At 60.1% G+C, this 57,671-nt stretch carries 49 protein-coding genes and 6 pseudogenes (2 of these 55 running past the window's edge); 24 read left to right on the top strand and 31 right to left on the bottom strand.

The genetic code is table 11. The features are described from left to right. Positions 1-102, bottom strand: the 5' portion of a protein-coding gene (locus BM160_RS12205; protein WP_092005571.1) for an ATP-binding protein. It extends 1,287 nt beyond the left edge of the window; the window shows 102 of its 1,389 coding nt (coding positions 1-102); its start codon is at positions 100-102; its stop codon lies off the left edge, out of view. A 417-nt stretch (positions 103-519) separates the two neighbouring features. Then, the gene (locus BM160_RS12210) at positions 520-1,518 is read right to left on the bottom strand and encodes a Bug family tripartite tricarboxylate transporter substrate binding protein (protein WP_092005816.1); all 999 of its coding nucleotides are present in this window, start codon (positions 1,516-1,518) and stop codon (positions 520-522) included. A gap of 98 nt (positions 1,519-1,616) precedes the next feature. On the opposite strand from BM160_RS12210, the gene BM160_RS12215 reads away from it, so the two are divergent. The 3 genes from BM160_RS12215 (at position 1,617) to BM160_RS12230 (ending at position 4,462) form a co-directional block, all read left to right on the top strand. Then, on the top strand, positions 1,617-2,711 hold the full coding sequence (locus BM160_RS12215) for a LacI family DNA-binding transcriptional regulator (RefSeq protein ID WP_177219000.1): 1,095 nt from the start codon (positions 1,617-1,619) through the stop codon (positions 2,709-2,711). A 578-nt stretch (positions 2,712-3,289) separates the two neighbouring features. Beyond that, entirely contained in the window at positions 3,290-3,541 is a 252-nt protein-coding gene (locus tag BM160_RS12225; protein ID WP_092005580.1) for a hypothetical protein, read from the top strand. 339 nt (positions 3,542-3,880) lie between these two features. After that, the gene (locus tag BM160_RS12230; protein WP_092005584.1) at positions 3,881-4,462 is read left to right on the top strand and encodes a BPSL1445 family SYLF domain-containing lipoprotein; all 582 of its coding nucleotides are present in this window, start codon (positions 3,881-3,883) and stop codon (positions 4,460-4,462) included. Here the strand turns inward: BM160_RS12230 and BM160_RS22245 are convergent. Together BM160_RS22245 and BM160_RS12235 are read right to left on the bottom strand one after the other, a co-directional pair. Next, positions 4,440-4,670, bottom strand: a complete 231-nt coding sequence (locus tag BM160_RS22245) for a site-specific integrase (protein WP_143093243.1) — start codon at positions 4,668-4,670, stop codon at positions 4,440-4,442. The genes BM160_RS12230 and BM160_RS22245 overlap by 23 nt on opposite strands. Before the next feature lie 87 nt (positions 4,671-4,757). Further along, positions 4,758-5,837 (bottom strand): annotated as a pseudogene (locus BM160_RS12235) (IS3 family transposase). A gap of 14 nt (positions 5,838-5,851) precedes the next feature. Here BM160_RS12235 and BM160_RS12240 point away from each other — a divergent pair. Further along, positions 5,852-9,607 carry a GH36-type glycosyl hydrolase domain-containing protein gene (locus tag BM160_RS12240; RefSeq protein ID WP_218156613.1) on the top strand — a complete coding sequence of 1,252 codons (3,756 nt, stop codon included), beginning with the start codon at positions 5,852-5,854 and terminating at the stop codon, positions 9,605-9,607. A 227-nt stretch (positions 9,608-9,834) separates the two neighbouring features. On the opposite strand, the gene BM160_RS12245 is transcribed toward BM160_RS12240, so the two are convergent. Continuing rightward, on the bottom strand, positions 9,835-18,069 hold the full coding sequence (locus tag BM160_RS12245) for a glycoside hydrolase family 94 protein (protein WP_092005590.1): 8,235 nt from the start codon (positions 18,067-18,069) through the stop codon (positions 9,835-9,837). Between the two features lie 4 nt (positions 18,070-18,073). Further along, complete coding sequence (locus BM160_RS12250) at positions 18,074-18,295, bottom strand: hypothetical protein (RefSeq protein ID WP_092005594.1); 222 nt, start codon at positions 18,293-18,295, stop codon at positions 18,074-18,076. A 1,797-nt stretch (positions 18,296-20,092) separates the two neighbouring features. Between BM160_RS12250 and BM160_RS12260 the strand changes: the two genes are divergently transcribed. The 4 genes from BM160_RS12260 to BM160_RS12275 all read left to right on the top strand — a co-directional run bounded on the left by BM160_RS12260 (position 20,093) and on the right by BM160_RS12275 (position 24,869). Next, the gene (locus BM160_RS12260) at positions 20,093-21,286 is read left to right on the top strand and encodes an MFS transporter (protein ID WP_177219007.1); all 1,194 of its coding nucleotides are present in this window, start codon (positions 20,093-20,095) and stop codon (positions 21,284-21,286) included. A 54-nt stretch (positions 21,287-21,340) separates the two neighbouring features. Further along, positions 21,341-21,892 carry a DUF2127 domain-containing protein gene (locus tag BM160_RS12265; protein ID WP_092005600.1) on the top strand — a complete coding sequence of 184 codons (552 nt, stop codon included), beginning with the start codon at positions 21,341-21,343 and terminating at the stop codon, positions 21,890-21,892. A 288-nt stretch (positions 21,893-22,180) separates the two neighbouring features. Continuing rightward, entirely contained in the window at positions 22,181-23,782 is a 1,602-nt protein-coding gene (locus BM160_RS12270) for an ATP-dependent nuclease (protein ID WP_092005603.1), read from the top strand. Then, entirely contained in the window at positions 23,775-24,869 is a 1,095-nt protein-coding gene (locus tag BM160_RS12275; RefSeq protein ID WP_092005606.1) for a UvrD-helicase domain-containing protein, read from the top strand. The genes BM160_RS12270 and BM160_RS12275 overlap by 8 nt, the downstream gene beginning before the upstream one ends. Before the next feature lie 566 nt (positions 24,870-25,435). On the opposite strand, the gene BM160_RS12280 is transcribed toward BM160_RS12275, so the two are convergent. Continuing rightward, on the bottom strand, positions 25,436-26,464 hold the full coding sequence (locus BM160_RS12280) for a DNA-binding protein (RefSeq protein ID WP_092005610.1): 1,029 nt from the start codon (positions 26,462-26,464) through the stop codon (positions 25,436-25,438). A 200-nt stretch (positions 26,465-26,664) separates the two neighbouring features. On the opposite strand from BM160_RS12280, the gene BM160_RS12285 reads away from it, so the two are divergent. Next, positions 26,665-27,783 carry a tyrosine-type recombinase/integrase gene (locus BM160_RS12285; protein WP_092005822.1) on the top strand — a complete coding sequence of 373 codons (1,119 nt, stop codon included), beginning with the start codon at positions 26,665-26,667 and terminating at the stop codon, positions 27,781-27,783. Positions 27,784-28,033: 250 nt separating this feature from the next. Next, a complete protein-coding gene (locus tag BM160_RS22250) occupies positions 28,034-28,372 on the top strand; it encodes a hypothetical protein (protein WP_143093244.1) in 339 nt (112 codons plus the stop codon). Positions 28,373-28,630: 258 nt separating this feature from the next. On the opposite strand, the gene BM160_RS22615 is transcribed toward BM160_RS22250, so the two are convergent. From BM160_RS22615 to BM160_RS23155, 15 genes and pseudogenes are all read right to left on the bottom strand, one after another. Further along, positions 28,631-28,927, bottom strand: coding sequence for a helix-turn-helix domain-containing protein (locus BM160_RS22615; protein WP_369821783.1), 297 nt, complete (start codon positions 28,925-28,927; stop codon positions 28,631-28,633). Beyond that, positions 28,924-29,043 (bottom strand): annotated as a pseudogene (locus tag BM160_RS22940) (transposase); the annotation flags it as partial. The gene BM160_RS22615 and the pseudogene BM160_RS22940, both read right to left, overlap by 4 nt. A gap of 341 nt (positions 29,044-29,384) precedes the next feature. Then, complete coding sequence (locus BM160_RS12305; protein ID WP_092005619.1) at positions 29,385-29,657, bottom strand: hypothetical protein; 273 nt, start codon at positions 29,655-29,657, stop codon at positions 29,385-29,387. A 660-nt stretch (positions 29,658-30,317) separates the two neighbouring features. After that, positions 30,318-30,437 (bottom strand): annotated as a pseudogene (locus BM160_RS22945) (integrase); the annotation flags it as partial. Beyond that, positions 30,425-30,673 (bottom strand): YncE family protein, encoded by a 249-nt coding sequence (locus BM160_RS12315; protein WP_255368854.1) that lies wholly within the window; start codon positions 30,671-30,673, stop codon positions 30,425-30,427. The gene BM160_RS12315 and the pseudogene BM160_RS22945, both read right to left, overlap by 13 nt. Positions 30,674-30,767: 94 nt before the next feature. Continuing rightward, positions 30,768-33,092: a heavy metal translocating P-type ATPase gene (locus BM160_RS12320; RefSeq protein WP_092005622.1), complete on the bottom strand. Its 2,325-nt coding sequence runs from the start codon at positions 33,090-33,092 to the stop codon at positions 30,768-30,770. A 5-nt stretch (positions 33,093-33,097) separates the two neighbouring features. Next, on the bottom strand, positions 33,098-33,346 hold the full coding sequence (locus tag BM160_RS12325; protein WP_092005625.1) for a DUF2933 domain-containing protein: 249 nt from the start codon (positions 33,344-33,346) through the stop codon (positions 33,098-33,100). Positions 33,347-33,358: 12 nt separating this feature from the next. Then, a complete protein-coding gene (locus BM160_RS12330; RefSeq protein ID WP_255368855.1) occupies positions 33,359-33,808 on the bottom strand; it encodes a hypothetical protein in 450 nt (149 codons plus the stop codon). A gap of 38 nt (positions 33,809-33,846) precedes the next feature. Next, positions 33,847-34,140 (bottom strand): heavy-metal-associated domain-containing protein, encoded by a 294-nt coding sequence (locus BM160_RS12335; RefSeq protein WP_092005628.1) that lies wholly within the window; start codon positions 34,138-34,140, stop codon positions 33,847-33,849. 49 nt (positions 34,141-34,189) lie between these two features. Next, complete coding sequence (locus BM160_RS12340) at positions 34,190-34,858, bottom strand: methyltransferase family protein (RefSeq protein ID WP_092005631.1); 669 nt, start codon at positions 34,856-34,858, stop codon at positions 34,190-34,192. Then, a complete protein-coding gene (locus BM160_RS12345) occupies positions 34,855-35,127 on the bottom strand; it encodes a DUF2933 domain-containing protein (protein ID WP_092005634.1) in 273 nt (90 codons plus the stop codon). The genes BM160_RS12340 and BM160_RS12345 overlap by 4 nt, the downstream gene beginning before the upstream one ends. Positions 35,128-35,153: 26 nt before the next feature. Continuing rightward, a complete protein-coding gene (locus tag BM160_RS12350; RefSeq protein WP_092005637.1) occupies positions 35,154-35,414 on the bottom strand; it encodes a DUF5676 family membrane protein in 261 nt (86 codons plus the stop codon). 12 nt (positions 35,415-35,426) lie between these two features. Beyond that, positions 35,427-35,852: a hypothetical protein gene (locus tag BM160_RS12355; RefSeq protein ID WP_092005641.1), complete on the bottom strand. Its 426-nt coding sequence runs from the start codon at positions 35,850-35,852 to the stop codon at positions 35,427-35,429. 175 nt (positions 35,853-36,027) lie between these two features. Then, complete coding sequence (locus BM160_RS12360; RefSeq protein ID WP_255368856.1) at positions 36,028-36,471, bottom strand: hypothetical protein; 444 nt, start codon at positions 36,469-36,471, stop codon at positions 36,028-36,030. A gap of 162 nt (positions 36,472-36,633) precedes the next feature. Next, positions 36,634-36,839: pseudogene (locus tag BM160_RS23155) on the bottom strand (hypothetical protein); the annotation flags it as partial. Between BM160_RS23155 and BM160_RS22625 the strand changes: the two are divergent. From BM160_RS22625 to BM160_RS12375, 3 genes are all read left to right on the top strand, one after another. After that, positions 36,808-37,008, top strand: coding sequence for a CrcB family protein (locus tag BM160_RS22625; protein ID WP_092005644.1), 201 nt, complete (start codon positions 36,808-36,810; stop codon positions 37,006-37,008). The pseudogene BM160_RS23155 and the gene BM160_RS22625 overlap by 32 nt on opposite strands. Positions 37,009-37,031: 23 nt before the next feature. After that, positions 37,032-37,223 carry a hypothetical protein gene (locus tag BM160_RS22255; protein ID WP_143093245.1) on the top strand — a complete coding sequence of 64 codons (192 nt, stop codon included), beginning with the start codon at positions 37,032-37,034 and terminating at the stop codon, positions 37,221-37,223. Between the two features lie 459 nt (positions 37,224-37,682). Beyond that, on the top strand, positions 37,683-39,044 hold the full coding sequence (locus tag BM160_RS12375; protein ID WP_092005647.1) for an MBL fold metallo-hydrolase RNA specificity domain-containing protein: 1,362 nt from the start codon (positions 37,683-37,685) through the stop codon (positions 39,042-39,044). Between the two features lie 50 nt (positions 39,045-39,094). Here the strand turns inward: BM160_RS12375 and BM160_RS12380 are convergent, their stop codons facing one another. Beyond that, positions 39,095-39,565 (bottom strand): universal stress protein, encoded by a 471-nt coding sequence (locus BM160_RS12380; RefSeq protein WP_092005650.1) that lies wholly within the window; start codon positions 39,563-39,565, stop codon positions 39,095-39,097. Positions 39,566-39,589: 24 nt separating this feature from the next. After that, positions 39,590-42,265, bottom strand: a complete 2,676-nt coding sequence (locus BM160_RS12385; RefSeq protein WP_092005653.1) for a bifunctional acetate--CoA ligase family protein/GNAT family N-acetyltransferase — start codon at positions 42,263-42,265, stop codon at positions 39,590-39,592. Between the two features lie 137 nt (positions 42,266-42,402). Here BM160_RS12385 and BM160_RS12390 point away from each other — a divergent pair, with 137 nt between their 5' ends. Both BM160_RS12390 and BM160_RS12395 read left to right on the top strand, forming a co-directional pair. Then, a complete protein-coding gene (locus BM160_RS12390) occupies positions 42,403-42,807 on the top strand; it encodes a TraR/DksA family transcriptional regulator (protein WP_092005656.1) in 405 nt (134 codons plus the stop codon). A gap of 34 nt (positions 42,808-42,841) precedes the next feature. Beyond that, positions 42,842-43,252, top strand: a complete 411-nt coding sequence (locus BM160_RS12395; protein ID WP_092005659.1) for a phasin family protein — start codon at positions 42,842-42,844, stop codon at positions 43,250-43,252. 268 nt (positions 43,253-43,520) lie between these two features. Here BM160_RS12395 and BM160_RS12400 read toward each other — a convergent pair whose 3' ends face one another. Continuing rightward, complete coding sequence (locus tag BM160_RS12400; protein WP_092005661.1) at positions 43,521-43,733, bottom strand: poly-beta-hydroxybutyrate polymerase N-terminal domain-containing protein; 213 nt, start codon at positions 43,731-43,733, stop codon at positions 43,521-43,523. Between the two features lie 636 nt (positions 43,734-44,369). Here BM160_RS12400 and BM160_RS12405 point away from each other — a divergent pair. Continuing rightward, positions 44,370-45,113, top strand: a complete 744-nt coding sequence (locus tag BM160_RS12405) for a DUF2726 domain-containing protein (RefSeq protein WP_092005664.1) — start codon at positions 44,370-44,372, stop codon at positions 45,111-45,113. Here the strand turns inward: BM160_RS12405 and BM160_RS22955 are convergent. Beyond that, positions 45,110-45,212, bottom strand: a pseudogene (locus tag BM160_RS22955) (IS481 family transposase); the annotation flags it as partial. The gene BM160_RS12405 and the pseudogene BM160_RS22955 overlap by 4 nt on opposite strands. A 31-nt stretch (positions 45,213-45,243) precedes the next feature. Here BM160_RS22955 and BM160_RS12410 point away from each other — a divergent pair. From BM160_RS12410 to BM160_RS12430, 5 genes and pseudogenes are all read left to right on the top strand, one after another. Further along, positions 45,244-45,435: pseudogene (locus BM160_RS12410) on the top strand (transposase); the annotation flags it as partial. Positions 45,436-45,576: 141 nt separating this feature from the next. Beyond that, the gene (locus tag BM160_RS12415; RefSeq protein WP_092005831.1) at positions 45,577-46,566 is read left to right on the top strand and encodes a zinc-dependent alcohol dehydrogenase family protein; all 990 of its coding nucleotides are present in this window, start codon (positions 45,577-45,579) and stop codon (positions 46,564-46,566) included. 49 nt (positions 46,567-46,615) lie between these two features. Further along, positions 46,616-48,064: a bifunctional aminoglycoside phosphotransferase/ATP-binding protein gene (locus BM160_RS12420; protein ID WP_092005667.1), complete on the top strand. Its 1,449-nt coding sequence runs from the start codon at positions 46,616-46,618 to the stop codon at positions 48,062-48,064. A 202-nt stretch (positions 48,065-48,266) separates the two neighbouring features. Then, positions 48,267-48,920: a BON domain-containing protein gene (locus BM160_RS12425; RefSeq protein ID WP_092005670.1), complete on the top strand. Its 654-nt coding sequence runs from the start codon at positions 48,267-48,269 to the stop codon at positions 48,918-48,920. Between the two features lie 42 nt (positions 48,921-48,962). Further along, positions 48,963-49,394: an Hsp20/alpha crystallin family protein gene (locus tag BM160_RS12430; RefSeq protein ID WP_092005672.1), complete on the top strand. Its 432-nt coding sequence runs from the start codon at positions 48,963-48,965 to the stop codon at positions 49,392-49,394. Between the two features lie 112 nt (positions 49,395-49,506). On the opposite strand, the gene phbB is transcribed toward BM160_RS12430, so the two are convergent. From phbB to BM160_RS12445, 3 genes are all read right to left on the bottom strand, one after another. Beyond that, the gene (phbB, locus tag BM160_RS12435) at positions 49,507-50,256 is read right to left on the bottom strand and encodes an acetoacetyl-CoA reductase (RefSeq protein WP_092005675.1); all 750 of its coding nucleotides are present in this window, start codon (positions 50,254-50,256) and stop codon (positions 49,507-49,509) included. 51 nt (positions 50,257-50,307) lie between these two features. Next, complete coding sequence (locus BM160_RS12440) at positions 50,308-50,763, bottom strand: universal stress protein (RefSeq protein ID WP_092005677.1); 456 nt, start codon at positions 50,761-50,763, stop codon at positions 50,308-50,310. Positions 50,764-51,051: 288 nt separating this feature from the next. Continuing rightward, the gene (locus BM160_RS12445; protein ID WP_092005680.1) at positions 51,052-51,627 is read right to left on the bottom strand and encodes a hypothetical protein; all 576 of its coding nucleotides are present in this window, start codon (positions 51,625-51,627) and stop codon (positions 51,052-51,054) included. A gap of 938 nt (positions 51,628-52,565) precedes the next feature. Between BM160_RS12445 and BM160_RS12450 the strand changes: the two genes are divergently transcribed. Continuing rightward, a complete protein-coding gene (locus BM160_RS12450; RefSeq protein ID WP_092005683.1) occupies positions 52,566-53,288 on the top strand; it encodes a response regulator in 723 nt (240 codons plus the stop codon). A gap of 22 nt (positions 53,289-53,310) precedes the next feature. Beyond that, a complete protein-coding gene (locus tag BM160_RS12455; RefSeq protein ID WP_092005686.1) occupies positions 53,311-55,395 on the top strand; it encodes a PAS domain S-box protein in 2,085 nt (694 codons plus the stop codon). 25 nt (positions 55,396-55,420) lie between these two features. Here the strand turns inward: BM160_RS12455 and BM160_RS12460 are convergent, their stop codons facing one another. Next, entirely contained in the window at positions 55,421-56,089 is a 669-nt protein-coding gene (locus BM160_RS12460) for a Crp/Fnr family transcriptional regulator (protein WP_255368859.1), read from the bottom strand. A 322-nt stretch (positions 56,090-56,411) separates the two neighbouring features. On the opposite strand from BM160_RS12460, the gene BM160_RS12465 reads away from it, so the two are divergent. Further along, a complete protein-coding gene (locus tag BM160_RS12465; RefSeq protein ID WP_177219003.1) occupies positions 56,412-56,933 on the top strand; it encodes a Rossmann-fold NAD(P)-binding domain-containing protein in 522 nt (173 codons plus the stop codon). A 132-nt stretch (positions 56,934-57,065) separates the two neighbouring features. Here the strand turns inward: BM160_RS12465 and BM160_RS12470 are convergent, their stop codons facing one another. Continuing rightward, positions 57,066-57,671: the 3' portion of a universal stress protein gene (locus BM160_RS12470; RefSeq protein WP_255368860.1), read on the bottom strand. Its footprint extends 363 nt past the window's final position; the window shows 606 of its 969 coding nt (coding positions 364-969); its start codon lies beyond the right edge, outside the window — the gene reads right to left on this strand; it ends in the stop codon at positions 57,066-57,068.

Raw genomic sequence — 57,671 nt, forward strand, 5'->3', positions numbered from 1 at the left:
GAACCCTTGGCCGACGATGCGCAGACCGTAGTCCAGGCGCACGGTCGGGTGGACACGCCGCGGCGAGCGGGGGCGGGCGATCTCTTGTGGGGCGGTAGTCAAGGCAGGGCTCTGTGTAGATCCATGGTGGATGACGCCAGCTATACGCTGGTGTTGCTATCCAACACCAGCCTGGAAATCACCACGACTCCTGACCTTGGGAATGCCGATGTTCATGCTGCGAATCTCTCAAAATGGGTGAGCAACCCACGTGGGAGAGTTGCTACAGGACAACGTCAAAAATTATTGTAATACGAATTACAAAACAATTTCATTGTTGCCGACGAGGGCAGGGGAGAATGGCGGCCACCGTTGCGACGGCGCAGAATGCTATTGTTTCAATAGCTGTTTGCGCTGTAGCAGCAAGCGTTACAGGCCTTTTTTCTTTAAATTATTCAGAAAACGCGATCAGTTGCAGCAGTCGGCCAGCGCCATCGATCCGATGGCCAGTGCCACGCTGATTGCCGCGCGTTACGTTGGCTACAAGGGCTGGATGTGCACGGCCTTGGCCAAGGCTTGCAGCTTCACGGTGTCTGCGCTGTAAAAGTGAGCTGCCTCAAGCAGTGACATCGGGGAGGGCACCGCACCACCGGCGGCATCGATGGCCTTGCGCACATCTGCATCGCCGAGCGCGTCGGTGACCACCTTGTGCATCTGCGCGCTGGCGCTTTCGCTCATCGCGGCCGGTACCAGCAGACCGACCCAGATGCTTGGGCGACCGACACTAGGCGCCGTCCGGCTTTCGTCAAAGGTCGCGGCGGCGGGGAAGCGCGCGAGCCGCTGCGCCGATGAGACGCCCAGCACCTTCATCCGGCCACCAGAGACCATGCTGCCCAGCAGCGCGTCTACGGGCAGCATCGTTAAGTCGATGCTGCCGCCCTGAAGGTCGGTCAGCATGGGCATGCCGCCGCGGTAGGGCACGTGCGTGGCTTGGATGCCCGTGGCGGACAGCAGCTTCTCCGTCACTAGGTGGAATAAGGATCCCTGCCCAGTACTGCCATAGCTAAGCGGCCTGTTGCCGCTGCCCTCGCGTTTGCGCGCCAACGCAACGAGTTCGTCCAGATTGTTCGCGGGCAAGTCGCTGCGCGCGTACAGCGCTAGCGGTGAATTGTTCAGCACGCCCAAGAGCCGGAAATCCGTGGCTTTGTATCGCACAGCGCGCAAGGTCAGCGGCGCCAGTACGGTTTCGGAAGGGGACCCCACAAAGAGGGTGGAGCCGTCAGGCACGGCCGCCAGCAAGCGATTGGCCGCTATGGAGCCGCTCGCACCGGATATGTTTTCGACTACCGCGACACGCCCGAGCCCCCGACCCAGCGCAGGCGCAACGGCGCGAGCGAAGATATCGGTCACGCCGCCGGCAGGTTGCGCCACCAAGATGGTGAGATGGCCGCTGGGGGTCTGGGCGCGAAGGTGAGGGGCGACAGTGAACGAAGCTGCGCCCATGCCCCATAAGGCGAATGCGCGACGGGAGATGTTCATGGCGAAATCCTCTGTTTTTTCAGGACATCATCCGGACTGATGTTCCCAGAGATCAGACGGGGAGGGATAATAATTCGTATTATGGGTTGCAATCAAGCATGAAGAATTCAACGAGCCCCCAACAAGTACCGCCCGCCGAAACCAGTCACTTGTCCGCCGCCGTGAACAAAGCCGAGGCGCCTGCGGAGGCCTTGCGACGCCCCACGCAGCGCGACATCGCCGTTGCAACCGGCATGTCGCAGACCGCCGTGTCCTTGGTACTTAACCGCGTGGAGCCGTGTACGGTGTCTGCGGAGGTGCGCGAACGCATATTGCAAACCGCACAGCAACTCGGTTATGTCCCCAACCGAGTGGCCAGAAATCTCAAGTCTGCACGCACGCGCACGCTGGCTTGCATAGTCCCCGACATTACGAATCCAACCTACCCGGCCCTGGTGCGGGGTTTCCAGTCCGCCGCCGATGCGGCGGGATACGACACCATGATCTTTGACACCGACGGCACGCCCGAGCGCGAGCGCCGGGCGTTGCAGTGGCTGGCGCAGGGGCATGTGGACGGCGTGCTGGCGGTGTTCTTTCATCTTGACGAAGCCGAGCTGCTGACGGCAGTGCGCGGACGCGTTGCCATGGTTCAGGTGGAAAGCCAGGCGTACAGACCCTCACCCTACATCGACAAGGTCTATATCGACAACGCGGCGGCGGCGCAGGCCATGACGCAAGTCCTGATCGACAAAGGGCACCAACGCATCGCCATGCTGTCCTGCCCGATAGGCCCGGGCGCTGAGCGCCAACGCGGTTTTCATGCCGCGATGCAGAAAGCAGGGCTAGCGCCCCACATCATCGCCGCCGATGATTTCACGCAAGCCGCAGGTGCGCGCGCCATGGCAGCCGAATTGGCTGGAGACTTCCGCTACAGCGCCGTATTCGCTGCCAACGACCTGCTGGCCATCGGCACCATGGCAACACTGCGCGCGGCTGGGCGACGCGTTCCCGACGATGTCGCGGTAGCCGGCTTCGATGACATTCCCTCAGCGCAATTGCTGCAGCCAGCGTTAACCACGGTGCGCCGATCCGAACAGGCCATGGGCCACTTTGCAGCCGAGTTGCTGATCGCACGACTGGATGGCCCCGATACGGGCCGACCGGGCCGTGGCTTCGAGCTGCCTTTCCAGTTGGTCCTGCGCGATTCAGCCTGATCGGAGGGTCGCCATTGACGAAACAGATAGCATTGTTGTCCATGAGTCGCACAACGAGTCTGTCCATACTCGCGAGTTCTGTTTTTGAAAGATACTGAATTCGGGCCACAAACCCCTTCAAACGCACAAAAGCAAAGTCCATTGCGTACTTTCAACGCGTCGGCGAATTGGCCTACATCGACACCATGGCCTCCGTGACGTTGGTTCAGTTGCGCGGTGCGGTCTTCGAGAACGTCCGCCGGCAAAACGCCGATATTGATCTCAGGTCGATTTTTTCGAGGATTTACCTCGTGAAATTTCCATCTATAACCCCCTATCCGGGTGTAAGGTCGGACACAGTCATGCTCAAGGCCTGCGCAGTCATGCAGCTCAGCCGCGTGAGGGTATAGCGTTACTAGTTTGTGGCGCTTGGTGACACGGCGATGGTCATGTGAGTGTCCACTTTGCGCTTCACTTAGAACACTAGCAGTGTTAAGGGCCATTAAAACGCGAGGAGATTGCGTCTTGGCCAGTAAACGTCAAAATACTGATCAAAGCAGCAGTTATCTTTTCGATGACCCTAAAGGCAGCCTTGCATCATGACTAAAGAATCCAACCCCGAGTTTGACGAGAAGCGATTTAAAGAGGATAGAGCGGCCTGGTGCCGAACATACGTGCACGTTTGGTCTGATCTATCCGGGGGCGTTTACGACAAGGAAGCGATCGAGAACGCGGCCGACGAGCATTGGCAAAGAAGCCCGAATAGTGATCCGGTGCAAATAGCTACGATTGAATTCATCAAAGTAGACGGCAATCACAGTAGCGGTGAAGGGAACGACAATTCTGTCTGAATATGACAAAAACTTGTCTGCCGCTTGAAATAACCAAGTGGTTGCTTTGGCTGCAATGAGATGTCAAATAAAAAATGATACCGCCCATCCACGATGACCGTATGGTGGGGAGCCTTGCCGCGCGGCTCGGATGAGTAGTGGCGCATCGTCATGCCACCGAATGCCAACTCAGTTCTTGACAAGTCTTAATTTAATTTGACAATGAATCACGTTCTTGTCATATCTAAAAAATACGACGAGAGCAGTTGTTTTTGCCACATAAGCCCACGTATGCAAGCGAACCATGCGCCCGCCGGGCTTCGTGGCAGATCTGGATGTTCAATCGCATAGGAGACCGCCATGCAAAAAAGGAATTTTTTGATTAAATCAGCAACAGTGTTGTGCACCACCGCACTAGCGCTTTCTGGCTGTACCTCCACTCCTATGTCTGGTGCGAATACGCCCGCCAAGAAACAGGAAATCGATACCAGTGTGAATTCCACACTGACTAGGCTTTCCAGTACGGTGCCCGGTTCGCGCGAACTGGTTAACAAAGCGCGCGGCGTGCTGGTCTTTCCATCCGTGTTGGCTGCCGGCTTCGGAGTCGGCGGCGAATACGGTGAAGGCGCGTTGCGCATAGGCGGCAAGACCGTCGATTACTACAGTACTGCGACTGCTTCGTTCGGACTGCAAATTGGCGCGCAATCCAAGGCCGTCATCTTCTTGTTCATGACACAGGAAGCACTGGACAAATTCCGCAGCAGCCAAGGGTGGACGGCCGGCGTCGATGCATCGGTGGCAGTCATTAAGGCTGGCGCCAATGGCGATGTCGACCTGAACACTGCCACACAACCAGTGAACGTTTTCGTCATGACCAACGCGGGACTGATGGCCAACCTCACCGTGGAAGGTACAAAAATCACCAAACTGAAGGCGCAATAACGACGATGTCGGCGGTGCGCAATACGCCCCATACGCCATAAAATTCTGGACTATGACCCTCGATCCCTGCCAAGGCGCAGCGTTTTTTTAACAATATCACTTCAGCAGCAGGGAAGAGCGCCTCACCGAAATGGCCGCCCTTGCAAATCCGCCTGGAGATAACCCCCGAGGCGATACCGCTGACCAACGCGGCCGCGGCCAGCAACAACTGGTCGTTCTTCGGCTGTTCGACCCCGACTGATTGGTCTTGGAATGGTAATCCCCCCGATTTCCACTGACGTCAGAAGTAGAGCGGTTATGCAGCCATGGCCAGGTGCTGCTTTGGGGTGAAACCGCCCAAGGCCATATTCGGGCGGTCGTGATTGTAGGACCACATCCACTGCGTGGCGAAGTCCTGAACCTCCTCAATACTGGACCAGTAATACTGGGACAACCATTCGTAGCGAACAGTTCGGTTGAACCGTTCGACATAAGCGTTTTGCTGAGGCTTGCCTGGCTGGATATATTCAAACCGAATGCCCCATTCCTTGGCCCAGTTCTGGATGGTGCCGCTGATGTTCTCCGGCCCGTTGTCGCAACGAATGACCTGTGGCTTGCCACGCCAGGAGATGATCTGCTTCAAAGCCCGGATCACCCGTTCTGACGGCAGCGAGAAGTCCACCTCAATGCCCAGTGCCTCGCGGTTGAAGTCATCAATGACATTGAACAATCGCAGGTTCCTGCCGTCTTCGAGCTTGTCGTGCATGAAGTCCATCGACCACACCTGATTGATGGCTTCTGGCACAGCCAAAGGCTCAGGCCTCTCACGCACCAGGCGCTTCCTGGGTTTGATGCGCAGGTTGAGTTCCAGCTCCCGGTAGATGCGGTACACCCGCTTGTGATTCCAGCCAAAGTTCTTGACATTGCGCAGATACAGGTAACACAGGCCAAATCCCCAGTTGCGGTGGTTATCCGTCAAGCGGATCAGCCAATCGGCAATGATCTCGTTTTCAGCGTTTTGCCTGGAGGTAGCAGGATTCACTGATCGAGAACACGGCACAGGCCAGCCGTATGGCGAGCCCACGCTGCTGTACAACCTCTTTGGCCATCTCGCGCCTGCGAGACGGCCGTGCTACTTTTTTGCGAGGTACTCGTTGGCGATTTCAGCCTTGAGCTTCTCCTCCAAATACATCTTCTTGAGGCGCCGGTTCTCATCTTCGAGCTCCTTCATGCGGGCCATCATGGAGGTGTCCATGCCGCCGAACTTGGCACGCCATTTGTAGAACGTAGCGCTGCTGATACCCAGCTCCCGGCATATCTCCGGGACTGGCAGACCGGCTTCAACACGTTTCAAGGCAGCCATAATTTGGCTGTCGGTAAATCTTGACTTCTTCACGCAGAACTTCCTTCTTGGAAAATTCTACTTCTGTGGTCTTTGGTTTATCGGGGGGATTACCGGCAGGACGGCAGCCCTGCGGCAAGGAGTCTGATAGCTATACGGCCTCATTGTCAGACGGCCACGTCGGCATCACGCAGTGCTTCGGTACGCTGAGCACCATACTCGATGTGGCGGTCGCTGCTGACCGTGATGTCGAGTTGCGTCGCGTCACGCTCACCAATCACGGCGACATTCCGCGTGAGATCACCTTGACCTCGTATGCGGAATTGGTGCTCGGGCCGGCTGGCGCTGATGCGGCCCACCCGACATTCTCCAAGATGTTTGTGCAGACGCATTGGGTGGAGCAGGGCGGTATTCTTCTTGCCACGCGACGGCGCCGCTCGCCGGACGAGCCCCAGGTGTGGGCTGCTCATGTGGCGGTGATTGAGGGCACCGACGAGGGTGTTTGCACATTCGAAACTGATCGCATGCGCTTTCTTGGCCATGGTCGCACATTGCGTCGCGCGCTGGCCATGCAGCCCGGTGCGGTACTGTCAAACACCTCTGGGTGTGTGCTTGATCCGATCTTCAGCTTGCGCCGGCAGGTGTGCGTGGAACCCGGTGCCAGCGTGCGGGTGGCGTTCTGGACCGCACTATCGGACTCGCGCGAGGGCATTCTTGCACTCGTGCAACCATTGCGCGCAAGCGGCGCCTGTGAACAAGTGCTGGCGGGATCACTGGCTCGTGCCGTCGCAGAGCAGACGCGCCTCGGTATCGATGCCGTGCAGACGGCACGCTTCGGATACCTTGCCGGCGCACTGATTTATGCCGACAGCCACTTGCGGGCATCAGCCGAGATTCTGGAACGCGGCAGTGGTGGGCCGCCGGTGCTCTGGAGCAAGGGCATTTCCGGTGATCGTCCCATCGTGCTGGCGCGCATTGCCAGCGAATCTGATCTGGCTTGCCTGGATGAGTTGCTGCTGGCGCAGCAATACTGGCAATCAAAGCGCCTGGGGGTTGATGTGGTTCTGCTCGACACCGCGGTCAGCGACGGCGACCCCCTGCATGCCAGGCTGGAGGAGCAAACGCAGGCGCAGAATGCCCGCCTGAAGGCCGATCGCGAGGCGGTTGGCACTGCGCTGTTCACGCTGCGCGACACCCTTGTTTCCGATGCCTTACGCGCCGGCGTGAGCACTGCCGCCCGCGTTGTGCTGGATACGGCGCAAGGTTTTCCTACCCCGCCTCCCAAAAATGCCGAAGGCGACGGCATACCGCCGGCTGAAAACGCGTATCTCCCATCCCAAGCGGCAGACGAGGACGCCGCTTCCACGGCGCCCAGCGCGCCGCCGACACGCGAGTTCGACAATGGCACAGGGGGATTCATCGAGTCCGGCCGCACTTACGCCATCACGCTCACCGGCGATCGCTGTACGCCGATGCCCTGGGTCAACGTGATCGCCAATCCCTGCTTCGGCTTTCTGGTGTCAAGCGAAGGCGGCGGTTATACGTGGTCACTCAACAGCCAGCAAAATCCGCTGACGCCTTGGCCCAACGATCCGGTCAGCGACACGCCGCATGAGGCGTTGTACCTGCGCGACGAGGGCAGCGGTGATTTGTGGAGCGCGACGGCGCTGCCGATCCGTGTGCCGGACGCGACCTACACCGTGCTCCACGGCAAAGGCTACAGCCGCTTCGAACATGCGGCGCATGGCATCGATGTGGCCTTGTTGCAATTCGTGCCACCGGCAGATCCGGTAACGCTGTCGCGGTTGCGCCTGCGCAACCGTTCCTCGCGCACCCGCCGCCTGTCGGTCACCGGCTATGTGGAATGGGCGCTGGGTGCAAATGGCACGGTGCCGGCGCCGTTCGTGGCGACCTCGTGCGATGCCGTGACCGGCGCGCTGTTCGCGCGTAATGCGTGGCGCGCGGAGTTCGGTGAACGTGTTGCGTTTATCGATCTGGGTGGACGACAGCATGCATGCACCGGCGATCGCCTGGAGTTCCTCGGACGCCATGGCGCGGTCGATCATCCTGCAGCGCTGGCGGGCGGGGCTTCTCTATCGGGGCGTGTCGGCGCCGGCTTGAGTCCCTGTGGTGCGCTGCAGACTTCCATCGACTTGGCACCCCATGAGCAGATCGACATGGTGTTCATGCTTGGCGATGCGGCGTCGAGTGACGAGGCGCGGGCGTTGGTAGAAAAATATCGCACGATCGATCTTGAGGCCGTGTTGGGTGAGGTGTGCGCGCAGTGGGACGCGGTGCTGGACACGGTGCAGGTGAGCACACCGGATCGCGCAATGGACATCCTCTTGAACGATTGGCTACCGTATCAGGTGCTGGGCTGTCGGGTATGGGCGCGTACGGCTTATTACCAGGCCAGCGGTGCTTATGGCTTTCGTGATCAGCTGCAGGACGTGATGGCACTGTGTATCAGCCGCCCCGACATCGCACGAGAACACCTGCTGAGGGCGACGGCGCGGCAATTCAGGGAGGGTGACGTCCAGCATTGGTGGTTACCGCCTTCAGGGCAGGGCATTCGCACCCACATCAGCGATGACCATATCTGGCTGGCATATGTCGCTGCCCACTACTTCGAGACGACTGGCGACGTCGCTGTTTTGGACGAAAATCTGCCCTTTCTCGAGGGCGCTCCGATCAAGGCGGGCGACACCGATGCGTTTTATCAGCCCGGTATTGCCAACGAGCAGGCCAGTCTGTACGAGCACGCTGCGCGCGCTATTGACTCCAGCCTGACGTCGGGGCCCCATGGCCTGCCGTTGATGGGCACCGGCGACTGGAATGACGGCATGAACAACGTGGGCGCGCAGGGTAACGGTGAAAGCGTCTGGCTAGCCTGGTTTTTGCTGGCGACGATCAAGGCCTTCGCGCCAGTTGCCCACGCACGCGGCGAGCATGCTCGTACCGTTTCCTGGCAAAAATATGCGACGGCTTTAAAGGGCGTGCTCGAAGGCCCGGTGGGCTGGGATGGCGAGTGGTATCGGCGCGGCTACTACTACGACGGTACAGCACTCGGGTCGCATAACAGCGAAGAATGCCGGATCGACACGATTGCGCAATCGTGGAGCCTAATGTCCGGCGCAGCCGATCCCGGTCATACCACACAGGCTATGGCCGCGGTAGAAAAATACCTGGTGCAGCACGACGACAGGGTCGCGCTACTGTTCACGCCACCGTTCGATCAAACGCCACTCAATCCGGGCTACATCAAAGGCTACCCTCCCGGGATTCGGGAAAACGGCGGGCAATACACGCATGGCGCGACATGGTCAATTTTTGCCTGCGCGATGCTCGAGCAAGGCGACAGTGCCGGCGAATTGTTCAATATTCTCAATCCCATCCAGCACAGCGCAACTGCAGATGCGCTGTCGCGCTACCAGGTCGAGCCGTATGTCGCCTGTGCCGATGTCTATTCAGTGGCACCGTACATCGGGCGCGGTGGCTGGACCTGGTACACCGGATCGGCTGGTTGGTTATATCGCGCCGGGCTGGAGGCCATTTTGGGATTTCAGTTGCATGGCGATCAACTGCTGCTCAGCCCATGCATTCCCAAGTCCTGGCGAGGCTACCGGATTGTGTATTTCCGTCGTGGCAAGCATGACACAGTCACCCGCTACGAAATAGACGTCGAAAATTTGGCTGGGGTAAATTGCAGCGTCATTCGTGTAACGCTTGATGGGGTGGTGCGGGCCAACAGCCCCGGAAACGTTGTCCGAATCCCGCTGGCTGAAGATGGGCTGGTGCACCTGGTTCATCTTGTACTTGGCTAAAAATTGAAGCTCGATCACTGTTGACAATCGGATACGGGTTTTGCTGGAGACAGAGAATGTGTTGGATTTCGTGTAAGCGGAAAATCCAACGCGAGAGTGATCTCGCAAGTCCGTAAACACAATGACTACCCAAAAGCGCGGATTACCTGAGGAACTGCGACTTGGGCTTGAAACAGACCTTACCCTTGCGGACGTAAGCTGCGATTGAATTCATGGCAACTGATGCATCAGGGTTCTGCCTGTACCAACAGATGCGCTTGTGCAGGCAGCTCCGCCAGCAGCAGCACCTGTCCCGGTGCCACCACACGATCAGGCTTGAAGCCGTCTTCAGCCGGCAGGCCAGCACGCTGCCAGCGAAGTATCACCACGCGTTGTTTCAGGCGCAGCGTGATCTCAAATGAAGGCCAGTGGGCGGGCACGCGTGGCGTCAGCGACATTTTCCCTTGCCGCACGTACAAGCCCAGCAGCGTTTCCAGCGCCGCGCGGTGCAGCCAGGCGGCCGAGCCGGTGTACCAGCTCCAGCCGCCGCGGCCGACATAGGGTGGCGCGCCGTACACATCGCCGGCCATCACATACGGCTCCAGTTCATAGGTCGGGCCGCGAGTGGGGTGCTGGCTGCGGTGGGCTGGGCTGAGCATCTGAAAGCTTTCCCACGCGGCCTCGGTGTCGCCGGTTTGCGCTTGCGCCATCATGGCCCACACACCGGCATGTGCATACTGGCCGCCGTTTTCGCGCACGCCCGGTGGGTAGGCCTGAATGTAGCCGGGGTTGTTGGCTGATGTGGCCAGCGGTGGCGTGAGCAGGCGCAGCAGGCCAGCCTCGCGGTCGACCAGCTGCTCGTTCATGGCTTGCATCGCGGGTTTCGTGAAGGCCTCGCTGGATGCGCCAGACAATACTGCCCAGGCCTGCGCGATCAAATCGATACGACATTCGTCGTTCTGCGATGAACCCAGCGGCGCGCCGTTGTCGAAGAAGGCACGGCGGAACCAGGCGCCGTCCCAGCCGTGGCTGTGCAGCGCGTTGATCCAGCCTTCGCGCGCATCCCGCCATTTCTGTGCGCGGGCACTGTCGCCGCAGGCCTGGGCGAGCGGCGCGAACGCTTGCACCACCGCACAGAGAAACCAGGCGAGCCAGACTGACTCGCCTTTGCCCTCGTGGCCGACACGGTTCATGCCGTCATTCCAGTCCCCCGTGCCCATGAGGGGCAAGCCATGCGAACCTGTGGCCAGGCTGCGGTCGATGGCCCGTGCGCAATGCGTGAAGATCGAGGCGGTCTGGGCGCTGAGCTGTGGCGCGTAATAGGCATCTTCCGCGCCGTCGGGGATGGGCGGTCCGTCGATGAAGGCCACGTCCTCGTCCAGGATACCTGTGTCGCCAGTGACATCTATATAGTGCGCGCAGGCAAAAGGCAGCCACAGCAGGTCGTCCGAAAAATGCGTGCGTACGCCTTCGCCCCCCGGCGCATGCCACCAGTGCTGAACGTCGCCTTCGGGGAACTGACGCGACGCATTTAGAAGAATTTGTTGACGCAGGCGGCCTGGTTCGATGAGGGCAAAAGCCATTGCGTCCTGCAATTGGTCGCGAAACCCGAAGGCTCCGCCGGCCTGGTAAAAACCGGCCTTGGACCACAGGCGCGAGCTCAGGGTCTGGTACAGCAGCCAGCGATTGAGCAGCGCGTCAAACAGCGGGTCGGGCGTGCGCACCTGGACCTTGCCCAGCAGATCATTCCAATACTGCTTGCCCCCTTTCAGCGCCTGCGCCAGGTCTTTGCCTTGCCAGTCGCGTGCCAACTGCTGGGCCTGCGCCGCATCCGTGGCATGGCCCAGCATGAAAGCCAGTTCAAGGCTCTGGCCCGGCTCCAGCGCAAAAGCGCCGGACAAGGCCGCACACGGGTCTGCGGCGGTGCCGGCCTGTTGGCCCAATATTTCGGGAAGTACCAGGCGGCCGGCCACATCAAAAAATTCGCTGCGGTCGCAAGTCCATTGCATGGGATCAGACAACCCGACCAGTGACAAAAAAGCACTGCTGCCACCGAAGCCGGCCCGGCTTTCACGCTGCTGGGCAAACACGGTCGGCTGGTTGGGGACTTTCCAGCCGTGCACGGTGCGGCGTTCCTGGCGGGCCGCGCCCATTTGCCATTCCACCATCGCCAGCGCGCGAAGATGGCGCTGCTCGCTGCCCTGGTTGTGCAGCTTCACCTGCACGATCTTGACGGCATCGCTGCGGTCTGCGAAAAAAGTGGTTTCCAGCTGGAGATCACCGTGCTGGCACGCAAACACCGTGTAGCCCTGGCCGTGCCGCACCTGATAAGGCAATTGCGATCCACTTTCGGTGGATGGGGTCAGGGCCAGCAGCTTTTGGCTGTCGAGGTCTTGCAGCAGGTAGTGTTCAAAAGCCGGGTCCTGCACCGGATCATTGGACCAGGGCGTGAGCTGATGCAGCCGGCTGTTGATGGCCCAGGTGTAGCCGGCGCCGGCCTCGGACACCTGAAAGCCAAGGGATGGATTGGCAATCACGTTGACCCAGGGGCGCGGCGGCCGATGCAGGCTGTCAAGCTGGAACTGGAACTCCCCGCTGGCGGCGTCGAAGCGGCCCAGTGGTGAGCGTTCCGCCTCGACTGGGTCGAGCAAGGGATCTGCCACAGCAGCCTTGGCAATCGGTGGGCTGGCCGGCACGGCGCGGCGGCGCAGGCCGCTGGCGCCTTGCAGTGTCGCCACCTGCTGCTCCAGCGGGCGCCCGTCCGCGATGAAGATGAAACGCGCCAGACCTGCCAGCACTGCTTTTTCTGATGCCGTCAACTCGTGGTCGCGCAGCAGGAAAAATCCGCCTGCATCGCTGTTCGGGAAACTGTTCTCCGTCTGCTGACGCGTACGGTCGCGCAGCGCAAGGATGCCTTGGTGTAACGGCATCAGGTAGGAGTTGATTTCGCTGTTGATGATCACCACATCGACCGCCAGGCCGCCGAAACTCCAGAGGGGCAGGGCGCGCAGCAAGGCATGCACCAGCGCCATGCCGTTGCTGGCGTGAATGCGCACCAGCACGATGGGCTTGTCTCCGGACAGGCCAAAGCGCCAGAGCTGACGCTGGTCCAGCGGCCCGCGTTCGGTCAAGGGGCGGGTGGCGGTATACATCAGCGCCGTGTTGAGGTCTTGCAGGGCCGCATGGCGCTCCGGGGCGAGGTCCAGATCACGCAGTCGCACCTGTGCCAGCGTCACCGCCATGCGGGCCGCACGTTCCACGTGCATGGGCTGCAGGTATTTGTCGACGCGCGAGATCAGCTCATCGGCCTGTTCGGCGGCAGCGGTCGCAAAGCTCAGCCTGGCAACGCCGCCTGCCGCAATGCGTACCCGGACACGCAAGCTGGCGACAGGGTCCAGCCCGTTGAGGGGTGTGCCGTCTTCCCGCCTGGCCTGCGCCTGCAGGGCCGGTTGACCGGTCATCCGGTTGCGCCCGAGGAACGAGCGCCTGTCGGCGATGAAGTCGATGGCCCGCACATCGGCTTCTGCATCGGCCAGAAAATGCGCAACAGCCATCACCGGATCGCCTTGCAGGCGCGGCTTGCGCGAAAGCAGCAGGGCGCGCCACTCGGCATGCCACTGGGTGTCCAAAAACAGGTTGGAAAAGGCCGGGTGCGCCTCATCCGCCCGCTGGTCGGCCAGCACCGCTTCAAAACATGAGATCACTTCTATGCTGATGTCGCTGTTCGATAGGTTGTGCAGCATGACGGTCCGGATTTCGGTGTCGTCCTCTGGACTGACCAGCACGGTGGTGGTGGCTTCGAGATACTCCGACTTAGCCTCGAACTGGACACGGTCGGCGAGAAAAGTGGCTTTGTAGATCCAGTCGGGGTGAGGCGCGGGGTGAAAGGTGAGTGATGCGACCCGTTCCTCTCCGGTGGTGCGAAGGTAAATAAAGGTGCCGTAGGCGTCGCGCAGCAGGTCATCGCGCCAGCGCGTGATATTTTTGGCGCGCCAGCGGCTGACCCCTGCGCCATTGGCGCGCAGCGCCACGCTGTAGTTGCCGTTGGATAGCAATTGGGTGGGCTGCCAGCCGGATGCGGCGGGGTCTACCTCGCGGGCATGGTACAGCGCGGTTTCCCCGATGCCTTCCGGTTCCGGCAGGGTGCGCGGGTCGGCGCTTTCGACGATTTGGCGCGGCGTTTTTTCATGCAGCAATGCGTCGTGGGCCTGGATCACTGGCGCCGAGGAAAACCAGCGGCGCGGCGCCTCCTTGCACAGCACGTTGCAAAGCGCCACCAGTGACATGCCCTGGTGGTGCGCCATGAAGGTGTTGACCAGGCTTAGCGCCTGGGCGCCGGGCTGCCGGGAGGCGGTGAAATCCACCGCGTCGACGAAACCGTATTCCCCACGGGCACCCAGCCCTTCGAGGCGGCGCAGGTTGGCTACGGCTTCATGTGGCATGAACATGCTGGCCATCACGCTGGCATACGGCGCCACGACCCGATCACCCGGTGGCGTGCGGCGCAAGGCGAGGCGGGGTACACCGAAGGGTGAGTACTGATAGGCCAGCGTGTGGTCTTGCCCAAAATAAGCGGACTCGGAAACCCCCCAGGGCAGTTGCTGCGCCCGACCGTAAGCCTGTTGCTCCATCACGGCCGCCAATCCCGAGACATGCAGCAAACCCTGGTCCGGCTCGGCCATGACCAGCGAAGGCATCAGGTACTCGAACATAGAGCCCGACCACGACTTGAGCCCGGGTGTGATGCCCACCGTCAGGAAGACGCGGCCCAAGGCCTGCCAGTGGCGCCGGGGCACGTCGCCCTTGGCGATCGCCAGGTAGCTGGTCAGCCTGGCCTCGGAGGAGATCAGGTCGTAGTAACTGTCGTCGAGCACCTGCTCGTGCACGCGCAGTCCGATGTGGAAGAGGTTGCGCTTGGCGTTGTAGAGGCTGCTGAAGTCCATCGCCATGCAAAGGCGATCACAGCGATTGGCAATCTCCTGAAGGCGGGCGGCCTGTTCGGCCGTGAGAGGGGCCACAAGCGTGGGGGCCGAATTTTCCGTTGGGCCACCCCTAGGAAAATCAACCCCCTCGGGGGGCAGCGTAGTACACGCAGTGACAAGCGTGGGGGCCAGCAACTCTCTGCAGGCCTGCGCCGTGGCCAGCAGGTGGCCCGCCAGGTTGCCGCTGTCGACGGTGGACACATAGTCGGGCGCCAGGCCTTGCAGCGTTCGGGTGTCGTACCAGTTCAGCAGGTGGCCCTGATGCTTGGGTAAGCGCTCCACCGTGTCCAGCGTAGCTTGCAGCCGCGCGATGAGCTCGGCCGTTGAAATCCATTCAAACCTGCGCGCGCAGGCCACGGCCAGCAGGTACAAACCGATGTTGGTCGGCGAAGTGCGGTGGGCAATGGTCGGCTCGGGCTCCATCTGCAGGTTGTCCGGCGGCAGGTGGTTGTCCTCAGGCCCAACACAGTGTTCAAAAAATTGCCAGGTCTGACGGGCCAGTTGCTCCAGATAGTCGCGATCACCCGTGTCCAGCGCCAGCAAGGGCGCGTTTGCCGCTGGCCGACTGGCCCACCAGGCCGGTAGCGGTGCCAGCGCCCATAGCATGAACAGAGCAGGCCCGGCCCACGGGTGCGGGCTCCACCAGGCGGCCAGCGCCAGCAACAGGCAGAGAAGCGACGACACGGCATATTTGCGCATGAAAGCGCCCAGGCAGTATTTGGCCGAGGCCTGCGCCTGCGCGGCGGTTGTCCATTCGAGCAGCTTTCTGCGGCTCAGCAGCATGCGCCAGAGCGCGCGCGCCATGGCGTCCAGCATCAGACCGGCCTGGATAAACAACTGGCTGAACTGCCACGCCGTGGCGGCTAAGCCGCGCAGCACATCGCGCACGCCGACATCGAAGAAATGCAGCCAGGCGATGCCGCGGCGCGTGGGCACCAGGCCGGCCAGTGCACCCAGCAATGGGCCTACCAAAAGGGCCGCAAGCACAAAGGCCAGTGCTGTGGCCAAGGGCAGTGCGCCTGTTGCGACTACCCAGGCCAGCAGCAGCAGGCAGGCCGGGGCCAGCAGCGAGCGGCGCAGGTTGTCCGCCATGCGCCACAAGCCCAGTGCGTCAATGCCATAGCGTCGGGCGTGCAGCATCAGGGGCAGCAACTGCCAGTCGCCGCGTGTCCAGCGATGCACGCGGGACGCCGCAACCCCGGCGTGGTGCGGGTGATCCTCCAATAGCACGACATCACCCACGTAGCCGCAGCGCGCGATGCTGCCTTCGAGCAAATCGTGGCTCAAGATGGCGCCTTCAGGTATGCGTCTGTCCAGCACGGCGTGAACGGCAGCCACATGCAGCAGCCCCTTGCCGGTGAAATTGCCCATGCCGAACAAATCCTGATACAGGTCGGACACGCCGCTGCTATAGGGGTCCAGGCCGCATTGGCCGGCAAACATGGCGTGATAGGGCGAACGCTCATGGTGGGCCGACAGAGGTGTGACGACGCGTGGTTGCAAGATGCCGTAACCGGCGGTGACGCGCCGACGATCGAAGTCGATGTGCGGCGTGTTCAGCGGGTGGGCCGCGATCGATACCAGTTCTCGCAGCGAACCTGCTGGCAAGCCGGTGTCGCTGTCCAACGTGAGAACGTAGCGGATGTCTGTTGCCAGGTGCATGCCGGGGCCCTGCGGCGCAAAGACTGAGGCTGAACTCTCGGCCAGCTGCCGCAATAGCATTTCGAGCTTGCCGCGTTTGCGCTCCCAGCCTATCCACCGGCCTTCGGTGGCCGACCAGGTACGGGGGCGGTGCAGCAGCAGAAAACGCGCGGCTGCGCCTGCGGGCGCCGGGTAGCTGTGATTGAGTGCTTGCACCTTCAACCGGATGTCATCGAGCAAAGCCTGGTCTGTGGCCAGGGTTTCAGTGTCCGCATCGACCCAGTCCGTCAGCAAGGCAAATTGGGCATGGGTTTCGCGGCTGGCCAGCCAATGCAGGCAAAGGCGGTGCGCCAGTTCGCTGTTGGAGGCCGCCGAGCCGAGCATGCAGGGGATGACCACCAGCACCCGGTGTTCCGCCGGAATGCCCGCAGTGAAGTCCAGTCGTGCCAGCGGCTGGATGCGGGTGGACTCTGCAACCAGCCGGTGGATCAGTGCCGCCGCCGCTTCGGACGCGGGCCAGGCCATCAAAAACACCGCGACCCAGGCCACTCCCTGCAGGGCGGCCAGCGGATACACCGCCCAGTAAAGGGCGGCCACCGTACCGGCGATCCAGACCGCTGCATAAATAGGCAGGCGCCACGTGCGCCAGTTTCGTGCCGGCGGTCTTGACAGGGCAGGCCGATCAGCCGGGCGCAGGGCCACTTCCAGCAAGGGGCGTCCGGCACCCATCAGGTAGTAACCGGCCGTTTGCGCTGCTTTTGAAAGGCCGGGGAGGGCGGCCGCAAGCACCGCTTGGGCGACGGTACGCTCGGATTTGCCGCTTTGCTGGGCCAGTCTTTCCATGGCACGCGTGATCTGCTGGCGCGTCATCTCGCTTTCTCGGGAAAAGCTGGGCAGGCGGCGCAGAATTTGCAATGAGTGGCTGACGGGCTCAATCAATTCCGACCATTCAAGCTGCCCGATCAGCCTGAGCGTGGTGATGATGTTGCTGACCGTGAGATTGGCCTCTGCCTGCGTGGTTTGCCCCTCGCCGAGCAGGCTCAGGCCATCCTGGCAGTGTTGTTCGGTCCAAAGGACCAGCGGAAGAACCGGCTCGACAGACTCGGCGGGCATGCGTTGCCAAAGCTGTGTCAGGTAGCTGCGCTCCAGGCCGCAGCTTTGCATGTCGGCGTATAGAGCATCCAGATCTTGCAGGCTCAGGACGTCAGCAGAATCCCAGGCGGCGTGTGCGACTTCCCGGGCAACCTTGTTCCAGGCGATGCGATCGGCCATGCGGCGGAGGTTTTCCAACAGCACCACACGCAAGGTAGTTGGCAAGGCCCAAAGCTCGCCCAGGCTGAGTTCGCTGACTTCCTGATAGGCATGCAGGAAAGCGGTGAACAGCACCGGGTCTAGCACGCTATCGGTATGCGCCACATAAGCCCAGGCAATGCCATAGACACGCGGCAGGCCCGCCAGCGGTTTGTCCGCGAGTTTGGGTAGGTCTGCGTAGTAGCGGTGAGGGACGCCCTCCTGGATTTGCTGAAGCTGCGCTTCAATCAGATGGAAGTTGTCGAGCAGCCATTCCGCTGCCGGGGTGACGTAATGGCCGCTGCGGGAGGTGAGGGCAATGTAGTCATAGGCCTGGCGAAGCGCGCGTATGTTTTCCTGCACGCGTGGAAAAAAAGGCGGGCCTGGGTTCGTGCCGTCAGCCGGCCGGATGGCCTGGGCTTTGGCCAGGCTGCGGCCATGTTGTTCGAAGCGCTGGGCGCCGAAAAGCTCTGCCCGTATGGGGGCTTGTATTGCCCCCTGACGGGAGAGCAGTAATTTTTTGGCGTAGGGACTTATGGCCTCCAGCCGGTGGATGGCAGATGCGCTCACACCTTCAGGCTGCAGCGAGCAGAGCGAGGCTGATCGCCACAACGGCGGCAACCGTGACAATGCGCGGACTCACCAGACCATGGACCGACTGCAGCGCCGAATACAGGGGGAAAAAGCGGTGTGAACTGGCACAGTGGTGCATGTGGGACGCCAGGTTGGCGGCGTCGGCTGAGATAAAGTCGAGGCTGGCCGACGACGAGTCGGCGCTGATCTTGAGAGTCGTCATGAGGCGTGCGCTCCAGGCGATTAGCACGGCTAACAGCGCGCGGCGGGATACCGGTGTGTTATTCGATGGTTGACTTCATGCTAAGGAGCGTCATCAGGCGAGACCATCAGAAGACGCTGGATTTTGGCCTAGGACAAGGCCTACAGCTTTTATTTCAAAGGCCTCGAATCCCCTCAGGCCAACCATGGTTTGCCTTGGCGGTATTCGAGTTGACCCGGTTCCGTGGACGGTTACTGGTTTGATTCTCAAACCGTTTGGGGTGGTTGTGCGGCGTGCTCATCAGCACGGTCGATGGCCTCGACTCGGGTCTGCTGGCTCCTTTCAAAGTTCAAGGGTGAGAGGTAGTCCAGGCCGCTGTGGCTGCGCCTGGGGTTGTACCAACCTTCAATCGTCCACGGAACCGGGTCAACTTCAGTTTGGCTGGCCGTAACTGCTTGCTCCCCAATCCGCTGGTCGGACGCTGGAAGTGGGCCCGCTCGAAGCAATCGCATCGATTTCTCAAATACGCAAACAGCGACGATTGACGGCGATATTTCCTTGCGCTATTTTGGAACAAGATAAGGAAAGAAAAACAGCACCTATTGAGACGACGAATCGCGCTAACCGTATTCCATGTGAGGGGCCGGATGCGGCCTAGGACGAACCGGCGGCCACTAGCCGGTTTTGTCGTTTGAGGGGCGTTGATTCGTCAGTAGCCTTGGCCATCTGTCGCCCAGAGGTATGTGGCGTTGGCCAGGTGTTGAAGATACGGCAGTAACGTTAACCACCTAAAGTTCGCGCAGCAGCGGTAGTCAGGAGTCGACGAAACGGAAGGACCGTTGAGCATAAATCGCTCGGAAACCGTTTCAAAGCGCTAGCTGACCAGCGTTACTTCACCGAAGATGGTCAAACTTACTGCAGTCGCCCACTTACGTAATGAGGGCGTAAAAAGCCAGAGTGCGGCCTTTTCGCTACTTAACATAATATACATCGTGGAATATGGCGGGCTGTCAGAAACCGATGGCGGCAAATGCTCAAAGAATCTTAGGTAATTCTTAGAACATTTCTTACCTAATTTTTGTACCATAGTCACCCGACACAAATTACCCTAATAAAACGGTTTTTTTGCGACACAAAATTGCAACTAGGGAAATCTTGTGACTCGAGGTGCAATTTTGTGTCTAGGTATTTGCAGCCGTCCGACAACATTTCGGTCGAGAATCCAAGCGAAATGCGACAACATTGTGCTTTTCAGCCTGATGCCAGGAAAAAAAACCGAATGTTGTCGCAACTCTCGCCTTGAACAACATTCCGCTGAACTTCCAGGCTCCGTTTACCCAAGTGACACAGACTTGCCTTGCTGCATTAAGTTATAGCTTCTCCACTTAAGTGTAAGCAAGCCAGCGCTTTAGGCCGGCTCCCGAATGACTGAAGCTAGGACGAGTCGCCCTGGATGCCTTTGGTAGACAAGCCCTGAGCTATGGGCAGGCATGCAATTGCAGTACGATTTGCTCCAGGCAGGCGATGATCCGATAAAGATCTTCGAAGGAGTCTGGAAATGGGGTTGATCGACGCTGTGCTCTGTCCACCCTCCTCCGCTGGCGATGCAGCAAACGCGGGTAAGGGCATTTACGCAAACGCGCAGCCCCCGGGAATTGGTTTCCTGTGATGTGGCTCGGCAGTAGATTCGGTAGCCCCCAAGAATTGATAGTGAAGACGTTACAGGGCTCAGCCATGCCACAAGCCGCGCAGCCCTGACGAATGAGCACCTTAGTCAGCATGGAGGGCGTCGCCTTTACACCCTTGAGCACCCCACTCATGCAGAACTCTCCTAGCACACTACGGCAGATTCCACGGGGCGTCTGGGTGTTGGGCGTGGTCAGCATGCTCATGGACATCTCGTCGGAGATGATTCACAGCCTGCTCCCGCTGTTTCTGGTGACGTCGCTCGGCGTCAGTGTGTTTGCGGTCGGTGTCATCGAGGGCATTGCCGAATCCACAGCCCTCATCACAAAGGTTTTTTCGGGGGTCTTGAGCGACTACCTTGGCCGGCGCAAGGGCCTAGCGGTGTTTGGCTACGGCCTGGGCGCGCTGTCGAAGCCGGTTTTTGCGATGGCGACAGGGGCCGGGTGGGTGGTTGCCGCACGCTTTGTGGACCGCATCGGCAAGGGGATACGGGGGGCGCCACGCGATGCACTTGTTGCAGACGTCACGCCGCCTGAACTGCGTGGCGCGGCTTTTGGCCTGCGGCAGTCCCTCGACACGGTGGGGGCGTTCGCCGGGCCGCTGCTGGCGGTCGCGCTCATGCTGCTTTGGCAGAACGATTTTCGGGCCGTTTTCTGGGTGGCGGTGGTGCCTGGTTTTCTGGCGGTCGCGGTGCTGTTCTATGGACTCCATGAGCCTGCGAACCCAACCATGCAGCGACGTTCCAATCCCATCCGGCGAGAGGCGCTGCGCAGGTTGGACTCCGCCTACTGGAGGGTTGTCGCGGTCGGGGCCATCTTCATGTTGGCGCGATTCAGTGAGGCGTTTTTGGTGCTCCGGGCGCAAGACCTCGGGGTGCCTGTGGCATTCGTGCCATTGGTCATGGTCGCGATGAACGTGGTGTATGCCGCCTGCGCCTATCCCTTTGGCAAGCTGGCCGACCGGATGAGTCATCAGAGACTGCTGGCGCTGAGCCTCCTGGTTTTGGTAGCGGCGGACGTGGTTCTGGCCTTGGCAACACACTGGAGCGCCCTGCTGGCTGGCGTCGCAGTCTGGGGCATCCACATGGGCATGAGCCAAGGATTGCTGGCTGCGATGGTGGCCGATAACGCGCCCGCCGACCTGCGCGGCACTGCTTATGGATTCTTCAACTTGGTCGGAGGGATTGCGATGCTCCTCTCCAGTGCCCTGGCCGGGCTGCTCTGGGAGGTCTGGGGTGCTTCGACCACGTTTTGGACAGGCGCGGGCTTCTGCGTTATGGCACTTGCGGCGCTCTACGTGAAACGCACTCCCCCACCCGACGTATAAGTCGAGGCCCGTTCGGCAAAAGGTGGGGAAGCAAACATATCGGGCATCCAAGAATTGCTCAGTGAGAAAAACGTACACCTCGCGTTTGAGTTCGGCCTGCTATTCAAAGGTGCATTTGTGGTGCTGGAAGTTACCACCGGCATCTTTGCCTATGTCGTGTCCGACCAGTTCCTCCTGGATACAGCAAAACTGGTGACCCGAGCGAAACTAACTGAAGACCTTCGCGACTTCGTCGCCAACCATCTGCTGCACGCTGCCCAAGGCTTGTCTGTGAGCAGCCAGCAGTTCACCGCGTTCTATCTGCTCAGCCATGGGCTCATCAAAATCTGGCTCATCGCCGGTCTCTGGCGAAAGAAGCTGGGGTACTACCCGGTCACCATCGCGACTTTCGGTGCGCTCATTTTTTACCAGTTGTATCGGTATAGCTTTGCGCCATTGCCAGGCATGCATGCCCACCAAGGGCGTCAGACTGTTTCGTCCTATGGTCGCGACTTAAGCCAAAACCATACCGCTGCGCCTATGGCCAGCCACAGCACTACGATGAGGGCTGCGCCGACCCGACTACTTGGTTTCGAGCCCTTCGTTTGCATCCACTCGTCGGCTTGATCAAGTCTTCTCAGGCGCGTTGGCTGTGGCTGCGACTTCCTCGCCGCCTGCCATAAAGTCCTCAAAGGGCAGTGTCTCCCCCACCACTACTTGGTCTTCTAACAATCTGGCGTAATTCGAGACAAGCGCCTCGCCTTTGGCTCCCTCGGACGCGAACTGCGTGGGGAAGGTTGCGGTTCGCCCGTCTTGTTTTTGCCGTCGCGTTCAGGTTCCCAGCCAGCCTAACGCTGACGAACGGCGTGTAGCACAATCCCAAGACACAACACGTTCGATTGCAAGGGAGGTTCCGTGATTAAGAAGATTCGAATCCGCGGGTATCGCATCCATCGCGATTTGACGATCTACCCAAATCCAAAGCTGAATCTCATCGTCGGGGGCAACGAGTCTGGCAAGTCCACGCTCATAGAGGCCATCGTGCTGTCCCTCACCGGGCGAATAAATGGGCGTAGCGCTGCCGAGGAACTCAATCCGTACTGGTTCAACGCGACCGATGTTGCCGACTTCATCGTCAAGCGAGCGGCCGGCGAACTGACGCGACTGCCAGAAATTGACATCGAGATCTTCCTGGACAACGTCCCGGAACTTCAGGAGCTCTGCGGGGCCCACAATTCCAACCTGCCCACCGAGGCATGTCCGGGCGTGCGGATCCGCTGCTTGCCCAATCCCGACTATCTGTCAGAACTCCAAGCGTGGGCGGCTGCGCCAACGCCGCTCCTTCCAGTCGAGTACTACTGCGTCGAATGGTCGACCTTCGCTGACGTGCGACTGACCATGAGGCCGCGGGCGCTAACGACCGCAGTGATCGACGCGCGCACCGTGCGCAGCTCTGGCGGCGTTGACTATCACCTGCGGCAGATCCTGGGCAGTCAGCTCGAACCGAAGGAACGGGCCAGTATTTCCCTTCAGTACCGCCAGGCGAAGGCGGCGCTGTCGGAATCGGCCTTCAAGACGGTGAACCAGCGCATCGGACAGATTCACGCGGCACTGCATGCCCAGCCCATCGCGCTTGCGATGGACCAGACGGCACGGACCTCCTGGGAGGAGTCGGTGGCTCCCCATGTGGCCGACGTCCCGTTCACGATGTCCGGGCAAGGACAACAGTCAGCGATCAAGATCGCGCTGGCCATGAGCCGGCATGCGGGTCATGCCAAGTACGTCACCATCGAAGAGCCTGAAAACCATCTGAGCCACACGAGCCTGGCGACGCTGCTGGAAAGGATGAGCGCCCTGGCTAGCGATGACCAGCAGCTCTTCATCACGACTCACAGTTCAAGCGTCCTCAACCGGCTCGGCATAGAAGCCCTCCAGTTCCTGGGCCCAGCCGCCCCTGTCAAGCTAGACGAGTTGAGCACCGGGACCGTGGGTTATTTCAAGAAGCTGCCGGGCTTCGACACGCTGCGGCTCGTGCTGGCTGACAAGATTGTTCTGGTTGAAGGTCCGTCGGACGAAATAATTTTTGAGCGGGTCTTCTTCGACCTCTTCGGTAAGCGTCCAATGGCATGCGGCATCGACGTCGTGAGCATGAGGGGTTTGTCGCTGGCTCGCGGCCTGGAGCTGTGCCATCGCCTGGGCAAGAAGGTTGCGGCGACGCGTGACAACGACGGAATCAACCCGACCGAACTCCGAAAGCCGTTAGCGGAGTGGCTGGCCGCCGGCCAGCGGGAGGTGTTCATCGGTGAAGTCGCCCATGGCCACACGTTGGAGCCGCAGCTGATCCATCACTGCGGCGAGGCGCAGTTGCGCACCCTCCTCGGGATTACCGACACGGCGAACCTCGAAACCTGGATGACCCGTGAGAAGACGGAAGCCGCGCTTCGCATCGCGAGCTCCAAAGAGGCCGTCACGGCGCCTGCCTACATGCTGCAGGCTGCAAAGTTCATACATGGCTAAACTGGTCACGCTGGCGGTAGCAGGGTCACGCAAGACCCAAGGCATCGTTGAGCACTGTGCAGGCCTGCCGGTGGCGCGGCGAGTCCTCGCGTTGACTTACACCCAGAAGAATCAACAAGAACTTCAGGGTCGCCTGGCCCGGCATGCTGGCGACCACCTGAACATCGAGGTGCTCGGCTGGTTCACGTTCCTCCTGCGGCACTTCGCCAAGCCCTTCCTCCCCTTCATGTTCCAAGGCGAGAGGGTCCGGGGGTTCAACTTCGAAGGCATGCCGTACCGCCTGGCCAAGGGCAAGGCGCGTTTCCTTGACAAGGGAGGTGCTGTCTACCGATCAGAGCTCGGCCGCCTTGCTTTCGAGCTGATCACTGCCAGCAAAGGCGCGCTCATTCGCAGGTTGGAGGGCATCTACGACGAGATCCTGATCGACGAGGTGCAGGACTTGAGCGCCTACGACTGGGACATCCTCGATGCGCTGCTGATTTCCAGTATCGAAATATGGATGGTTGGCGACATCCGCCAGGCCGTTCTCGCGACAAATGGGCGCAGTTCCAAGAACAAGAAGTACGCCTACGCGGATGCGATCAACTGGTTCAGAACCCGCGAGAAAAAGGGTCTCGTCGCGATCAGCGAAAGCACCGTCACCTGGCGATGCCACCCTCAGATCGCGGCTTTCTCGGACCTGATCTTCGACCCGTCGTGGGGCTTCCCGGGCACCGTCTCGATGAACGAGGCGGTAACGGGCCATGACGGCGTGTTCCTGATCCGTGGCGAGCACGTCGCGCCCTATGTGTCCGCCTACAGCCCGCAGAGCTTGCGCCACTCAGCCGCTTCCGCAAGAAACCTGGACCTAGCCTTCATGAACTTTAAGGTGGCCAAGGGGGCTACTTTTGCGCGTGTGCTGATCGCGCCAACATCCCCGATCACCGATTTCATCCGAAGCGGTGCCAGCATGGAACCACTAGCAGCATCCAGCTTCTACGTCGCGGTGACGCGGGCCGAGCAAAGCGTTGCCATCGTGCTCGACGATCCGGGCGATTCGAAACTTCCGTACTGGACGCCGCCTGTGAGTGCTGGACGCCGCCTGTGAGTGCTGGACACTGCCGGTGATTGCCGGCCACGGCAGCAAGCCTAACACCCGCGCGTTGCTGGCGGTCGCTGGGACCAAAGACGGCTTGGTGGCAACCGCTGCATTGCAGGCGGTCAAGCGGGATCCGTTGGCCGGCTGGTTTGAGCCCTAAGGAGACGTCGATTCCTCTCCGAGGCCGACATTTGATGGTCAAGGCCGGCGAAGTGGTCAGCACCTACCGGAATGATGGTCAATGATTACCTGCATCTGCACCGAGCTCTTCACGCAACGCATCGATGGATGAATAAGGGGCGTGCCGAGATACGGGGAAGAAAGACACTTAAGGAAAAAAGTAGCAAAAACTTCAGTTGTTATGGTCCGGACGAATTTAACCAAAACTCCCCTGTCACTGCCAAAGCGGCTAACTGGCTATTTTTGCCCAACTTTTCGAAAAGTTAAAACGACCAGTGCACCCATTACTGGGATGTGACAGGACGGGTGTTGCAGGCGGCAATCTTGAATGCAAGCATTTGATTCATATGGATTTTTTCCAGTGGTAACGCGGATCGCGGTAAACGACCCCAAAACTACGGCAAGGACTGCTCCTTCGGCGGCTTGGCCGCATCTCCCGATGCTCGGCGGGCCTTTCCGGTCCGACCTGGAACGCTGACCAACGCCGCAGCTCGCGACTCCCACTCACGCGCCTGCTGTTGCGTGCCTTCGAGCCGACCCGCCGTATTGGCCAGCTGCACCTTAAGCTCATCGCGCTCGGCCTGCGCCTGGTTCGCCTGTGTGGCTGCGGCATGGTGATCCTGTGTTGCACGCTGCAGCTGCATGGCCAGTGTTGCTGCCTGGACGCGTAACGCTTCAAGCTCGATACCCAAGCGCTCACCGCGTTGCACGGCCTTGGCTAGTTGATCCTCCGTGCGCTTTTGCGCCTCACGCGCTTCGCTGACCTTCAGCATTACATGCCTTTGCACCCCTTCAAGCCGTTCCGTCGCGCGCGCCAATTCCTCGCGAAACGACGCCTCCGCGGCTGCATGCGCCTCACGCTGCTGCTGCAACCGCTGCTCGTATGAGTCGCGAAGCCCATCCAGCCGGCGTACGGCCTCATCTGCGTCGGACGCCTGGCGCAGTGCCAGAGCATCCAGCTTCTCTAGGGCCGACGCTTTAGCCCCCCGTTCGCCACGGGCTTCTTCGCGTGCAACCAGAACTTCCCTGCGCGTCTCGTCGAGTCGGGCTCTGAGTGCTGCCAGCTCTGCCTGTAGGCTGGCCTGGGTTGCCTCTACAGCTTCAGCCCGGCTCACGGCCTGCGCCAACTCGTCTTCGACCTCAGCGCGACGGCCGTCCAGGGCCCGTTCGCCGTGCTCCACGGCTATCGCCCAAGTCGCCAGCATGGCGTTGGCCACCGCCGGCGGCAGCGCGGCGCTGAGCGCTTCCACCTTGGCCTGCTCGTCTTTCCAGCGCTTGAGCTCGTCATTGATCGTGGTGCGGCTCCCCTGGCGGATTTCCGCATAGATCAGATCGACCGTGATCGCGTGCGCGGGCCGTCCGCTTGCGACGATTTTTGAAGCGGCCTCGCGCGTGCGCAAACGGGTATCGCTGGTCCGAGTCATCAACTCCCCTTTAAATTCAATATTTAATGAAGTGTATATCCATGTATTACGTTATATATGTAATCTTTAAATCCATAAATTTACGATAATGCTTCTTATCAAAAGAAAAATACCTGTACCCTTGCGCAACCGCCTCTCAAAACATGCCTGATCCGATGCCAGCCTCCTGTGACCTAATCGAAGCCGTAGCGACCACCGGCATGGCGGATCCGAGGGCTGTCGGCACGCTCGACGGCCGTCAGGGCAGCAACCGGGCCCGGGGCGGCGCATGCCAGCTTTCGGCGGATACGGATCTTGAAGCCGTGCGTGCCTGGCTCGCGGAATACGCCAATTCGCCGCACACGCTGCGCAGTTATCGCAAGGAAGTCGAACGGCTGCTCGTCTGGGCCACCCGTGGCCAAGGTAAGCCTCTGTCGAGCCTGACGCGCGAGGACCTGCTAGCCTACGAGGCCTTCCTGGCCCAACCCAGCGAGGACTGGATCGATCCGAGGTTGCCCCGGCGTGGCGGCGGCCGGCGGCTGTTCGACGGACCACTGTCGGCACGCAGCGTGCGCCACGCCTTGGGAATCCTGTCGGGACTGTTCAACTACCTGGTCGCAGCGGGCTATTTGGCAGGTAATCCGTTGGCCCTGCGGCGCAGCCGTATAGGTCACACCGTTGGCCATTTGCGACGGGCCGCCGTCGAGCGCTATCTCGACCAGGCGTTGTGGCAATTTGTGCTCGACTTCGTCGAAGGCATGCCACGTGACACTGTGCGTGAGAAACAGCATCGCGAGCGTGCGCGCTGGGCTCTTCGGCTACTGCACGGCGCGGGGTTGCGCGCGGCCGAGGCGGCGCAGGCGCGCGCCTGCGATCTGGCGCAGCGGCGCGGCAAATGGTGGCTCCAGGTCATTGGCAAGGGGGGCGTGCCAGGGGATGTACCGGTCAGTGATGCCTGGATGGCCGACCTCGCGCGCTATCGCGCCTTCCATGGTCTGGCGGCGCTGCCTCGACCCGACGAGCGCACGCCGTTGATCATGGCAATAGCCGGTGGCAACGGGCGCTGCCTCACATCGACGGCGGTCTACTTGATTGTCAAGGGCATCTTCGTCCCCGCAGCCGATGCGCGGCAGGCCGACGATCCAGCGGGCGCCGCCACGTTGCGCCGTGCCTCCACGCATTGGCTACGACATACGGCGGCCACACACCAAGCTGATGCGGGAACGGATCTGCGTTTCATCCAAAAAAACCTGCGGCATGCGTCGTTGGAGACGACCGCCATCTACCTGCACGCCGAGGACGATCGACGGCACGCGGCGACGACGGGTCAGCCCACTTGAGGCCGCGATGGGTGCGATACACACTGCTAATATCTGGGACTTGATTTGGTCTTCGTTGTTCTGCGCGGAACTTTCGATTTTAAGATGATCGAATTTGACTATGATGGTCGGCCAAGCCTCTCATCAACACGCGTTACCGAATAGTGCGCAAGCAATTCTGCAGCCGTGGCGTGTCAACCGGTGTCGAGTTACCTGAACGAGCATGGTGGTATCGCCTATCATAGAAAAACATGTGCAACGAGCAGGCGACATGAAGCACGAAATCCCACCCGACTATCCTCGCAATCCATATTCGAGTGGTGTCGGTGGCGCTCAACCGAAGTTTGTTGCGCGTGAAATCGACGGCAGGTTCGTCGTTGGCCTCACGGAAGAAGAGCTGCAGGAGCGTTACGCCATCTGTCTTGACTTGATACAGCAGCTTGTGCCGTACGGTCAACGCAAACACCAAGAAAATCCAACGAGGCCGCCATCACAGATTCTTCGACGAATACATGATGGTGTGCTCTCACTTGAGACAGGACTCTCCCATCTGGAGATTGACTGGCTTGTTTCGAGCGTGGCTAGACAGCTTGGCTGGCCACCGGATTGACCACCATCCGGTAGGAATTGATCACTTAGTTGATGTTGAGCACCGAATGTCGGCTTCGGAGAAGAATTAACTTCTCCTTAATGCGGCGGATTCAACCGGTCAATGTAACAGATTCACTGAACATCTCAGCGGGCGTGTGAAGTATGACACGTGAAGGGTCTCGTCGCATGGATAAGTATGCTTGAGTCACCCAGCGATTTGCTCCGGCGACCACAGCATGCACAGCTTGTCGGTCACGACGCGCGCCAAGGCGCGGTTTCAGCGCTTGGGACGATGTGCCCGATCCCAAGCGCTGATGTCGGCCTGGTTCGCCCGATAGCCAGCTCGTCCGCCATTGCGCTCGATCTCGCGGCCAACCGTGGAGGGAGCTCGTCCGATTCGCGCCGCAATCGCACGGGTCGAGTGACCGATCACCAGAGCGCGAGAGATTTCCTCTCGCACAGCAAGCGTCAGCGCCAGCCTCGAGCGATGCCGTTCGGGCGGACGAATCCCACCCGTCTGAGCCAGGATGCCTCGTACAGACCTGTGCTCCTTGGCAAGTCGCGCCCAAAGTATAGGCTTTTGTCCGACATGCCCAGCCGCTTGGCCACATCCACCACCCCGTGACCACGCTCGGTCACCTGTTTGATTACTTCCGCCTTGAATTCAGCGGGGTATCTCACTCTCTTCATTTCTCACTATCCCGTTCAATTTCGACCTTAACAAGTGTCTATTGAACCGGGTGAAGTCCACTGATGCTGGTGTGCTGGAAGTGTATCGAACGACTTTGATCCGTTAATTCGAAAGATCGTTTCAGGCCGGCGCGGGTGCTTTGTTCAATTTAAACGTCGCCAAATTGCTGACTATCAACTGCGGTCATTAATGACCGGTTTCAGGCATGAAATTTGAACACCTGACGGTCGGCAACCTGTCTTTTGTAGTCGGTCGCCGAGCCCATTTGATCGTCAACAACGCAGCGTTTTCTGCCGGTGGAGAGTGTCCGCTTTCTGGCAGTTCAATTACATAAACGGGGTTAAGGGATTTTTAAGCCTGTCGCCAGCATCTGTTGGTGCAAGTCCTCCAAGCTATCGATGCCAAGCTTCTGCATGGCATCGTCACTGGTCATCTGGCCACAGGCGTAAACGTCCAAAATTTGCAGACGCTCATAGTCCGGGCTACCAAACTCCCGACCCACAGGGATCACATCAAGCCACGCCTGCTCCTCGGCGGATCGCCACAAGAATTTACCGTGGAAACGGCTATACAGGAGGTGATAAATCCGACGCTTATTGGTTCGGGCACTCATGGCGACCTCAAGACATTCAACCGGTTGAACTTACAGCGCCTTAACGCTTGGCATGGCCTATTTTGACCGATTGCCTTTTGCGGGGTCTGCCACTTTTTTTTCTGGGCGCACTGCGGCCACTTTTGCTGTCTGCAGGCGCTTCAGTCGCTGCCTCAAGCCCCTCGGCATCCCGTAGCAGGAAATCGCGTTGCACCCTCGGTCAACTGCGATGGCGACCTTCTTGAACCTCTGCCCGGATTCCGGCCCGGAGCTTCCGTTAGTGCTACACCAGCCGACCGTCTGCTTCAGACCTTGGATTCAATCGGTCGACGCAACAAGTTGGCTGAATCGTTCAGCGGGCGTTTCGTAGTCTAGAGTTTTCCTTGGGCGTTCGTTCAGCTGCCAAAAACTGTTTCAGCGTCAACATGGTGCCAATTGACTTGGTTGTCATACTAACCAGGCACACCAGCATCTCATCTCAAAGTCGTTAGTGGGAAAAGTCTCGCATGCCCGTAGGTAGAAGAGTCCGTTTTGGGTGATCCGAAAGGCGGCTTTGAGCACTGCGAAGACTCTTGACAGCCTGAAACTGACTTCCGTTATGCAGCGGAAGCCGGTACTGGCCAGCGTCGGCTTCCTGGATGCTCAGCAAACAATCGTGTTTTGCCAAGCAGTTAACACTGGTCAAATTTCCGTTTGCTCAGCCATCTCCAAGGCATCGTCTATCTCGATGCCCAGGTAGCGCACCGTGCTTTCCAACTTAGTGTGGCCAAGAAGTAGTTGCACAGCTCTCAGATTCTTGGTGCAGAAGGGCTTCCAGCCAGGCCGAGCTTGCCGTCGGGCGATACCTGTACATTGTGCGGCATCTTGCCGACGCGCACGCTCGCCAGCGTCTTGAACGAAGCGGCATCGAGCACGCTGACCGTGCCAGCGCCCTCATTGGCCACATACACCTTGTCGACGGCCAAGGTGGCACCTGACCAGGCCAGCAGGCCGAGTGGTACGGCCGTTAAAAGCCACTTGTTATTACTTGCAACCATCAATCACTCATTGTTGGAGTAAAAGACCTCTATCAAGACACGGCCTGCAGTGGCAATGGCAGCCGTTCGTGGTGATACAGCCAAAACCGCTCACTCACACCCGGCGGCGTCGCAGGCGCAAGGCATTCCCAATCACCGACACCGAACTCAAGCTCATAGCCAGCGCAGCAATCAAGGGCGACAGTAGCCAGCCGGTCAGCGGGTACAGCACGCCGGCCGCAATCGGGATACCCAGCGCGTTGTACAAAAAAGCAAACATCAGGTTTTGCTTCATGTTGCCCACGGTCGCTTCAGACAGCGCACGCGCAATCGCGATCCCGCGCAAATCGCCCTTGACCAGCGTAATCTGGGCGCTGTTCATCGCCACGTCGGTCCCGGTACCCATGGCCACGCCGACATCAGCCCTGGCCAGCGCCGGCGCGTCGTTGATGCCGTCGCCCGCCATGGCCACGACGCGGCCTTCCTTTTGCAGTTTTTCCACCAGCAGCAGCTTGTCGGCCGGCTTGACCTCGCCGTGCACCTCGTCAATGCCCAGGCGAGCGGCGACGGCCTTTGCCGTGGTTAGTCCGTCGCCGGTGGCCATCACGATGCGCAGCCCAAATGCCTTGAGCGTCGCCAAGGCTTCAGGCGTGCTGGCCTTGACCGGATCGGACACGGCCAGCAGGCCCATCAGTTGCCCGTCAACCGCCAGATGCATCACGCTGGCGCCTTCCGCGCGCAAGGCCTCGGCCTGCGGCACCAGGGCAGCGACCGAGACGCCAGTCTGCTCCATCAACGTGGTATTGCCCAACGCCAGCTGACGACCTGCGATCTGGCCGCGCACGCCAATGCCCGAGGCGGACTCGAAGTTCTCGGGCTTGTCGAGCAGCATGCCGCGCTCGCGGGCGGCACGTACGATGGTTTCGGCCAGCGGGTGTTCGCTGCCCTGGTCCAGGCTGGCGGCCAGGCGCAACACCTCGTCGGCCTCAATGCCCGGCGCGGGGATGGCGCGGTCAAACGTCGGTCGGCCCTCGGTCAGGGTGCCGGTCTTGTCGATGATGAGGGTGTCGATCTTGCGCATGTTCTCGATGGCCGCCGCGTCTCGGAACAGCACGCCCTGCGTCGCGCCGCGGCCGGTGGCGACCATGATGGACATCGGCGTGGCCAGGCCCAGGGCGCACGGGCAGGCAATGATCAGTACCGACACGGCGTTGATCATGCCGAACACCCAGCGCGGCTCGGGACCGAACAGGCCCCAGCCGAAGAACGTGAGCAAGGCAATGCCCACCACCGTGACAACAAAGTAGCCCGCCACCACATCGGCCATGCGCTGCATGGGCGCACGCGAGCGCTGTGCCTGGGCCACCATCTGCACGATTTGCGCCAGCATGGTGGCTGCGCCTACGTGTTCCGACCGCATCACCAGTGCGCCGCTGGTGTTGAGTGTGGCGCCTATCACCTTGTCGCCCACGCGTTTGGCGACCGGCATCGGCTCGCCCGTGAGCATGGATTCATCCACCGAACTGCCGCCTTCGGTCACCATGCCATCGACCGGCACCTTCTCGCCAGGGCGCACCCGCAGTAAATCACCCACATGCACATGGGTCAGCGGCACGTCCTCTTCGGTGCCATCTTCCCGGATGCGCCGGGCGGTTTTGGGCGCCAGTCCCAGCAGCGACTTGATCGCCGCCGAGGTCTGCGACCGGGCCTTGAGTTCGAGCACCTGGCCCAGCAGCGTGAGCGAGATGATCACGGCGGCTGCTTCAAAGTACACGGCGACGCGGCCCATGGAGATGAACGAGTCCGGAAACACCTGCGGGAGGGCCGTCGCCACCACGCTGTAGACAAAGGCGGCGCCGGTCCCCAGCCCAATCAAGGTCCACATGTTGGGGCTGAGGCTCACCACGGACTGCCAGCCGCGCGAGAAAAACGGCCAGCCGGCCCATAGGACGATGGGAATCGACAGCACCAGTTCAACCCAACTCTGCACCGTCATGTCCATCCACTGAAAACGGTGGCCGAACATGGCGAGAACAAAGACCATGCCTGTCAGGGGAAAAGTCCACCAGAAGCGGCGCTGAAAGTCGCGCAGTTCGGGATTCTCATCGTCACCCAGTTCCGGCAGCAAGGGCTCCAGCGTCATGCCGCACTTGGGACAGTTGCCCGGATGGTCCTGGCGAATCTCCGGATGCATGGGGCAGGTGTAGATGGTGCCAGCCGCCGCTGGAGTGGGTGCTGGTGCGAGGTATTGCAGCGGGTTGGCCGCGAACTTGCCCTGGCACTTGGCGCTGCAGAAATAGTAGGGCCGGCCTTCGTGCGTCAGCTTGTGAGGCGACTGCTCCGTGACAGTCATGCCGCACACCGGATCCTTGAGATCCGTTGGCGAGGATGGCCTGGCTGGCGGGGTGCTGCTGAGGTGCTGATGTGTTTTCATGTCCATGGTGGTTATTCCTTGTCGTTGTGGGTGCGTCCCGGCGCCTGTAGGTGCCTGCCGTGGCCCCCCTGGCCATGCCCATGCATCAGGTGCATCAGTGGGCAGGCGAGCAGCAGCAGGTAAGGCCAGTAGCTCAAAACATGCCCCCAATGCTCGCGCAGCAGGTAAAAACCGGCGATCAAGGCGGCCGTTGCCAGCGCCATGCCGGCCGGCCGGCGCCAAAACGATGGCGCAGGGGCGCCGGTCTCAAGCTGATTCATGGCACCGCTCCTTCAGAGTTGCCAGCGAAATAGCCGGGGGGCGGGTTCGCCCGGCCGGTCGATCCGGAGTTCGATCGCGCCTGGCCGCGGCGCCGGCACATCAAATGCCAGCACGCCTTCACGGTGGTGGCCGCCCGGTGGCGCGCCGAGCCAGCCCGTGGGCTTGAATATGCGCCCGTCGTCGGTCGTCAATATGGCGCTTTGAACCAGGTCATCGCTCAGGTCGGCACTGTGGGTGTCCAGCACGACAGTGAACTCCCACAGACTGCCCAGTAGTCCAATCGACTTCGCCGTCACCTTGACGGTCACGCCCTGCTCGCTCGACGACTGCGTGGCGATTGATTCAGGGCTTGCCTGGGCCAATGCGATTAAAGGCGCGGTGGTCAGCACGAGCCCCGCCGCAACCATGGAAGCCGCCAGCAAGCAGCGCCGGCCCATCACGCAACCTTTTTCATAAACCATGGCGCTCTCCTTGAGTAAAAGATCAGATCACATGGCAGTCAGCGGCAACCGCAGCTCCCCGTGCCGCCGCTGTGGCAGCCCGAGGCTTCAGGCTGTGGGGTTGCGGACGAAGTTGAAGCATCTGCGGCCAGCGTCGCGGGGTAGCCCGCAGCAGTCAAGGCTGTCACCAGAAAAGCGCCGTCTTGCGCCAGCTCACCACTTACCCGGACACGGCCAGACTGGAGATCGACATCCACGCTGCTGACACCTGGCAGCGGCTGCAGCGCCTGCGTGACGTGCTTGACGCATGAGCCGCAGTTCATGCCCTCGACTTGCAGATCAACGACGTTCATGTTTCCACTCCTTAAAAAATTAAACGCATACCGCCTGAAAAAATTCAGGTCATTTTTTTGACATCGAGTCAGCCGTCGGCTGGGCCTTGCCCATGCGAGGGATAAACCGGGGCGTGCGCCGGGCGTAGCGCTCGAAGACCTCGCCAAATTGCGCGCGCATCTCGGCCTCTTCAGTCAGCGCAAGGCGACCGTACATCACAAGCAAGACGGGGAACATGACCAGGGTCAGCAGCGTCGGCCACTGCAACAAGAAGCCCAGCAGGATCAGGACAAAACCCACGTACTGTGGATGGCGAATCACGGCATAAGGCCCGGTGGTCGCCAGCCCATGCTGGCGCTGTGCGTGGTACAGCACATTCCAGGCGCTGGACAGCAGGATGAACCCACAGGCCAGGAAGAGGTAGCTGGCGATATGCAGGACACCCAAGTGCGGGTTGCCTTTCTCGCCCAGCAAGGTCGACCACAGGTGACCGTTATCGTGGGAGAGAAGATCGAGCCCAGGATACCTGGTCTGCAGCCATCCTGACAGCAGGTAGATGGTCAATGGGAAGCCATACATCTCGACAAACAAGGCCACGACAAAAGCAGCAAAGGCGCCAAAGGTTCGCCAGTCCCGCGCCGTCGCCGGCTTGAAAAAACTGTAGGCAAACATGATGAAAACGGCCGAGTTGAGGACAACCAGCAGCCATAGCCCGTAGGCCGGTTGATCGTGGCTCATGTCGGATCTCCTGGCGAAGCTTGGCCTGGCTTGCCCGGTCGGTCTGGTTTTTCACCAGAGCCATGACCACGATGACCGTGATGCATGAACACATGCATCAGCGGACAGGCCAGAATCAGCAGGTAGGGCAGCACACCGAAGAAGTGGGCGCGGTGCTCGCTCAGCAGGAAAAATGCAGCGATGGTACCCAGAACGAGCAGGCCGATAGCGTAGCGCGAGCGCCAGAAGCCCTTGGGTTCCGAGCCATTCCGGGAAGGGTCGTGGTTCATTTGCTTCTCCCGAAATCCAGCGTTGATCAAGGCATCAGGCGATTGAGCAACCAGGCGAAAAATACTCCGGCAAGAAAAGCCCATATGCTGAGCACCAACAGTGCCGTCAGGAACCCGGCCCATAGAAATGGCTGCTGTTGCACCATGGGACTAAAGTCCATGCCATGAAAAAGGCTGTTCATGAAGCCGAGAAAGGGGCCGGGTGCGAGCGTCCAAGCCAGCGTACATAGGGCATAAAACAGCCCGACGGTGATGGCCAGCGCGAGGCCAGTACGAAGCGGTGTCATGGCATGGCTCCTTTATTTGGCCGGCGCCGCCGGCATCCGGTCCATCATCATTTTCATCATGGTCTGCATCATTTCCATGCGCTTTTCCATCATCTGCTGGCGCGGGCCCATGTCGCCACCCATGCCCGGCATGCCTTTCATGCTGCCCATGCCAGCGCCGGCCATGCCCTCCATCATGGCCATGCCGTCCTGCATGGTTTTCATGTGCTCGGCCATCAGCCTGCTGCGCTCTTCCGGGGTCTTGGCGCTCATCATCTTGTCGTGCATGGCCTGCATTGCTTTCATCTGTGCATCCATTTTGGCCATCTGCTCGGGTGCAGGCATGGTGCTGGCAGACGCTGTGCCCATGGGCATCATCGTCGGAGCAGTGTTGCAGGCGGTCAATGCAACTGCGGCAGTCAGGGCAAGGGCAAGGGGAATGAATCGAAATTGGGTCATGACAGACTCCTGGTTGGGTGGCAAAAAAGTGAAATGCGGCGTGTGCTGCAGGAAAGCATCGACGCGGGCGGGATGTCCAGATCTGCTTCGCGCGCCTGGGGGAAAAAGCAAATTGGATGGGGTGCGGACGCAGGCCGCAGAGCGCGAAGCTCAGTTCCTCAGCGTCGGGCGGCGGCTATATGGCCAGTCGCGAGAAGCGGACGCGTATGGGCAGCTTGGGCGTGGCCGGCTGCTTGACATCCATGTGGCGAAGCGTCGGAACTACAGGCGCCACGGTGTTCCAGAGAACCAGAACAAGCGGCGCCGGACCGGGATCGATCTGGGCGACCGTCGAGTCCTGCTTGGGCAAAGAGCGCGTGCCATCGTCGCAAACCTTGAGGCACGGCGCCTTGAAGTGCGACTCATCAACGCCATCGGCAACGGCCCCGGCGTGACCTGGCACAATCACGGACGCATGCGCAGCAGCTTCGGAAAATACAGCTGTGGCGATGTGGGAATGCGTTTGACGCGCTTCCAGCAGGCACGCATTCGCAACCCCTGAAGCCAGGGCAAACAGCCACACCAGCAACACCATGAATGCGGTGCTGCGCTTGGCGCGGGTGTTGGAAAAAAGCTTCATATTGATTGAAGTCTGAGAAATTTCATCGTACGCGCATATGACAACAAATAATTGATCCACGTCAATAAACGGGGCGTCAGCTTACAAGCTGGACAAGCAAAGGCCCAATCCATCAGCCCGAACAAGTCCAAACCAGGATTAAACCACTGCACAGTGTCGCCTCTAGAAGCGGTCTGATATGCGCTGAGTACCTCGCGACCGGCGCATCAGCAGGTACGCTGCCGGTATCACGAACATCGACAGCAGCGGCGCCATGATCATTCCGCCCACCATGGGCGCGGCGATGCGCTGCATGACTTCCCCGCGCCCCCCATGATGGGAAACAGACCGGCCAGAATGATCGCCACCGTGATCGCCTTGGGCCTCACGCATTTGCAAGAAAATGCGAAGGATCGATCTTTGCTTTCATCGATTGTCTTTATCAGCTTCGGCGCAGCCCTTGGGGCATTGCTCCGCTGGCAGATGGACACCAAGCTTAATACCTTGTTCCCATTTCTCCCGCCGGGTACGCTCGTCGCCAACTTGGTCGGAGGCTAGCCAACGAGCAGGACGCTCGCAGCATGCTGGTGCAACTGAGCCCCCAGGGGCTGGCGCTCATCAATTGCGCCGTCGAAGTGCACGTCGAGAAAGAGCGAGAGCTGTTGAGAGCGTTTGCGCCCGCCGCACTGGCCGAATTGGATTCTCATTTTTCCACATGGCTCAAGGCATTAGACGGTGGCGCTGGTGAAATTACTGAAGACGCCAACGGATGACCTTGGTGAATCCCCTATTGCGCCTGACCGCAAACGCTGCGTCGCGGTCGTCCCGGAAGGGCTGTTCGAACGGCAGCAACGGGTCGTATGCGGGTGGCGGAGTGTTCGAAATCTCCGCCTTATTGCTGACGGTCAGTGGGTAGAAGTCAATGTCGGGTATAGAGCGAGGATTTCGAATTGGTGTAGGTCAGCATCCAGTCTTGACCTGCCCATTGACGCAAATTCTCGGATGACCAGAGTTGGCCGATAGTACCAATTCGCTTTTTCGTGCTTGATCGGTGTATGTCACCATTTCAAATGGTCAAGACCAGAATTTTTTGGATTTACTGATCAACGATTACCGGCACAGATGATCAACTAGACCGGAATACGCAACTCTGCGCATTGCAGCAATAAATATACATTTGCCAATATGAGCTAAATCAAACATTAATCCCCCACTTGTGCATAAACTAATTCATGAAGATTCAATTCCTAGGCGCAACTGACACGGTCACCGGATCTAAATACCTGATTCGGTATGGTGAATCCACCGTGTTGGTCGATTGCGGCTTGTTCCAAGGCTACAAGCAACTGCGCTTGCGCAACTGGTCACCGCTGCCCCTGGCCCCGGCCGCCATTGATGCGGTGATCCTGACACATGCCCACATTGACCATAGCGGTTACCTGCCGCTTCTGGTGCGCCAGGGTTTCAAGGGGAAGGTGTTTTGCACTCCTGCCACGGCAGACCTGTGCCGCCTCCTGTTGCCCGACGCGGGCCATCTGCAGGAGGAAGAAGCCGAGTACGCAAACCGTCACAGCTTCTCAAAGCACGCCCCGGCTCAGCCTTTGTACACACGCGGGGATGCTGAGCGCTGCCTCAAGCAACTTCATCCGGTCCCCTATGGAAAACACTGGCAGCCAGCGCCAGGCCTGAACGCCAGCCTGACACCGTCGGGGCATATGCTCGGGGCCTCCTTTGTACAGTTGGACAACGGCTCGCGCTCCATCCTGTTTTCCGGGGACATCGGGCGACCGAACGACTATTTGCTTCACGCACCATCGCAGATGGACGGTGCCGACTACCTGGTGGTGGAGTCGACCTATGGCGACCGCCAGCACACGGACACGGACCCGCTGCTGGAGCTGGGCCAGGTAATCAATCGCACCTCAGCTCGCGGCGGCGTGGTGGTGATCCCGGCATTCGCCGTGGGGCGCGCTCAAACCCTGCTGCACTGCATCCGGTTGCTCAAGGACCAAGGTGTGATTCCCCAAAGCCTGCCGATTTACCTCAACAGCCCGATGGCCGCCGGCGCCACACAGTCCTACCTAAAACACCGGGCTGAACTGCGACTAAGCCCAGGGCAATGCGAGGCGATGGCAGATACGGCGCGTATCGTTCAGTCACCGGAAGAGTCACGCCAACTCAACAAGCGGCATGGCCCAATGGTCATCATTTCCGCCAGCGGCATGGCCACGGGTGGACGTGTGGTGCATCACCTCAAGGCCTTCGCACCTGACAAGCGCAACACCCTTTTATTCGCCGGCTTTCAGGCCGGCGGGACGCGCGGCGCCACCCTTGTCAGTGGTGCGTCCACGGTGCGCATTCATGGCGAGGACGTGCCTGTGCGTGCCGAGGTGGTCCAACTCGACGATCTGTCGGCTCATGCGGACGCCGTTGAAATCCTGGACTGGCTGCGGCGCTTCAAGTCCGCACCCAAGCAGACCTTCATTACCCACGGCGAACCGGCTGCCGCCGACGCCATGCGCCAGCGCATTGAGCGCGAACTGCACTGGGCCTGCCACATGCCCTTCTACCTGGAGACGTTTGATCTCGTGTGAGCAACTCAAGGTTCAACGCAGGCCACACCAACCGGCACGTAAGTCAGTAACTAGGGCTGAGCGGCCACCTCTGACGTGCGCACGACCAACACCGGCACCGAGGCGTGCCGAATGATCTGTTCGGCATCGCTGCCCAGTAGCACCCGACCGATACCGCGCCGGCCATGGGAGCCCAGAACGATTAAATCCGCATTGGCGCGCCTGGCCTGCTCGGTCACGTGGTCGAAGATCCGGCCTGAGCCGCCCTCGATCAGCACGCTGTCTGCGCTCACGCCTTGGTCCATGGCCCTTTGCCGGCCATCTGCCAGCAGCTTTTCGCCCGCGGCACGCATCAGCGGGATGATTTCGTTGATGTAGTTCATCGCCGACTCGAAGCCGTTGACATAACTGAGTTCATCTACCACATGGATCAGCCGCAAGCGCGCACCGGTCAGTCGGGCCAGGCGAATGGCTTCGTCGAGCGCCTTGTCCGATGTGAGGCTGCCGTCGATAGGCACAAGAATCTGCTGGTATATAGACATTGCTCCTCCGGAGGTAAATGGATATCAGCGCAGCGACAAGCGCAGCGACACGGTCTCTTGCGAAGGGTTGGCAGAAACTTCGAAGCCAGCAAGCCGCGCCAGAGCGGCCATTCCCCGGTTATCTGGCAGGCATTGCCCAATAATTTCGGCCGCGCCGCGCTCGCGCAGGTAGCAGGTCAACTTGTCCAGAAGCAGACGACCCAAGCCCTTGCCTTGCCAGCTGGACGCTACCTGGATTGCAAATTCAGCCCTCAGATTGTCCGGGTCGCATATGGCTCGCACTTCTGCCACCATGGCCAGTTCGCCAGATTCCCCAGTTGCTAGCGCGATAAAGGTCATCTCCCGGTCATAGTCGATCTGGCTGTAGCGTGCCAACTCGGAATGCGGCACTTCGCGCCGCGACATGAAAAAGCGCAAGCGCATGTCGGAGGGCGAAGCCTTGGCGTAGAAGGCCATCAGGCGCTGACCATCTTCGGGGCGGATGGGGCGCAACTGCAGGTAGTGCCCTGCCAGTTGGACACGCTCTTCCAGCATCGACGGATATGGACGGATAGCAAGCCGGCTGCCCTCCCCCGCAGGCACCGACCGTAGCTTGATGCGTGCATCCAGCGCCAACACGCCCCGTTCGTCGACCAGTAGGGGGTTGATGTCGAGTTCGGCCAGCCAGGGCAGATCGCAGGCCATCTGCGACACTTTTAGCAGCGTTGCCAGTAACGCCTGCTCGTCCGCAGCCGGACGGCCGCGGTAGCCGGCCAGCAAGGGCCCAAGCCGGCTCTGGGCGATCAGGTCACGCGCCAGACTGGCATTGAGGGGCGGCAGGGCAACCGCATGATCCTTGCGCAACTCGACGGCAGTGCCGCCCTCGCCTAAAAGCAGGACCGGACCGAACACGGCATCGGTGGCGATGCCTACGATCAGTTCGTGAGCGCCAGGGCGCTGAGCCATGGCCTGCACAGTAAAGCCCAGCACCACTGCGTGTGGCTGCAAGCGCATGACTTGCTCGGACATCTGTGCGGCCGCAGCCCTGACAGCTTCGGCGCACGCCAGGGCGAGCGCAACACCGCCGACGTCGGACTTGTGGATGATCTGCGGCGAAACAATCTTCAGGGCCACGGGGTAGCCGATCTGGCTGGCCGCGGCAACCGCCTCCTCCACGTCGCTGACCTTCATGGTTTCAATGGTGGGGATGCCGTAGGCGCGCAGTAGTTGCTGGGCCTGTGCCCCGTCCAGCCATTCGCGGCCGTCATGCAGTGCCTGCTCGAACAGCGCCAGGGCTTGCGCCCGGTCTGGCGTGAAGTCTTCCAGCGTGGCCGGGGGAATTTGTTGCAGGGCTTCCTGGTTGCGCGCATGACTGAGCAACTGCAGCCATGCCGCCGTGGCGCGTTCAGGCGTGCTGTAGGAAGCGATGCCTGCCTGCGCGCTGGATTGACGCGCCAGCGCCACCGCCGCACCACCCAGCCAGCAGGTCAATACCGGCTTGACTGACTCCCGCATCATCGGCAGGCAGGCAAGCGCAATGTCACTTGCCGGAACGATGGCCGTCGGCGCATGCATGAACAACACGGCATCAACATCGGGCGCGGCCAGCAGTACGCGCAGCGCGTCCTGGTAACGGCTGACGGGCGCGTCACCGATGATGTCTATTGGGTTGCCATGTGACCACGAGGCCGGCAGGCATTGGTCAAGGCCGCCCATTGTCTGCTCGCTCAGTCGGGCGAGCCTGCCCCCGCCCAGTTCCAGCGCATCAGCCGCCAGCACACCGGCGCCGCCGCCATTGGTGAGAATGCTCAGCCGTTCGCCCAGCCAGGGCCGGGCATGGGCCAGGGTTTCGGCGGCGTCGAACAGCGCCTCGAGTGTGTCGACCCGCAGCATGCCGGCCCGCCTGACGGCAGCGTCGAACACCGCGTCAGAACCCGCCAGGGCGCCGGTGTGCGAGGCAGCGGCCCGGGCCCCATCGGGTGCGCGTCCGGCCTTGACCACGATCACAGGCTTGTTGCGAGAAGCCGCACGCGCTGCAGACATGAACTTTCGCGCAGCCTTGATTGACTCCGCATACATCAAGATGGCCCGGGTCCCGCCATCGCTGGCCAGGTAGTCGATGACATCCCCGAAATCCACGTCGGCGCTGTCTCCCAGCGAGATAAAGTGCGAAAAGCCTATGCCCCGGCTATTAGCCCAATCCAGCATGGCTGTTGCCAGCGCGCCCGACTGGGTCACGAAGGCCAGCCGGCCCGGCTGAGCATTGCCAGGCGCAAAGCTGGCGTTAAGGCCTGCGCCGGGTACCAGCGCGCCAATGCAGTTAGGCCCCAGGATGCGCAGGAGGTGCGGCCGCGCCGCGTCCAGCATCTCCTGCTCTAGCGAAGGCCCATCCTTGACCGCCGGCTGTTTCAGCCCTGCCGTGAGCACGATGGCGGCGCGCGTGCCCTTGCGGCCCAGGGCGGCGATGAGTTCCGGCACTGTGGCCGCTGGCGTGCAAATCACGGCCAGGTCTGGTGCCTGCGGTAGAGAATCGATATCGGGCCAGGCTTGCTCGCCTCCGACGCTCACATGCCTCGCGTTGACAGGCCAGACCGGCCCCTGGAATCCACCGAGCTTGAGGTTGCGCAACACAACCGACCCGACGCTGCCCTTACGGTCGGAGGCACCGATCACGGCCACCGAGGTGGGTTGAAACAGGGCCTCGAGATTACGTACGCTCATGAATATCCTTCGCGCAGATGGGCTGCACCGCTTGATGGTTTCAGCTTAATGCAAGGACAACGTCCGCACTTGCGCCAGATCAAGGACCTAACGCCTGTGCGTCTGAAAATGGGCAAACAGCATCAAGGAACTTCCCCATGGACACTTACAACCCTAGCTTGGCCCCACGATTCAGTCAACTGCTTGCCCAACGCGAGGCAGAATTACGCGCCATGCTGCGCGTCGCCGGAAATCTGGGTGGCCAGGAGGAAGATGCCACCTTGAATGAGGTCGTGGACTTCAAGGATGTAGCCACAGAACAGGCACTGTCCACGATCAGCGAGGCCAAGGCTGAATATGCAGCCCATGAGCTGGAGCAGGTTCTAGCTGCGCTTAGCCGCTTGAAAGACATTAACCACGGCAACGCTCTGGACTTTGGCCGTTGCCTGGACTGCGGCGAAGCCATCGATCTACGACGACTCACGGCGCTTCCGGCCACACCCTATTGCACCGCATGCCAGACCATTCACGAGCAAGCGCGGCCACAAGCATTGCGCTTTTGATCCCGTTACCGCCAACCACCCCGAAGGAACCTCCATGAATACCCAAACCTCCCGTACCGTCCCGTCCATCGAGGCAAGCAGCGCTGGACTCTCGTCCTGGAGTCTGCTGGCCGATCTCGGTCGCCAACAGTTTATTCTGGCGACTGAAAGTGCATGTGCCGTATTCCGTGGCTCCGAAACCATTCGTAAAATCCAGCAGCAAGCCGCGCATCATGCTGCATTGCAGCATGATGCGGCCGCACAGAAACTGCGCAACCAAAGCGGACCCTCCGATTTATTGGTCATCCAGGCGGATTTGATGCTGTCGAATCTGCAAGGCGCAACGCAGTATTGGCAACAGTTAGCCGCCGCAATGATCAAGACACAGGTCGACATGGCTGCTTGCACAAGTCAGGTGCTCCAAACAGCACCCGAGTATGGCCTAAAGCCCGCACTCGAAGCCTGACAATCGGATTTATACAATTCGCTGAACGGTTCGACAAACCAGGCAAGCACTCAACACTAAGCGGCCGCTGGCTTCAATTCAGGTCCACATAACGGCCTAGTGCAGCCAGGGGCGATCCTTTGAGCAACAGTGCCTTGATCTGTGTAAAGCAAAAAGGCCTGGGCCGTGGCGCTGAACGGCGGCGCATGCCATTCACGCCGCAAAAGCGCTTGTCCTGCAGTGGCGGCTCCACACATGAAGCGCATTCGCCTTGCCAGGATTGCGTCGCCTACTGCAGCCAGAGAAGCGACTTGTGCATGGCACTGGCGGTCAAGTCGGCCTGTTTGGACGGCGAGGTCAGCAGATGGCTGAACCCGTCAGCATAGGCCAGGGCGACCGAGGCCGGCGAAATCCCATGAGCCATCCTGGCCAGCCATAGCTTGATCGGCAGGCCCATCGGGGCCGGAGCGTGTCCCTGGGGACGGGAGTTGTAAAGCGCCATGAAAGTTCCTCTTTCGGGGCGGACTCAACCGGACCTTGATGTCGCATGCTCTACCTGCCGAACCTGGCCAGGTGAATATTTGATCCAATTCGACCAACACGTGGCAAAGCAAAGCCGCCAGCCTGCATGCAGCCCGTCGTCCCAGGCACGACGCCCCCATGCGCTAGTCCCTGGCCCCAGCACCAGGCAGCCAGGCAGCCAGGCAGCCAGGCAGCGGGTGTCCGTATGGCGCGTGCTTACAACAAATCAATGAAAACGTATGGTCCATTTGGACCATACGAGGGGATTCATTTGTGATTTTCTCAAAATATGAAACTTCATGTTACAGAATGGCTGGTTCGAATGATCTCAGGCCATGTTCGAGTCCTTTCCCCTCGCTGTGTGCACCAGCGCTGAATTGAACAATTTCATGGCGATGTGCCGACCCGGGAATGAGCCATCCGCAACATCGGTTTTTGTGGCTGGCTATGGCTAATCTGAGTGTGGGACCTGATCACTTTGAGATTGGCGCTCCTGGTCAAATTCAGGTCCGCACCAACAGGCAAGGCGCTCATTTAGCAGCTTTTTTGGGAATCTCTCACAGATTTTCACATTGGCTTTTATTGCACTTGGTTTCAAATTTAAAGACGGACGGTGATGAGCAGTTATTCAAACGGTCTTGGGCTAACACTGGGCGGCATAGCCCTGCTGATGGGCGCAGGCCTTGGCGCCCTGGTTCACGCCTGGTGGCTGCGGCGGACCGCACGCATGCGTCGCCGCATTCCCAAACACTGGCCTTTGCGCCAGCGACTGGTCGCCAGTAACGAGGAACGCAAGGTCTGGCGCTGGCTCAGCTTGGCCTTTCCGGACCATTCGGTGATGGTCAAGATGCCTGTGACGCGCTTCACGCTGCCGATCACGAAGGACCTCGGCCTGCACTGGTTTGAACTGCTCAGCGTCTTGTATTGCACCTTCACCATCACCACCACCGCCGACGGTCGGGTCATCGGTTGCGTGGACGTCGCAGGCCAGCGGCGCCTTCCCAGCAAGAACCGCATCCTCAAGGAAACGCTGCTCAACCAGTGCGGCATCGCCTACATCGTGATGGACGCGGCCGATCTGCCTAGCCTGGATGACATGCGCCGTGAGTTCTTGGGTGACATGGCATTCGTGCCGCAGGACCGTGAAAATGAGCGTAACCAAGCTGCCATCATTTCGGCCAGTACCAGCCTGCGCGAATCCCTGACGCGTCAGCGCAAGACCCGCGACAGCGGCCAGACGCCAAACGGTGACGATCACCATGATTCCCTTGACCCCAACGACTCCAGCTCTTTTCCCACCCTGTGGCAGCACAACTCCTTCATCATGCCGCTCGATAGTCGCAAGAGCGAGTTGCACTAGCTGTGAAGAGTCAAGAGGCTATTTTCGAGAGTGATTGAGTCGGGACCTGGGTGCAACACCTCTGATGCCTTGGTGTGGACGGTGCCAGTTCTGGTGATGATTTCAGTGATCCAAGGCAACTTCATGCGCCTGGCAACGCGGAAGCAACGAGATCACGAACGGGCTACTCAGGCAGTACCTGCCGAAGGGCGTCGATATTTCGGGTTACTCACAGGCTCAGCTCAATGCGATCGCGCGACAATTGAACGAGAGGCCGAGTACGACGCTCGGCTTCCACACGCCCGCTGAGATGTTCAGCGAATCTGTTGCATCGACCGGTTGAATCCGCTGGTGGTAACAGCCACCCATGCCGAATGGTTCCACCCGCGCCGTGTTCACGGCTTGCGCCAAATCAATTACCAGCCCGTAATTTTCACTCGCCGAAAGGAGGATTGCTTACGATGTAGGCATGCTGCCGACCACCATGCTTGCCATGACTGTTGACCCCACCGGCCGGCAGTTGCTGGCCGCGCGCAAGCCTTTTCCGAAAGCCGGCGACAACGATCTGGTGGTCCGCGTACTCGCCTGCGGGGTCTGCCGCACCGACTTGCACATCATCGACGGCGATTTGCCACCGCGGCATCCCCTGGTGATCCCAGGGCATGAAGTGGTCGGACAAGTCGTGGCCCTCGGTTCAAAGGCCAAACGGTTCACTATCGGGCAGCGCGTGGGCATTCCCTGGCTTGGAGGAAGCTGCGCTTGCTGCGCGTTCTGCATGATGGGCAGGGAAAACCTTTGCGACCAGCCGGTCTTCACCGGCTATGACCGGGATGGCGGTTTCGCCGAATACGCGGCTGCCGACGAACGCTACTGTTTTTTACTGCCAGAGTGTTACGACCATGTCCATGCTGCGCCCTTGCTATGCGCCGGGCTGATCGGCTTTCGCGCCTGGCGCCTCGCCGGTGCGGACACGCCGCGCCGGCTGGGTCTGTATGGCTTTGGCGCCGCAGCTCACATCATCTGCCAGCTTGCCGTTCTCCGGGGGCAAGAAGTATTTGCCTTCACACGGGCTGGCGACCAGGCCGGACAGAACTTTGCGCGCAGCCTGGGCGCGGCCTGGGCCGGCCCCTCCCATGAGCCGGCTCCGACCCTGCTGGATGCAGCGCTGATCTTCGCGCCCGCCGGCGAGCTGGTGCCAGCCGCCCTGGCCGCCACGCGAAAAGGCGGCACCGTGGTCTGCGCCGGCATCCACATGAGCGCCATCCCGTCCTTCGACTACCAACTGCTCTGGGGCGAGCGGGTGCTCAAATCGGTCGCCAACCTCACCCGCACGGACGGCGATGCCTTCTTCAGCCTGGTGGGCGAGTTATCGCTAAAAACCCATGTGCAGACCTTCGCGCTGCAGGATGCCAACGCCGCAGTACAGGCGCTTCGCAACGGATCCGTGAACGGCGCTGCAGTACTCGTGCCCTGACCCCCCTCAGCTAGCGCCCCGACCCATCCGGCCCATCCACTCTTGCGCCATGCACCTCGCCTATCCGTCCGCCTTCGTCAGCGCGCTGGCTCTAACACTACACGCCGAACTCATAGAAACGCACATTTCCTGGATACTGCTGGCCGGCGATACCGCTTACAAGATCAAGAAGCCGGTGCGCCTGCCGTTCATCAACTACGGCACGCTGCAAGCGCGGCAGCATTTTTGCGAAGAAGAAGTGCGCTTGAACAGCAGGCTTGCGCCGTCACTGTACCTCGGCGTCACGCGCATCACCGGTACATACCGGGCCCCCACGCTAGACGGCCCCGGGCCGGTGCTGGAGTATACGGTGCGCATGCGCCGCTTCGCGCCCGGCGCACTGTTTGATGAACAACTCGCAGCCGGAACTCTGCGCGCCCAGGCGGTTGACCGTCTGGCCGAACTGCTAGCCGATTTTCATGATCACGCGCCGCGTGCCGACCCAGCCTGCGCCTTTGCGACCGCCGAGCAACGGCGCACCAGTGTGTTGGCGGCGCTGGAGGGTGCGCGACTGCTCGCCAGCAAATCCGAACACGCACTGCTGCGCGCCTGGCTGGACACCGAGACCCACGCGCTTATGCCGCTGTGGTCTTCCCGCAAGGCCGAGGGACGCGTGCGCGAATGTCATGGCGACCTGCACTTGGCCAATGTGGTGAGCCTGGATGGCGGCATCGCGGCGTTCGACTGCATCGAGTTCGACCCGGCGCTGCGCTGGATAGACGTGCTTGACGATGCGGCATTTGTCGTCATGGATTTCGCCGCCCACGGCCGGCGTGACTTTGCATTTCGTTTCATCAACGGGTGGCTAGACCGGACCGGCGACCATGGCGCCCTGCCCTCGCTTCGTTATTCGGTCGTTTACCGGGCGCTGGTGCGAGCCCAGGTGGAAAGCCTGCGCGGCGAAAAGCGCGCCGCCGCTGCGCGGCACTATCTGAAGACTGCGCTGGCCTGGGCGACGCCTGGCGAGGCACGGCTCTATATCACCCACGGCCTGCCGGGTTCGGGCAAGACTTTCGAGTCGCAAAGGCTGCTGGAGCAACAAGGCGCGATCCGGCTGCGCTCGGACGTCGAACGCAAGCGCCTGTTCGGGCTCGGAATGCTAGAGGATTCGCACACCAGGGGGTTGAACCTGTATGAGGCTGAAGCGACCGCACGCACCTACGCACACTTGTTCAGACAGGCCCGCATGACGCTACAGGCAGGTTACCCGGTGATCCTCGACGCCGCGTTCCTGCGCCGCGCGGAGCGAGGCCAGGCGCTCGCGCTCGCACGTGAACTTGACGTGCCGTTCCTCATCGTGGCTTGCGAGGCGCCCTTGCCAGTTCTGAGAACGCGCCTGCTGGCCCGCAGGGGTGATTCGTCCGAGGCTGACGTCGCCGTGCTGGAGCGAATGCTGGCGCTTGCAGAGCCGCTCACCAGCGACGAGCTTGCCTTTGTACTCACAGGCGGCCGATCTTGATGAAACTCAAGGTTGGCCACTTCGGGGCGGATGAAAACAATCCCCGGCTATTCATTTGAGCCATATCAACCTCTGCTCAGCAGGCCATGCCAGACGCCAATGGCTTGCGCAATATCAAATGCCTGCCCGGCCATTGCCATAGAGTTGATTTGCCTGCTGCATCGTGCAAAGGCACTCAACACGACTCAAGGAGAGCCTATTCATGAAAACGGATTCTCAACTAAAAGCAGAAGTCACGACGGAACTCGCGTGGGACGCGGCCATCAACCCCGTTGGCATTGGCGTGATGGTCAAAAATGGTGTCGTCACCCTGAGCGGACACCTTGACACATTTGCAGAAAAACACGCTGTGGAACGGGCTGTACGCCGCGTTGCCGGCGTACGCGGCATCGCCCTTGAATTGGACGTCAAACTGTCCGCTGAACACAAGCGCAGTGATTCCGAAATTGCTCAAGTTGCAAGTTCTGCTTTGCGCTGGAGCTCATTGGTTCCCGACGAGCGCATCAAGGTGGAAGTCGAGAATGGCTGGGTCACCTTGACTGGCGAGGTCGACTGGAGCTATCAGCTCACCAGTGCCGAAAACAGCATACGCCCGCTTCTGGGTGTTCGTGGACTGACCAACCAGGTCACCATCAAGCCTCATGTCAGCTCCAAGAACATAGGTGCGGACATCACTGCGGCGCTGACGCGACAGGCCATACGGGAGAGCCAACACATAGGCATCGGGGTCGATGGCGATGTGGTGACACTGAAAGGCAAGGTTCACTCGTTGGCCGAACGCGATGCCGCCATCGGTGCTGCATTCATGGCGCGCGGGGTTTCCCGCGTGGTGGACAAACTGGAGATCAGCGCCTAGCGTGCTGGCTTTTTTAACTTAACTCAACTGACGAGGACCATCATGACAACCCATCTGCGTGTGCTTGATCCCGGTTTTCCCGCATCCTTTGAATCAGCCCTGCACCGACTTTTCTCCCCCACCCAATTCGACCTGGGCGTCCAGCCCTTGCAGATGCGGCTGGATGTCTCTGAAAAAGACAATGCCTACCAGGTCAAAGCGGATCTTCCCGGCGTCAAAAAAGAAGATATCAATGTTCGCATCGATGGCAATGTCGTGCAGATTGATGCGGAAATAAAGCAGGAGAAAGAAACCAAAGGCGACGGCGGAAAAGTACTGCGTAGCGAACGCTATTACGGTAGTGTTTCGCGTAACTTCAGTCTTTCCCAGGACGTAGATGACAGCAAGGCGCAAGCCAGGTATGCCGATGGCGTGCTAACCCTGGACCTGCCGAAGAAAGCCACCTCCGCATCCAAGAAAGTGACGGTACAGTAATGAAGCTGACCGCGTTTTGGCTACGCCATCACGCGGCCACCAGACGCCGAGCTACCAAACCTACGGTCATATGCGCTGATCTCTGTCCAGATCATGGATGGCCGGCGCGAGCTCAATACATGTGCTGGCCACCATTGATCGACAGGTTGGCACCAGTGATAAAGGCGGCACGCTCCGAGGCGAGGTAGGCGACCAACTCCGCAACTTCCGCCGGCTCTCCGAGCCGGCCAACTGGAATCTCGGGCAGGATCCGCTCCTGCATCACGTCGGGCGGCACCTTTTCGACCATGCGCGTGCGCAAATAGCCGGGAGAGACGGTATTGACCGTGATGTGCTTGCCAGCGAATTCGATCGCCATCGACTTCGTGAAGCCGTGAATGCCAGCTTTCGATGCCGCGTAGTTGGCCTGGCCAAAAGCGCCACGCTGGCTATTGACAGACGATATGTTGATAATGCGCCCCCATCCAAGCGAGAGCATGTCCTCTATGACCTGTTTGCTCATATTGAACATTGAATCAAGGTTGGTTCTTAGGACCGTATCCCACGCTTGCTGCGTCATTTTCCTGAAACTCGCATCACGGGTAATGCTTGCATTGTTGACCAGAACCGACACGGGGCCATGCTGCTGGTGGATGGATTCCACTGCAGCAGCGCAGGAATCAAAACGGGCAACGTCAACCTCGACCGCCGTGAAGTGGTAGCCTAGCAACTGCTGTGCCTCCAGCCAGGCGCCGACCTGCCTATTTTCCGGTGAATGCATGGACATAACGGCATAGCCGTCGTCGGCCAGCCGCCTGCAAATGGCCTCCCCCAGGCCGCCCATCCCGCCGGTCACCACGGCGATGCGCTGTGTCGTTGTCATAGGAAATTCTTTCGAAAATATGGATGCGCCATCCGCATCAAGCGGGCGATCTCATGTTTTCGGCGTCTCCATACGCACCATCAGTACCGGCACCGGACAGGAGCGCACGACAACCTCAGCTTCGCTACCCAAGGTCAAGCGGCTAAACCCACGGCGGCCGTGGGTGCCCATGACGATCAGGTCGCAGCCGGCCTGAACAGCCTCGTCGTTGATCACCTCGGCAATACGTTTGTTTGTGATTTCGCGCAACAAGGTTTCGGCCTGCACGCCTGCGCTTGCTGCCGTGTTCTTTGCCTTGCTCAACAGGTCCTCGCCAAACTGACGAGAGCGATCCAACATCTCCTGGTAGTTCACTACCGCGGACATTTCCACGATCATCACGAAATCGTTCACCACATGCAGCAGATACAAAGTCGTTTTTTGCCCCGTCGCAAGCTTGATCGCTTCGTGCAGCCCTCTGTCTGCCGTGGGGCTGCCGTCCAGTGGAACCAAAATTTTTTGATACATGATAGAAATCTCCAGAACGAATCAAAGTAAGCGTCAGCAACCGGCCTCCGTGCAGACCTATGAATTCTCCAACTGGCGTGTGCAAATTCATTTGCGAAATCGCAAACGCTCTTCACTTGGATCACCCAACCAGTGGCGACATGGGATAGAGGGACTGCATTCAACCCCCGCGTTTGCACCGCCATGCCAAGATCAATATAAGTTTTGTCCATCGAACACTCCTGGAAGTTGTCGTCAGCGCGCGGAACACCCACAGTGGCAACTATTTTTGGGTGCCCGAATCCTTTTTCACCGGTTTTTTCCCGCACTCACGGCTCTTTCTGCCGCTTCTTTGGCGGCCAGGGCGGCTGCCTTGGTCGCCTCGCTGGCCTGATGCAGCGCGTCCCGGGTGGCCTGCGTCGCCTTCAGAGCATCTTCTTTGGCTAAAGCACCTACTTGCCGCGCAGCATCGGCGGCTTTCCGCGCAGCCTCCTCCGTGGCCTGCACGGCTTTCTCGGCAGCCTCCTCTGCCTTGATTGCGGCCTCCCTGGTTTCGCCCGTCGCTTTCAATGTGGCCTCCCTGACTTTTTGCTGAGAACGCCGTGCGATCTCGGCTGCTTTCTTTGCAAGCAGGCTGATGGTTTGCGCTGCGCTTTGGGAAAGATTCCCAATAGACTGCTCGGCCTTGCGCGCAGCAGCTTCAGCCGCCGCAGCGGCTTGGCGTGCAGTTGTCGACGCACTCTGCGCAGATGAGGCGGCGCTTGAGTCCCGTTGCTGCACGCTTTTTTCGCCGCCCTTTGGGGCGGTCTTTACCGGCTCATTTTCAGCGTGACCTACAGCACTGACTGCCAACGCCGCGAGAATCAGGATGCTTTTGATGTTCATGAATTCAACTCCTCCTGTGATGGGAATACAGACTCACAGCATGGCCTTGATGAAGTCAACGGCGTTGACATAGCGCAAATTTCATTCAAAAAACGCTACGGCCTCGTCGAGATGCCAGACCGCAATCCTGGGCTTGGATGGTCTACAGCACCATTGACGGCACCTGGGCCGTCAGGCGGATGCGCGAATGCATGAACGGGATGCAATTCGATGATGAAACTGGGCTGGTGCGCGGAGGTGGCAACTTCTAGCGTCTCTGCTGCTGGCAGCTCCCTTACCAGATGTTTCATGAATTACGCCAGTTGCTGGGAATTTTGTACCGGGGTCCCGTATCGCCACCTGACATTGGCAACTCCAGTTGCGAACGCGCAAAACCTTGCCGACCTTGAACCGTTTGTCCGTGACAAGCCAATCAAAAAGCTTCTCGGACGCCTCTGCGGCTTGCATCTCAGCGGACCGACCGCTTTGAAATATCTCCTGCCTCGCCAGCAAACGGCCGCCTCACGGTGACTGTTCGTAACCAGGATCAAGATGACGGCGCTTGTGAATGTGGTCAAAACTGCTCGCTTTAGCTCTGAAAGCCCAGACGGCGGCCGTTGATCGTGATTTCGGCCCCATCCAGGCTTCCTTCGCAAAAGATTTGATCAGGTGTAAGCTGCCTAGGATTAGGGTATCCCAAGTTACAAGGCATTTTGATGCAGCCTCTTCGCGGGAATCAGGCTGCGTTGGAAGAATGCGAGCAGAGGGGCATCTTGTTTACGCACGACATCTGGTAGCAACACTAAATTACCGCACTGGAGGTCATGCTAGCGGTCAAGAAAGCTCAAGAGAAATGCTTCTGAAAAATTTGGCAGCACGGGTTTTTTCCGTGTGATGCAGCATCTTCAAGCAACCAGCGGGCCAACCTCCATGGTTTCACCTCACTTGTCTGAGCAACAATGAATGCCGCCACCCACATCGCCGTTGTCGATGACGACTTGGATATCACCCTCCTGCTGGCCGGCTACCTGCAAGATCAGGGCTATCGAGTCTCACAGCTGCATAGTGGTCGCGCGCTGATTTCGCTGATGGCCTCCGATCCGCCTGGACTCGTGCTATTGGACCTGGGGCTGCCCGGTGAGGACGGTTTGTCGATCGCACGTCAGTTGCGTGAACACTGGCTCTGCGGTCTTGTCATCGTCACCGGGCGTGGTGACGCCGTGGATAAGGTGGTCGGTCTGGAGGTCGGTGCCGACGACTACGTGACTAAGCCCTTCGATCTGCGTGAACTGCTTGCCCGCATCAAAGCTATCCTCAGGCGCTTGACCCCCAATCCCTTCCCTGCAGCGCTCACCTCCGCCCATGAGCGATTGTGCTTCTCCGGCTGGCAACTGGACTGCTCCGCGCGGCGACTCTCCGGCGCCGATGGACAGGAGGTGGCGCTCACCACGGGTGAATTTGAACTTCTATGCCTCTTCGCGCGCCATCCTGGCCGGGTTCTCACGCGCGACTTTCTGCTCGAGCAGACGCGTGGTCGGGAGGCGACACCCTTCGATCGGACAATCGACGTACAGATCGGACGACTGCGCAAGAAACTCGAGGTCGATGCCGGGAATCCCTGCATCATCAAGTCAGTGCGCAGCGCCGGCTATATCCTTGTGCCGCCCGTGGAAAGGGCCTAGCGTGACGCTTCCTCCGGAGGCCATGCCGATCACCCCAGCGCTTCCCAGTGGTACTGACGAGCAAACGGTCTTTCGCCTGCTCTTTAGCGCCTACCCGGATGCCTTGCTGCTCACCGACCATGCGGGCAACATTGTGCTGGCCAACCAGATGGCCGCTGTGCTGCTGGGCTACTCAATAGAGGAACTGATAGATCTGAACGTGGACTGCCTTGTGCCTGATGCGATTCGCCCGCGCCATGCGGCCTACCGAAATGCCTACAGCCACGCACCCATCCCACGTCCCATGGGCACGCATATGGAGTTGACGGCCAAACGCAAGGACGGCAGCGAGGTCATGGTCGAGATCGCCCTCAGCCCACTGCAGGATCATGGACTGCCCTTCGTCGTTGCGGCCATTCGCGGCATTGGGGCCTATCCTCGCGTGAAGGAAGCCATCCAACGAGCGCGCTACAGTGAGCACCTGGCTCAGTTTGGGCGTCTCGCGGTCGACGTGCGTGATATGCAGGCGCTGCTGGACCAGGTGCCGGCCATTGCCGCCGCGGCACTGCAAGTCGAAACCGCCATGGTCGTACTGCTCGAAGCCAATCGCGACGAGTTTCGCGTCGCCAGCGGCGTGGGTTTGGTGTTAGGAGAGGAAGTCGGAGCTTACATCTCCAGCAACCCCAGCACGTCCCCCGGCTTTCTCCTGTTGCAGGGAGAGCCAGTCATCATCATGGACTACCACACCGAGCGCCGTTTCACCGTACCAAGCGCCTATCTTGAAGCCGGCCTCGTCAGCGCGATGGCAGTGCCGCTGTTCGACAGCGGGCGGATCATCGGCACCCTCGCCGTACGCTCGCATGAACCCAAACGTTTCGGCGACGAGGAACTGCGCTTTATGGGATCCCTGGCCAGTCTTCTTTCCACCAGCCTTCAGCGGGCACAGACAGAGGAAGCCCTTATCCATGTGCAGCGAATGGAAAGTGTTGGTCAGTTGACCGGAGGCATTGCACATGACTTCAACAACCTGCTGACGGTAATCCTGGGCAACTTGCAGGTACTGGAGGATCTCTCCATCATCGCTGGGGACAGTCAGGCATCGCAACGAGTCAATGCCGCGACGCGGGCCAGTAGGCGTGCCGCTGAGCTCACGGGTAAGCTGCTGGCCTTCTCGCGCCGACAGATGTTGCTACCCAGTGCGGTGGACGTGAAAGCCCTGCTGCAGTCTATGGCCGACATGTTGCAGCGCACACTGGATCAAAACATCCACATTGAACTTGCAATGCCACCCACCGGCCTTCAGGTGCAGGTAGACCCCGGCCAACTCGAATCGGCGCTTCTCAATATCGCCATCAATGCGCGCGATGCGATGCCGGCGGGCGGCACCCTGTGTTTCAGCGCCGAGATTCACGACACGCTGCCCCCATGGGTCCGCCACCAGCTTGATGACCCCAGCACACATGGCGAGCCTTTTGTCGCGATCAGGGTCACCGACACGGGGACAGGCATGCCAAACGCGGTCAAGGAGCGCGCCTTTGAACCCTTCTTCACGACCAAGGCCGCGGGCCGCGGCACTGGCTTGGGCCTGAGTACGGTGTACGGGTTCGTGAAGCAATCGAAAGGCGCCGTCGCCATCGATAGTCAGCCCGGCGCCGGAACCACAGTGACGCTCTACCTCCCATGCCCACTGGAGATGAGTCCTGTCGCCGACCCGGGGAACCGGGATGACAGGCATGCCTTGCCTCGCGGCCTGTGCGTGCTATTGGTCGAAGATGACCCTGAAGTTTGCAAAATCGCGCAGACCTTTCTTGAGACACTCGATTGCGTGGTGACCACCGCGGCAAACGGTGAAATGGCACTGAGAGCGCTGGGGTCGGATACCCGGTTCAACCTGCTACTCACCGATATCGCACTGGGCCCTAGCATGCGTGGGACCGAGCTCGCAGCGCAGGCTCAACACCGCTTTCCCGAACTCGCCATTCTTTTGATGTCAGGCTTTTCCGCTGAACTACTGGATGCCGACCGCGATACACCGTCGTCCTGGGGTCTGTTACGCAAGCCTTTTACGCGCTCCGAATTGGCACAGGCAATAGCGAACCTGCTGAGCGAGCGCAACACCGGAGTCTGAGTTTTCAGATGATTTCTACAGAATCTCATTGCATCAGCGATGGCGCTGGTGCAATGCAGCGTTGAACAAATGCCGACAAGGCGTTTGCGTCGGGAATCCGTACCTCCCGCCGTCCCTTCTGAGCGAAAGAGATCAATTTTTCACGTGCCAGCCTGGAGAGTGCACGACTCACCGTTTCCAGCGTCATGCCTAGGTAGTTGCCAATTTCTGCGCGCGTCATACGCAACTTGATCTCATCCGTTCGCATGCCACTATTTTCCAGCGACAGAACCCATTGGCGCAGAAACTCGGCGACACGGGCATCGGCCGGCAGCGTGCAAACCGACATCAAAGAGTCACGGTCGTGGGCGATCTCCCGACTCATGGCTTCGTGCAACACCGTCAGCAGCATGGGCTTTTCGACGCAGGCGGCAAGCAGACCTTCGTAGCGAAACCCCCAGATCTCGCTGGTATCCATGGCGACCGCATCGCACACATAACAACCGTCGGCGATACCATCGAAACCAAGCCAGTCACCGCGAAACTTAAGACTGACGACCTGGACACGCCCATCGACCGTAAGGTTCACAATTTTAAAGAAACCGGAGTTCACCGCGTACAGATGGCTAAAACGCTCTCCGGCCTGGTAGATCACATCGCCAGCATGCACCACCCGACGTTGCGGCGCAACTTGACCACTCAACAGGGTCAACATGTCGGCTATTTTTCGGCCAGCCTGCTGCCTGGGCATGCTGGGCATTCCGTATGCGCTAGCTGTACTGGTGGGGAGCGCAACGGTGAAGGGCTGTAGCGGGGCGGCTGTGCCAGCATTTGAACCAAGCATCTCAAACTCCTGCGTGTGGTGGGTGATATGAAACGATAGAGTTCAGTCTAGAAAGCGCCTGGCAATGCCGTATCAATGCCGAGCATCACTCAGTAACAGTATGTCAATGCTTTGTGTCAGAACCATCCTGACAGGGCTCGCAATTGATTCACCTCAAAATCGGGTCAAGCCCGTCCGGCTAGGCTGGGTCATTGTGAACACCCTATCGCTCCATACAAGCTGTGACGGCTTCCAAGCGCTGCCGCCAGAATACGCACGCGCCATTCTGGCCAATGCCCTTGCCTTGCAGCGTCAGGCCGCCAAGGGCGCCGTTCTCCCGCTTCTAAAAGGCAGGAATTTCGCGCTGCTTTATTCATCGGAGGCTGATGCGGCGCAGGCGCTGTTTCACCGCGCAGCAACAGAACTGGGGGCTCAGGTCGCCCACTTGCGCTTCGATCCATCCGACCTGTCAGTCCTCGCCGTTCCGCAAGAGGCTCAGAAAACCGCACAGGTGCTTGGCCGGCTCTATGACGCGCTGGAATGCCAGGGCCTGACACCGGAGCTTGTTCGGCAACTGACTCAGGAGGCCGGGGTGCCGGTTTTCAACGCCCTCGCCTCGCCCGAGCATCCAACGGCCGCGATAACCGCATGCTTGGGAGACATTCAAGCCGCAGCCGACGATCGGCGCATGGTCTTGCAGGCCGTGTTGCTGCACGCGCTAGGCGTAGGCTTGTGAACACGCATGGTCTCTATCCGCGATCACAATCCACTGTCGTACCTAGCCGGTGAACAGAGTCACCAAGTGATCCAGATCGGCACCTACCACCATCTGTCGTGGCCTGTAATAGGCTGTGTGGTTCGGTGAGACTCAGTGCGACATCAGTACCGGCAAGGTCATGGACTGCAGGATGGTACGCGTTGCCCCACCCAACACCCATTCCCGTGCCCGGCTGTGTCCGTAACAACCCATCACGAGCAGATCCGCCCCCAGATCCGCGGCCATAGACAACAGGTAGTTGCCGGCATCGTCCTGCTCCGATCCACCAGGGTGCAGTACTGCAGATACACCTTGCAACGCCAGATAGCCCTGCAAAGCGTGGAGGGAGGCGTCAGCAGATTCGCCGTAGCAGACCACATGCACACGGTCTGCGCCATGCAGCCAAGGCAACGCAGCCGATACCGCGCGGGCCGCTTCTCGTGTCTCTTTCCAAGCCACTAGTACGGTGCGCCCTATGGGGGCAATCAAGCCAGTAGAAGGCAGTATCAGCGCGGGCCGACCACTCTCGACCAACAAGCTTGGGAGGAAATCAGCAGGCAGTTCACCCGCCGCTGGATCATCCGCATCGCGCTGGCCCAGGATCATCAGATCAAAATACAGTGAGCGACGGGCGTAGCCCCAGGGTGCATCGCTCAAGGGCTCCGTCCATTTGAGGCGGGGCGACCCCGCGCCGGCCGCGACGAACGTTGCAAATGC

Source organism: Polaromonas sp. OV174 (assembly GCF_900112285.1).
Lineage (GTDB): Bacteria > Pseudomonadota > Gammaproteobacteria > Burkholderiales > Burkholderiaceae_C > Polaromonas.

Bases quoted from the DNA above. Each gene is read 5' to 3' on its own strand.
- BM160_RS12415 (WP_092005831.1), top strand. From the start codon at position 45,577: ATGCTTGCCATGACTGTTGACCCCACCGGCCGGCAGTTGCTGGCCGCG.
- BM160_RS12420 (WP_092005667.1), top strand. From the start codon at position 46,616: ATGCACCTCGCCTATCCGTCCGCCTTCGTCAGCGCGCTGGCTCTAACA.
- BM160_RS12375 (WP_092005647.1), top strand. From the start codon at position 37,683: ATGAAGATTCAATTCCTAGGCGCAACTGACACGGTCACCGGATCTAAA.
- BM160_RS12285 (WP_092005822.1), top strand. From the start codon at position 26,665: ATGGCGGATCCGAGGGCTGTCGGCACGCTCGACGGCCGTCAGGGCAGC.
- BM160_RS12390 (WP_092005656.1), top strand. From the start codon at position 42,403: ATGGACACTTACAACCCTAGCTTGGCCCCACGATTCAGTCAACTGCTT.
- BM160_RS12340 (WP_092005631.1), bottom strand. From the start codon at position 34,858: ATGAGCCACGATCAACCGGCCTACGGGCTATGGCTGCTGGTTGTCCTC.
- BM160_RS12455 (WP_092005686.1), top strand. From the start codon at position 53,311: ATGCCGATCACCCCAGCGCTTCCCAGTGGTACTGACGAGCAAACGGTC.
- BM160_RS12215 (WP_177219000.1), top strand. From the start codon at position 1,617: ATGAAGAATTCAACGAGCCCCCAACAAGTACCGCCCGCCGAAACCAGT.
- BM160_RS12210 (WP_092005816.1), bottom strand. From the start codon at position 1,518: ATGAACATCTCCCGTCGCGCATTCGCCTTATGGGGCATGGGCGCAGCT.
- BM160_RS12385 (WP_092005653.1), bottom strand. From the start codon at position 42,265: ATGAGCGTACGTAATCTCGAGGCCCTGTTTCAACCCACCTCGGTGGCC.
- BM160_RS12335 (WP_092005628.1), bottom strand. From the start codon at position 34,140: ATGAACGTCGTTGATCTGCAAGTCGAGGGCATGAACTGCGGCTCATGC.
- BM160_RS22255 (WP_143093245.1), top strand. From the start codon at position 37,032: ATGCTGGTGCAACTGAGCCCCCAGGGGCTGGCGCTCATCAATTGCGCC.
- BM160_RS12275 (WP_092005606.1), top strand. From the start codon at position 23,775: ATGGCTAAACTGGTCACGCTGGCGGTAGCAGGGTCACGCAAGACCCAA.
- BM160_RS12260 (WP_177219007.1), top strand. From the start codon at position 20,093: ATGCAGAACTCTCCTAGCACACTACGGCAGATTCCACGGGGCGTCTGG.
- BM160_RS12230 (WP_092005584.1), top strand. From the start codon at position 3,881: ATGCAAAAAAGGAATTTTTTGATTAAATCAGCAACAGTGTTGTGCACC.
- BM160_RS12305 (WP_092005619.1), bottom strand. From the start codon at position 29,657: ATGAGTGCCCGAACCAATAAGCGTCGGATTTATCACCTCCTGTATAGC.
- BM160_RS22250 (WP_143093244.1), top strand. From the start codon at position 28,034: ATGAAGCACGAAATCCCACCCGACTATCCTCGCAATCCATATTCGAGT.
- BM160_RS12460 (WP_255368859.1), bottom strand. From the start codon at position 56,089: ATGTTGACCCTGTTGAGTGGTCAAGTTGCGCCGCAACGTCGGGTGGTG.
- BM160_RS12445 (WP_092005680.1), bottom strand. From the start codon at position 51,627: ATGAACATCAAAAGCATCCTGATTCTCGCGGCGTTGGCAGTCAGTGCT.
- BM160_RS12330 (WP_255368855.1), bottom strand. From the start codon at position 33,808: ATGGTTTATGAAAAAGGTTGCGTGATGGGCCGGCGCTGCTTGCTGGCG.
- BM160_RS12360 (WP_255368856.1), bottom strand. From the start codon at position 36,471: ATGAAGCTTTTTTCCAACACCCGCGCCAAGCGCAGCACCGCATTCATG.
- BM160_RS12325 (WP_092005625.1), bottom strand. From the start codon at position 33,346: ATGAATCAGCTTGAGACCGGCGCCCCTGCGCCATCGTTTTGGCGCCGG.
- BM160_RS12350 (WP_092005637.1), bottom strand. From the start codon at position 35,414: ATGACACCGCTTCGTACTGGCCTCGCGCTGGCCATCACCGTCGGGCTG.
- BM160_RS12425 (WP_092005670.1), top strand. From the start codon at position 48,267: ATGAAAACGGATTCTCAACTAAAAGCAGAAGTCACGACGGAACTCGCG.
- BM160_RS12440 (WP_092005677.1), bottom strand. From the start codon at position 50,763: ATGTATCAAAAAATTTTGGTTCCACTGGACGGCAGCCCCACGGCAGAC.
- BM160_RS12400 (WP_092005661.1), bottom strand. From the start codon at position 43,733: ATGGCGCTTTACAACTCCCGTCCCCAGGGACACGCTCCGGCCCCGATG.
- BM160_RS12250 (WP_092005594.1), bottom strand. From the start codon at position 18,295: ATGACGACTCTCAAGATCAGCGCCGACTCGTCGTCGGCCAGCCTCGAC.
- BM160_RS12345 (WP_092005634.1), bottom strand. From the start codon at position 35,127: ATGAACCACGACCCTTCCCGGAATGGCTCGGAACCCAAGGGCTTCTGG.
- phbB (WP_092005675.1), bottom strand. From the start codon at position 50,256: ATGACAACGACACAGCGCATCGCCGTGGTGACCGGCGGGATGGGCGGC.
- BM160_RS12320 (WP_092005622.1), bottom strand. From the start codon at position 33,092: ATGGACATGAAAACACATCAGCACCTCAGCAGCACCCCGCCAGCCAGG.
- BM160_RS12430 (WP_092005672.1), top strand. From the start codon at position 48,963: ATGACAACCCATCTGCGTGTGCTTGATCCCGGTTTTCCCGCATCCTTT.
- BM160_RS12380 (WP_092005650.1), bottom strand. From the start codon at position 39,565: ATGTCTATATACCAGCAGATTCTTGTGCCTATCGACGGCAGCCTCACA.
- BM160_RS12315 (WP_255368854.1), bottom strand. From the start codon at position 30,673: ATGGTTGCAAGTAATAACAAGTGGCTTTTAACGGCCGTACCACTCGGC.
- BM160_RS12405 (WP_092005664.1), top strand. From the start codon at position 44,370: ATGAGCAGTTATTCAAACGGTCTTGGGCTAACACTGGGCGGCATAGCC.
- BM160_RS12450 (WP_092005683.1), top strand. From the start codon at position 52,566: ATGAATGCCGCCACCCACATCGCCGTTGTCGATGACGACTTGGATATC.
- BM160_RS12355 (WP_092005641.1), bottom strand. From the start codon at position 35,852: ATGACCCAATTTCGATTCATTCCCCTTGCCCTTGCCCTGACTGCCGCA.
- BM160_RS12395 (WP_092005659.1), top strand. From the start codon at position 42,842: ATGAATACCCAAACCTCCCGTACCGTCCCGTCCATCGAGGCAAGCAGC.
- BM160_RS12225 (WP_092005580.1), top strand. From the start codon at position 3,290: ATGACTAAAGAATCCAACCCCGAGTTTGACGAGAAGCGATTTAAAGAG.
- BM160_RS12280 (WP_092005610.1), bottom strand. From the start codon at position 26,464: ATGACTCGGACCAGCGATACCCGTTTGCGCACGCGCGAGGCCGCTTCA.
- BM160_RS22625 (WP_092005644.1), top strand. From the start codon at position 36,808: ATGATCGCCACCGTGATCGCCTTGGGCCTCACGCATTTGCAAGAAAAT.